55 protein-coding genes (1 of these 55 running past the window's edge) are annotated in these 57,671 nt (G+C 69.3%); 39 read left to right on the forward strand and 16 right to left on the reverse strand.

What is annotated here, in order from left to right; genetic code table 11:
• From KPL57_RS22860 to KPL57_RS22900, 9 genes are all read right to left on the reverse strand, one after another.
• Positions 1-460: hypothetical protein (locus KPL57_RS22860; RefSeq protein ID WP_226353110.1), on the reverse strand; the 460-nt coding region annotated here is incomplete at its 3' end.
• Entirely contained in the window at positions 457-864 is a 408-nt protein-coding gene (locus KPL57_RS22865; RefSeq protein ID WP_226353111.1) for a hypothetical protein, read from the reverse strand. The genes KPL57_RS22865 and KPL57_RS22860, both read right to left, overlap by 4 nt.
• Positions 855-1,430: a hypothetical protein gene (locus KPL57_RS22870; protein ID WP_226353112.1), complete on the reverse strand. Its 576-nt coding sequence runs from the start codon at positions 1,428-1,430 to the stop codon at positions 855-857. Before KPL57_RS22870 ends, KPL57_RS22865 begins: the two co-directional genes overlap by 10 nt.
• 20 nt (positions 1,431-1,450) lie before the next feature.
• Positions 1,451-2,029: a J domain-containing protein gene (locus tag KPL57_RS22875; RefSeq protein WP_226353113.1), complete on the reverse strand. Its 579-nt coding sequence runs from the start codon at positions 2,027-2,029 to the stop codon at positions 1,451-1,453.
• Positions 2,026-2,427 carry a hypothetical protein gene (locus KPL57_RS22880; RefSeq protein ID WP_226353114.1) on the reverse strand — a complete coding sequence of 134 codons (402 nt, stop codon included), beginning with the start codon at positions 2,425-2,427 and terminating at the stop codon, positions 2,026-2,028. Before KPL57_RS22880 ends, KPL57_RS22875 begins: the two co-directional genes overlap by 4 nt.
• Complete coding sequence (locus KPL57_RS22885; protein WP_226353115.1) at positions 2,424-4,481, reverse strand: TraG/TraD/VirD4 family protein; 2,058 nt, start codon at positions 4,479-4,481, stop codon at positions 2,424-2,426. Before KPL57_RS22885 ends, KPL57_RS22880 begins: the two co-directional genes overlap by 4 nt.
• A gap of 112 nt (positions 4,482-4,593) precedes the next feature.
• On the reverse strand, positions 4,594-5,397 hold the full coding sequence (locus KPL57_RS22890; RefSeq protein WP_226353116.1) for an alpha/beta fold hydrolase: 804 nt from the start codon (positions 5,395-5,397) through the stop codon (positions 4,594-4,596).
• The gene (locus tag KPL57_RS22895; RefSeq protein WP_226353117.1) at positions 5,378-6,280 is read right to left on the reverse strand and encodes a helix-turn-helix domain-containing protein; all 903 of its coding nucleotides are present in this window, start codon (positions 6,278-6,280) and stop codon (positions 5,378-5,380) included. Before KPL57_RS22895 ends, KPL57_RS22890 begins: the two co-directional genes overlap by 20 nt.
• Positions 6,281-6,427: 147 nt before the next feature.
• Entirely contained in the window at positions 6,428-7,336 is a 909-nt protein-coding gene (locus KPL57_RS22900; RefSeq protein WP_226353118.1) for a 1,4-dihydroxy-2-naphthoyl-CoA synthase, read from the reverse strand.
• A gap of 637 nt (positions 7,337-7,973) precedes the next feature.
• On the opposite strand from KPL57_RS22900, the gene KPL57_RS22905 reads away from it, so the two are divergent.
• The 18 genes from KPL57_RS22905 to KPL57_RS22985 all read left to right on the forward strand — a co-directional run bounded on the left by KPL57_RS22905 (position 7,974) and on the right by KPL57_RS22985 (position 26,503).
• Positions 7,974-8,738: a hypothetical protein gene (locus tag KPL57_RS22905; protein ID WP_226353119.1), complete on the forward strand. Its 765-nt coding sequence runs from the start codon at positions 7,974-7,976 to the stop codon at positions 8,736-8,738.
• Positions 8,738-10,060 carry a MinD/ParA family protein gene (locus KPL57_RS22910; protein WP_226353120.1) on the forward strand — a complete coding sequence of 441 codons (1,323 nt, stop codon included), beginning with the start codon at positions 8,738-8,740 and terminating at the stop codon, positions 10,058-10,060. The genes KPL57_RS22905 and KPL57_RS22910 overlap by 1 nt, the downstream gene beginning before the upstream one ends.
• Positions 10,057-11,169, forward strand: coding sequence for a glycoside hydrolase family 16 protein (locus KPL57_RS22915; RefSeq protein ID WP_226353121.1), 1,113 nt, complete (start codon positions 10,057-10,059; stop codon positions 11,167-11,169). Before KPL57_RS22910 ends, KPL57_RS22915 begins: the two co-directional genes overlap by 4 nt.
• Before the next feature lie 66 nt (positions 11,170-11,235).
• Positions 11,236-13,353: a transglycosylase family protein gene (locus KPL57_RS72575; protein ID WP_374203771.1), complete on the forward strand. Its 2,118-nt coding sequence runs from the start codon at positions 11,236-11,238 to the stop codon at positions 13,351-13,353.
• Complete coding sequence (locus KPL57_RS22925; RefSeq protein WP_226353122.1) at positions 13,350-14,513, forward strand: hypothetical protein; 1,164 nt, start codon at positions 13,350-13,352, stop codon at positions 14,511-14,513. Before KPL57_RS72575 ends, KPL57_RS22925 begins: the two co-directional genes overlap by 4 nt.
• 85 nt (positions 14,514-14,598) lie before the next feature.
• On the forward strand, positions 14,599-14,982 hold the full coding sequence (locus tag KPL57_RS22930) for a hypothetical protein (RefSeq protein ID WP_226353123.1): 384 nt from the start codon (positions 14,599-14,601) through the stop codon (positions 14,980-14,982).
• Positions 14,979-15,827: a hypothetical protein gene (locus KPL57_RS22935; RefSeq protein WP_226353124.1), complete on the forward strand. Its 849-nt coding sequence runs from the start codon at positions 14,979-14,981 to the stop codon at positions 15,825-15,827. The genes KPL57_RS22930 and KPL57_RS22935 overlap by 4 nt, the downstream gene beginning before the upstream one ends.
• Positions 15,824-17,503, forward strand: a complete 1,680-nt coding sequence (locus KPL57_RS22940; protein WP_226353125.1) for a hypothetical protein — start codon at positions 15,824-15,826, stop codon at positions 17,501-17,503. The genes KPL57_RS22935 and KPL57_RS22940 overlap by 4 nt, the downstream gene beginning before the upstream one ends.
• Entirely contained in the window at positions 17,500-19,032 is a 1,533-nt protein-coding gene (locus KPL57_RS22945; RefSeq protein WP_226353126.1) for an SCO6880 family protein, read from the forward strand. Before KPL57_RS22940 ends, KPL57_RS22945 begins: the two co-directional genes overlap by 4 nt.
• Complete coding sequence (locus KPL57_RS22950) at positions 19,029-20,735, forward strand: ATP-binding protein (RefSeq protein ID WP_226353127.1); 1,707 nt, start codon at positions 19,029-19,031, stop codon at positions 20,733-20,735. The genes KPL57_RS22945 and KPL57_RS22950 overlap by 4 nt, the downstream gene beginning before the upstream one ends.
• Positions 20,735-21,886, forward strand: coding sequence for a C40 family peptidase (locus tag KPL57_RS22955; protein ID WP_226353128.1), 1,152 nt, complete (start codon positions 20,735-20,737; stop codon positions 21,884-21,886). Before KPL57_RS22950 ends, KPL57_RS22955 begins: the two co-directional genes overlap by 1 nt.
• A complete protein-coding gene (locus KPL57_RS22960; protein WP_226353129.1) occupies positions 21,883-23,118 on the forward strand; it encodes an acetylxylan esterase in 1,236 nt (411 codons plus the stop codon). Before KPL57_RS22955 ends, KPL57_RS22960 begins: the two co-directional genes overlap by 4 nt.
• Positions 23,119-23,177: 59 nt before the next feature.
• Positions 23,178-23,576, forward strand: coding sequence for a hotdog domain-containing protein (locus tag KPL57_RS22965; RefSeq protein ID WP_226353130.1), 399 nt, complete (start codon positions 23,178-23,180; stop codon positions 23,574-23,576).
• 43 nt (positions 23,577-23,619) lie between these two features.
• Entirely contained in the window at positions 23,620-23,847 is a 228-nt protein-coding gene (locus KPL57_RS22970) for a hypothetical protein (RefSeq protein WP_226353131.1), read from the forward strand.
• Complete coding sequence (locus tag KPL57_RS22975; RefSeq protein ID WP_226353132.1) at positions 23,844-24,161, forward strand: hypothetical protein; 318 nt, start codon at positions 23,844-23,846, stop codon at positions 24,159-24,161. The genes KPL57_RS22970 and KPL57_RS22975 overlap by 4 nt, the downstream gene beginning before the upstream one ends.
• 166 nt (positions 24,162-24,327) lie before the next feature.
• Positions 24,328-24,462, forward strand: coding sequence for a hypothetical protein (locus KPL57_RS67060; protein WP_264198431.1), 135 nt, complete (start codon positions 24,328-24,330; stop codon positions 24,460-24,462).
• Entirely contained in the window at positions 24,459-25,946 is a 1,488-nt protein-coding gene (locus tag KPL57_RS22980; protein WP_226353133.1) for a helix-turn-helix domain-containing protein, read from the forward strand. Before KPL57_RS67060 ends, KPL57_RS22980 begins: the two co-directional genes overlap by 4 nt.
• Before the next feature lie 254 nt (positions 25,947-26,200).
• Complete coding sequence (locus tag KPL57_RS22985; RefSeq protein ID WP_226353134.1) at positions 26,201-26,503, forward strand: hypothetical protein; 303 nt, start codon at positions 26,201-26,203, stop codon at positions 26,501-26,503.
• Positions 26,504-26,559: 56 nt separating this feature from the next.
• Here KPL57_RS22985 and KPL57_RS22990 read toward each other — a convergent pair whose 3' ends face one another.
• Positions 26,560-27,624 carry a DUF2637 domain-containing protein gene (locus KPL57_RS22990; protein ID WP_226353135.1) on the reverse strand — a complete coding sequence of 355 codons (1,065 nt, stop codon included), beginning with the start codon at positions 27,622-27,624 and terminating at the stop codon, positions 26,560-26,562.
• An 896-nt stretch (positions 27,625-28,520) separates the two neighbouring features.
• Positions 28,521-29,408, reverse strand: a complete 888-nt coding sequence (locus KPL57_RS22995) for a Scr1 family TA system antitoxin-like transcriptional regulator (RefSeq protein ID WP_226353136.1) — start codon at positions 29,406-29,408, stop codon at positions 28,521-28,523.
• A gap of 261 nt (positions 29,409-29,669) precedes the next feature.
• Between KPL57_RS22995 and KPL57_RS23000 the strand changes: the two genes are divergently transcribed.
• From KPL57_RS23000 to KPL57_RS23060, 13 genes are all read left to right on the forward strand, one after another.
• Complete coding sequence (locus KPL57_RS23000; protein ID WP_226353137.1) at positions 29,670-30,080, forward strand: WhiB family transcriptional regulator; 411 nt, start codon at positions 29,670-29,672, stop codon at positions 30,078-30,080.
• Positions 30,077-30,493: a hypothetical protein gene (locus KPL57_RS23005; protein ID WP_226353138.1), complete on the forward strand. Its 417-nt coding sequence runs from the start codon at positions 30,077-30,079 to the stop codon at positions 30,491-30,493. The genes KPL57_RS23000 and KPL57_RS23005 overlap by 4 nt, the downstream gene beginning before the upstream one ends.
• 123 nt (positions 30,494-30,616) lie before the next feature.
• Complete coding sequence (locus KPL57_RS23010; protein ID WP_226353139.1) at positions 30,617-31,045, forward strand: hypothetical protein; 429 nt, start codon at positions 30,617-30,619, stop codon at positions 31,043-31,045.
• Between the two features lie 29 nt (positions 31,046-31,074).
• Positions 31,075-31,521, forward strand: a complete 447-nt coding sequence (locus tag KPL57_RS23015; RefSeq protein WP_226353140.1) for a hypothetical protein — start codon at positions 31,075-31,077, stop codon at positions 31,519-31,521.
• A 47-nt stretch (positions 31,522-31,568) separates the two neighbouring features.
• Entirely contained in the window at positions 31,569-32,570 is a 1,002-nt protein-coding gene (locus tag KPL57_RS23020; protein ID WP_226353141.1) for a hypothetical protein, read from the forward strand.
• Between the two features lie 53 nt (positions 32,571-32,623).
• On the forward strand, positions 32,624-32,920 hold the full coding sequence (locus tag KPL57_RS23025; protein ID WP_226353142.1) for a hypothetical protein: 297 nt from the start codon (positions 32,624-32,626) through the stop codon (positions 32,918-32,920).
• A gap of 140 nt (positions 32,921-33,060) precedes the next feature.
• Positions 33,061-36,030 (forward strand): Tn3 family transposase, encoded by a 2,970-nt coding sequence (locus KPL57_RS23030; RefSeq protein WP_226351132.1) that lies wholly within the window; start codon positions 33,061-33,063, stop codon positions 36,028-36,030.
• A gap of 246 nt (positions 36,031-36,276) precedes the next feature.
• Complete coding sequence (locus KPL57_RS23035; protein ID WP_226351775.1) at positions 36,277-36,861, forward strand: recombinase family protein; 585 nt, start codon at positions 36,277-36,279, stop codon at positions 36,859-36,861.
• 318 nt (positions 36,862-37,179) lie between these two features.
• On the forward strand, positions 37,180-39,321 hold the full coding sequence (locus KPL57_RS23040; RefSeq protein ID WP_226353143.1) for a hypothetical protein: 2,142 nt from the start codon (positions 37,180-37,182) through the stop codon (positions 39,319-39,321).
• Entirely contained in the window at positions 39,302-39,415 is a 114-nt protein-coding gene (locus KPL57_RS72580) for a hypothetical protein (RefSeq protein ID WP_374203772.1), read from the forward strand. The genes KPL57_RS23040 and KPL57_RS72580 overlap by 20 nt, the downstream gene beginning before the upstream one ends.
• A 201-nt stretch (positions 39,416-39,616) precedes the next feature.
• Positions 39,617-39,775, forward strand: a complete 159-nt coding sequence (locus tag KPL57_RS23050; protein ID WP_226353144.1) for a hypothetical protein — start codon at positions 39,617-39,619, stop codon at positions 39,773-39,775.
• A 1,716-nt stretch (positions 39,776-41,491) separates the two neighbouring features.
• Positions 41,492-41,869, forward strand: a complete 378-nt coding sequence (locus KPL57_RS23055; protein ID WP_226353145.1) for a hypothetical protein — start codon at positions 41,492-41,494, stop codon at positions 41,867-41,869.
• A 74-nt stretch (positions 41,870-41,943) separates the two neighbouring features.
• Positions 41,944-42,330 carry a hypothetical protein gene (locus tag KPL57_RS23060; protein ID WP_226353146.1) on the forward strand — a complete coding sequence of 129 codons (387 nt, stop codon included), beginning with the start codon at positions 41,944-41,946 and terminating at the stop codon, positions 42,328-42,330.
• A 416-nt stretch (positions 42,331-42,746) separates the two neighbouring features.
• Here the strand turns inward: KPL57_RS23060 and KPL57_RS23065 are convergent, their stop codons facing one another.
• The 5 genes from KPL57_RS23065 to KPL57_RS23085 all read right to left on the reverse strand — a co-directional run bounded on the left by KPL57_RS23065 (position 42,747) and on the right by KPL57_RS23085 (position 47,695).
• A complete protein-coding gene (locus KPL57_RS23065) occupies positions 42,747-43,211 on the reverse strand; it encodes a J domain-containing protein (RefSeq protein WP_226353147.1) in 465 nt (154 codons plus the stop codon).
• Positions 43,208-45,226 carry a TraM recognition domain-containing protein gene (locus KPL57_RS70065; RefSeq protein ID WP_226353148.1) on the reverse strand — a complete coding sequence of 673 codons (2,019 nt, stop codon included), beginning with the start codon at positions 45,224-45,226 and terminating at the stop codon, positions 43,208-43,210. Before KPL57_RS70065 ends, KPL57_RS23065 begins: the two co-directional genes overlap by 4 nt.
• A gap of 90 nt (positions 45,227-45,316) precedes the next feature.
• Complete coding sequence (locus KPL57_RS23075) at positions 45,317-45,739, reverse strand: hypothetical protein (protein ID WP_308252977.1); 423 nt, start codon at positions 45,737-45,739, stop codon at positions 45,317-45,319.
• Positions 45,740-45,952: 213 nt separating this feature from the next.
• Complete coding sequence (locus KPL57_RS23080) at positions 45,953-47,062, reverse strand: DUF6545 domain-containing protein (protein WP_226353150.1); 1,110 nt, start codon at positions 47,060-47,062, stop codon at positions 45,953-45,955.
• Positions 47,063-47,305: 243 nt separating this feature from the next.
• On the reverse strand, positions 47,306-47,695 hold the full coding sequence (locus tag KPL57_RS23085) for a hypothetical protein (protein ID WP_226353151.1): 390 nt from the start codon (positions 47,693-47,695) through the stop codon (positions 47,306-47,308).
• Positions 47,696-49,527: 1,832 nt separating this feature from the next.
• On the opposite strand from KPL57_RS23085, the gene KPL57_RS23090 reads away from it, so the two are divergent.
• The 8 genes from KPL57_RS23090 to KPL57_RS23125 form a co-directional block, all read left to right on the forward strand.
• Positions 49,528-50,034: a hypothetical protein gene (locus KPL57_RS23090; protein ID WP_226353152.1), complete on the forward strand. Its 507-nt coding sequence runs from the start codon at positions 49,528-49,530 to the stop codon at positions 50,032-50,034.
• Positions 50,035-50,357: 323 nt separating this feature from the next.
• Positions 50,358-51,332 carry a MinD/ParA family protein gene (locus KPL57_RS23095; RefSeq protein WP_226353153.1) on the forward strand — a complete coding sequence of 325 codons (975 nt, stop codon included), beginning with the start codon at positions 50,358-50,360 and terminating at the stop codon, positions 51,330-51,332.
• Positions 51,329-52,432, forward strand: a complete 1,104-nt coding sequence (locus KPL57_RS23100; RefSeq protein ID WP_226353154.1) for a glycoside hydrolase family 16 protein — start codon at positions 51,329-51,331, stop codon at positions 52,430-52,432. The genes KPL57_RS23095 and KPL57_RS23100 overlap by 4 nt, the downstream gene beginning before the upstream one ends.
• A gap of 82 nt (positions 52,433-52,514) precedes the next feature.
• Positions 52,515-54,647 (forward strand): transglycosylase family protein, encoded by a 2,133-nt coding sequence (locus KPL57_RS72585; RefSeq protein ID WP_374203773.1) that lies wholly within the window; start codon positions 52,515-52,517, stop codon positions 54,645-54,647.
• Complete coding sequence (locus KPL57_RS23110) at positions 54,644-55,798, forward strand: hypothetical protein (protein WP_226353155.1); 1,155 nt, start codon at positions 54,644-54,646, stop codon at positions 55,796-55,798. Before KPL57_RS72585 ends, KPL57_RS23110 begins: the two co-directional genes overlap by 4 nt.
• Positions 55,799-55,913: 115 nt before the next feature.
• Entirely contained in the window at positions 55,914-56,267 is a 354-nt protein-coding gene (locus KPL57_RS23115) for a hypothetical protein (protein WP_226353156.1), read from the forward strand.
• Complete coding sequence (locus tag KPL57_RS23120; RefSeq protein WP_226353157.1) at positions 56,264-57,112, forward strand: hypothetical protein; 849 nt, start codon at positions 56,264-56,266, stop codon at positions 57,110-57,112. Before KPL57_RS23115 ends, KPL57_RS23120 begins: the two co-directional genes overlap by 4 nt.
• Positions 57,109-57,671: the beginning of a hypothetical protein gene (locus KPL57_RS23125; RefSeq protein WP_226353158.1), read on the forward strand. The gene runs 1,117 nt beyond the window's last position; the window shows 563 of its 1,680 coding nt (coding positions 1-563); the start codon lies at positions 57,109-57,111; its stop codon lies beyond the right edge, outside the window. Before KPL57_RS23120 ends, KPL57_RS23125 begins: the two co-directional genes overlap by 4 nt.

Here is a 57,671-nt window from a genome sequence, read left to right on the forward strand (position 1 = left end):
CCTGGTCGAACAGTTTAGCGATATCGCCGTTGTCTGATATGTCGATCTCAACGCCGGGGATGGTGTCGACAAGACGGTTGCGCAGGGTGTCGCTATGGCTGATCGCCCAGCGCCTCTGCCGGTAGTCAATGAGTCGGAGAATCCCGAACACGATGATCGCCAGGGCCGCGCAGAGCTGCCCGACGCTGCTCGCGATGAAGTTGGCGGTATTGATCGCAGAGATAGCTGCGTCAGGCGGCTGAAGCGAATTGTGCGTGATGACAACGAGCCGCGAAACCGATGCTAGCGCAAAGAGCGTGCAACCCAGCCCCAGGAGTGCACACGCCCCAGCGAGAGCTTTGGTGGATTTACGAGCGAGCGCGAACGCGAAACTGGCAATGCTCGCGGTCGTCCAGATGAACCAGGCTCCACCGATGAAGTAGGAGAGGACTATTGTCGGGTACCCGTTACCCGGGTTCATGATGGTGTGCGACCGCAGCTCGACCGGGTAATGAGCTGTAGCAGCAGCATCGTTGCGACAACGACCACCGCTGCGCCGGGGATCAAGCGAATGAGTCGATCATTCCGGTAGCGCAAACTGGAGAAATAAGCGGCCAGTAATCCCAGACCGAATGTGATCAGCCCGTTGAAGACGATCTTTCCAGCGCCGACCCAGGAGACGCTGTCGATGGCGGCACTCACCTGTGGGAAGCTGAGGATATTGCCTACTGCCACGAACCAGACGCTGATGCCGAGCCATGCGGCCTGCTTCCGGATCACTCGGGGGATATCCGGGCCTGGCCGATAGTAGTCGTAGGTCTTGATAGAAGCCGTGACGACCAGAACGATGATGAGGAAAATTTGAATGAGTCGAGCTATTTCCATCGGGACCCCATCAGGGTGTAGGTGAGGTCCGCGAGGACGGGATCGTCACTGACCTGGAGATAGCTGGGACGGCTCCGTTTGGTCCACGAACTGAGAATGAGACCGCCTGCGTCGGCCTCGGTTTCCATCTCGTTCAGCCGAGCAATTTTCGCTTGCTCAGCCGGACTGGAGTGTGATGGCAGAGCGATCCTGGTCCGACTGCAGATGAACCGGGTTTTTTCCGTGGCGGGATCATTCAGGTGATCTCGCCATATGTGGACGAGTTCGTGGCCAAGGATGTAGTCCTGGTGGCGCCGGATAGTGGCACCCTGGACCATGATCTTGTAGATCTTCTCCGTCGAATCGTAGATAACGGCTCCGGTCCCCGACGAAGTCGCCGCCGGAATCCGCTGTGTCACGATGGGAACCCCAAGTACCTCAGCCATTCGTTCCTGCAGCGCATCCATGCAAAACGGAATCCTCATGCCAGTCTCGGCGAGCAGCCGCAGGAGGCTGGCATCCAGCGGCTCGCTGGTCCGCTGCTCGATCCCAGTGGCCGTCGTGCATCCGGTGATGTCGTCGGACACACACGACGACCGGTTGAGGACTATCGTCGCTGGTGGCGGGCGTCGGAGTTCCTGTTCCGCGGTCGGAGCAAAGCGCGGTCTGGTCGGCGCCCGCCCCACGACCCCACCGCGGCCTGCGACGAGTTGCTGGGTTCAGCCCGGCGGTGAGCCTCGGTGCGGTGAGTCTCGGTGGCGAGGTAGGCGTGGTGGGTGACCGCTGCGGTGGCTACCAACGCGACCATGGCGGCCGCGACCGGTGCGGCGATCATGGCGACACCGGCGGTGAGGACACCAGCGGCGACCAGAAGACCGGCGACCTGCAGGATCAGGAGTCCGCTGACGGGAGAGCCCGTGATGTCGCTGCTTGGCGCGGCCGTGCCCGGGGTGCCCGGTGCCGGTGTAGGCGGTGTCGTCCGAGCTGGTGTCGTCGCTGGTGGTGTGGTGAGTAGTTCGTAGGCGGCGTTGACGGCGATGAACCGTTCGGTGTCCCCGCCCCGGTCAGGGTGGGCGTGGCGGACCGCGGTCCGCCACGCCGCCCGTAGCAGCTCAGGTGAGGCGCCGGCGGGGACACCGAGCAGTGCTGCTGCGGCTGCGCGGTCCGAGTCGGTGTGTCTACTCACTGGTGCTGGCCGTCCGGGCGGATGAAGCGGCCTTTGAAGTCGCCGCTGCCGAAGGCGGGGTCGAGCGGGCCGCGGTAGTCCGGTGGTGGCGCGTGGTGGACGCTGACGGTCTTGTCGGCGTTGTGGGTAAGGGCGCCGAGTTCTGCGAGTTCGGCGAGTGCGGCGTCTGTGGCGTGGTCGGCTGGTTCGGCGAACATGTCGACGAGCGTGTCGACGGTCTTGTCGTCGGCGTCGCCGTCGTCGTCGATGTAGTCGATGTAGATGCTCAGCAGGCAGTAGATCTCGTAGGCGAGGTCGGTGACGCCGGCGAGGAACACCCAGTTCCCGATCAGTGGTTCCTGCGCCGGTCGCCCGACCCGGAATGCCGGTGGTGGTGTCTGTTCCTGAGTTGTCGTCACTGCGGCGCTGCTCCGTTCGCCTCGGTCTCGTCGTCACCGCTGTCGGTGGTGGTGTCGTCCATCCAACTCGGTGTCGTCCACCGCGGCGGTGGTGGTGGTGCGGACTCGGTGGTCGCGCTGCTGTCGCTGTCGGGTCCGGTGGTGCCGGGGCGGTGGAGTCGCCGGTTGATCGCGGCGGCCTGGGCGGCGGTGAGCCGCCGCCGGGACAGGGCCGGCCCGTCGGTGGGTGCGGTCCGTCGGGGCGAGCCGACGATCGCGGGCGCGGCGGCGAGTGGGGCGACGACGCCGTAGACGACCTGGTCGGGTGTGGCGTAGGCGAGGTGGTGGCGGGGGAGCTGTCGGAGCCGGTTCGGATCGAGCAGGTAGGTGTGCTGGCGGCGTATCGTGCCGACACCAGTTGTGCGGGCACCGTCGAGTTGGTAGCCGACTTCGTCGACCAGCCGCGTCCCGAACCGCTCGGACAACGCTTCGGCGCCTGTGGTGCGGCCGATCAGGGCGCCGCCGCCCATCGCGCCGAGCAGCCGGCGGCGTTGGTCCTCGGTGTCGGCCAGGCCCTCATACGATTGGGCGGACACGATGACCGAGCCGCCCATCGACCGCAGGCGTTCGACGAGGTTGATGACGTCACCTGCGGTGTCGCCGGAGACCGCGGAGAACTCGTCGATGACGAACAACACCTGACGGCGTTGCCCGTCGTGAGCGACACCGAGTTCGTAGGTCAAGAGTTCGATGAGGACGGCGGTCTTGGTGGCGGCGACGACGGTGTCGGTGGCGCCGGGGACGGAGACGTACAGGGCGTCGAAGTCCGAGAGCGGGGCTCCGGCGTCGAAGTCGCCGCCGATGCTGCGGAACAAATCGGCGAACAGCAACAGGTCGGAGTCCAGCGATGAGGCGCCCGCTCCGGCGCCGGTGGTCTTGGTCAGGGCGGCGATGCTGCGTTCCTCGACCGGATGTCCCGCCCACGCGGTGGTCAGCCAGGCCGGGTCGAGCCGCTGCAGGAACTCCGCCGACGACGCGGGTGGCTTCTCGGTCGGGGCGTCGATGACCAGGTGGAGCAGGCCGCGTTGGAGGACGTCGTAGAAGCGGTGGTCGGTTTTCGCGAGTTTGTGTAGGGCGGCGCGCAGTTGCGTGGCGGGCATGCGCCACATGTTCAGCCGGGTCTCGAACGGGAACACGCCGATCCGGTCCGGGTGCAGGCCGAGGTCTTCCATCGCGTCGGCCCATTCGTGGGCGTCGGTGTCGGCGTCGGGGCCGCCTTTCGCGGCCAGGAAGATCACCAACGGCCGTGATCCCGCAACGCCGTGCTGTTGCTGGTTGTAGGCGGTCCAGGTGATCTCGGCCCAGCTGGCTGAGTAGCGCACCAGCATCGTGGTCTTCCCGGCGCCGGTCTCGGCCAGGCAGACGGTGTGGAGGGCGATCGCGGGCATCGGGACCTGTAACCACGGCGCGGCGCGCCGGCGCAGAGTGTCGGTGAGTAGGTCCGGTTGGGCGCGGACGGTGTCATAACGTGGGCCGAGGACGACCGAGGGTGTGCCGTCACGGCCGTGGCTGGCCAGCGGGGTGCGCTCGCGGCGGGCGCGGCGGGCCGCCGCACCGGCGCGGATGTGTAGCTGGCGGCGGACGTGGCGTTCCCCGGCGGCCTGGTCGACACCGGACCGCATCCGCTTGGTGTAGAGGTGCCACCACACCCAGGACGTGATCGCCACCAGAGGGGCGGTCGCGGCGGCGGAGTCGATCCCAGCGGGCAGGTAGTGCCCGTCCCATGCCTGACGCACCGCCGAGGCCGTCAGCTCCAGGCCCCACCAGGGCAGCATGCCGACGATCGGCCCGGCCAGCGCCGCAGCGGCCACGATGACCAGGGCGAGGTTGCGCAGCCGGTGCGGTTCCCAGCCGCGGGCCCACGCCCACAACACCAGCACATGCCCGACCACGGTGGCGGGCACCACGACCGCCGCGACCGCCACGAACACCTGCCCGACCGTGACACCACCGAACAACGGGATGTCGGGAAGGTCCGGGGCCCGCGCCGCGAGCGCCTGCGTGAGGTCACTCATCGCTGCTCGTCGTTCGGGTGCGCTTGAGTTCGGTGATCCACGCATACGGACACACCGGATCGATGTAGGCGGTCGCGGTGATCCGGTTATCGGGAGAGAAAGTCACGGGTTCCTACTGTAAATGAAAAGTTGTAGCGGTCAGAAAGTGGTCCACGGCCGTACGGACTGCGTAGGGGTGGGTCACCGTCGGGGAATGTCCGGCGCCGTTGATGACAAGTACCTCGCTCGGGCCGGGGAGCGCGTCGCGGAGCTGTTGCTGCCGTTCCGGGGGAATCGAGTGGTCGTGCTCGCCGCGCACTACCAGTGCGGGAACTCTGATCTGGGGGAGTTGGTCGGTGATGTCGTCACGGTTCAGCAGGCAATCGACCGGGTGACCGAGGGGGATTCCGCGGGTCTGCCAGGTCCGGGCCCAGGTGTCCGCGGCGGGATGGTCTCCGATGATCTGCCCGGATAATGCTGTGGTCAGTTCCGGCGTCGGACCAGCCTCGGCTAGTGCCGCGAACATGTTTTGATATGCGGCGGTCTCGGCCGTGTCCAATGCGGCGGCTTCGGTGTCGATCAGGATGAGTGCGGTCACGCGTTCCGGCGCGAGTAACGCAGTCCGGAGTGCGATGAAACCACCCTGTGAACAGCCGCCGACCGCTGCTTTGTCGATCCCGAGAGCGTCCATCACTGCCAGCTGGTCCCGCGCGAGATCCCAGAACGAGAACGGCTCATCGCTGGCCGGACTGTCCCCATGACCAGGTGCGTCCCAGGTGATGACCCGCCGATCCGGAGATGCCGGTATCGCGCCGTCGAACATCGAACGATCCAAAGCGAAACCATGCGCCATGACGATGGCGGCACCTCGACTGCCGTCGTCATCGACCCTGACTTCCCGAGCTTCTGTCTTAATATTAGCCGTGCTCACGATCATGCTCCATCAAATGTGGTTGCCCTGCCCTGCACGGCGCCGCCGCCATCAAACTGAGGAATCCTTCTCTCCGGGGGGGGGCGTTCATATCGATCGCCAGGTAGAGCTGTAAAGGGCTCGCCGGTTCGGGCCACTTTAGTACTTGCGCTCGCAGGTTCAGCACCTTTCCGGAGTCGAGGTCGCGCACTAGCATCTCGGCCTTGTGGCGCCCTAGAGCGACGTCACCACTGTTCCACATCTTCTGGAACTCGGTCGAGTGCGACAGCTGGTCGAGCAGTGTCGTGAATTGGTCGCCCCCCAGATGGTTGCGGACCATCAGCGCGCGTGTCCAGGACACCGTCAGTAGCGCTTCCTGTTCCCATTCCACCATGATGTGGCGGCTCTCCGGGACAAAGAAGAACCAGAGCAGTACGTTCGCTATATCGGGGTCGGCGATGCGGCGGTACACGCGGCGGTATTCGGAGTTCGCGTACAGCACATTCCAGGCGTCGTCGACGAAGCCCGCGAGCGCGGGCGTGAGAGTGTCGACGTAGATTCGATTCTGGTCTGTGATCACGCAGGGCGTTACGGGTCGGTCACCTTCCCCGGGCCGGTAGTCCCGCAGATCGTGCAGATGCTGCCGTTGGCCCGGCGAACATCCCAGAGCGTCGGCGAGGGCGTCCACGACCGCGGGAGATGGCGTCGCCTGGCCGCCCTGTTCCAGTTTCGCGATGTAGCCCGCGCCATGGCCGGTCAGCGTGGCCAGCTCCATCCGGCTCATCCCACCGGCGCGCCGGCAACCGTTCAGCGAGCGTTCCCTGAGCTGACGCAGGAACCTGCCCAGTTCGGGTAGTTCCACCGTGGTCTGCTCGACATCGAACTCGTCTCGGCTGCCGGTTCCTGTCACTTCGGGTGTTGTCCTTCGCGTCTACGTGCCCGTTTGAGTGCGCTGAAGCCCAGCTTCATCACTGCTGTGTGCACAGTAGATGACGTAGCGTAGCTAGACTGCTCGGACCGTGAAGGACGGACGCCCGGTGGCCTGGACGGCCACGTCTCAGTAGTGCCAGGGGTAGCCGGCCCAGTTGGGATCGCGTTTCTGGAGGAACGCGTCGCGGCCTTCGACGGCTTCGTCGGTCATGTAGGCGAGCCGGGTCGCCTCGCCGGCGAAGAGCTGCTGGCCGACCAGGCCGTCGTCGGCGAGGTTGAAGGCGTACTTCAGCATTCGTTGTGCCTGGGGTGACTTGCCGTTGATCTCGGCGGCCCAGAGCAGGGCCTCGGTTTCGATGTCAGCGTGGCCGATGACGGCGTTGACCGCGCCCATGTGGTGCATCTGCTCAGCGGTGTAGGTGCGGCCGAGGAAGAAGATCTCCCGGGCGAACTTCTGGCCGACCTGGCGGGCGAGGTAGGCCGAGCCGTAGCCGCCGTCGAAGGAGCCGACGTCGGCGTCGGTCTGCTTGAAGCGGGCGTGTTCGCGGGAGGCGATCGTGAGGTCGGCGACGGCGTGCAGCGAGTGCCCGCCTCCGGCGGCCCAGCCGTTGACCACAGCGATGACGACCTTGGGCATGAACCGGATCAGGCGCTGGCACTCCAGGATGTGGAGCCGCCCGGCCCGCCCGGTCTGCACGGTGTCGGCGGTGTCGCCGTCGGCGTACTGGTAGCCGGTGCGGCCGCGGATGCGCTGGTCCCCGCCGGAGCAGAAGGCGCGCTTGCCATCCTTGGGGGAGGGCCCGTTCCCGGTCAACAGGACGGCGCCGACGTCGGCGCTGGTGCGGGCGTGCTCCAGGGCGCGGTACAGCTCGTCGACGGTGCCCGGCCGGAAGGCGTTGAGGACCTCGGGGCGGTCGAACGCGATCCGCACGGCACCGGTGCTACGGGCGCGGTGGTAGGTGATGTCGCGGAAGTCGAACCCGTCGACCGGTGTCCACGCGTCCGGCTCGAACGTCTCAGAAACAGAATTCGTCACGACTCCACCGTAGTCGACGGTGGAGTCGTGAACCAACGCCAAGTCCCCCGGACTCCTCGACCCGCAGAAATGTCCATGTGCCTCCAGAAGACGCCTCGCTGAATCCGGCCCGTCACACACTCCGCGAGCCCCCGCGGCGCCACAGCACACAGAGCAACTTTCATAACAGTTGAATAAACGAGGCGAGCCCGCAGCGTCACCGCCCGTAATTGGTTGCACTGCACAATCAATCGAGTGACCACTGGCAGCCGCCACGAACACGCAGGCAGTGAGGGCGCACCCCGCAAGATTGCGTTACCCAACAATCTGAACACGGAGAGTAAAAGTACCCATGGCATGGGTACCCATGGCATGGGTACCCATGGCATGGGTACTTGCGCTGAAAGGGTCGGCCAGGGTGAATGTCGTGCCTGTGGCGAGCGCAGAACAGCGGTTGCTGAAGACCTCCGCGGGTTGCCAACAGAGCGAGAGAGGGAGCGCCGACGAACTCGTCCGACGAAGTTCCAGCACTTGATATCCCGGGCAGGATGCTCACTCGACACCGTTGCCGATTAGCGCTCCCCGCATCCCACCTTGTCTATTCTATGGACTGATGATGTCAATTTCGCGTCGCTTCGAAGCACCCGTCGGTGACGAGGTGATCTGGCGTTCCGCCCCAGGCGTCGAAAGCCCGGCCTCGTCTGAAGCCGCCGCTGGGAATGCCAGCGTCATCGCCCTCCACTCTCTACCGGAGCCGCCGTCCCAGCGGTCAGAGCCGCCACCCACGCCAGACGTACTCGGTACTCGCGTGGAGCTCGCCCCACCGCAGATCAGGCTCGACCGGGAGCCTCCGCGTTCGCAGCAGTCCGGACGTCCTGCGGTTCAGCGCGGCGCTGAGGCGTTGCTGACCCGCGCGGTGTGTTCGGTGGAGCCGGTGTCGGATGTGGAGGCGTCGGCGTTCGCTGCCCGGTTCGCCTGCGATTTCCAGTCGTTCGACGAGGACGTTCCGTGGCGGCGCGCCGAGGTGCTGCGTGAGGTCCTCGCGGATGCGCAGGCGTGTACGTGGGGCTGGTCCGGTGCGGGCCGTCAGCGTGCTGATTCCCCGTTACCGGGCCGGATCTATCGGCGCTCGGACACGACGGTGTTCGTCGAGGTCATCGTCCGCGCCACCCCGTATGTCCGCACCGCTGCTGCTCCCGATCCTGACGACTGTCCCGAGGGCGAGGACAGCGAGTGGGTGGAACCGCCGGGGACGATCGGCCGCTCGTGTGCGCCGGCGGAGTCGGATGCGTCGTGGACAGCGTGCGAGCCGCGGTGGGTGCGGATGACGGTGCCGGTCACGCGCGCTCCGGAGGATGGCCGTCTGGTCGTAGACCCTGGTCTGCTCACCGGACCTGCTGGTGACCAGACAGGTGAGCGCTGATGTCGTCGAGCAACCAGGTGCCGTCGCCGCCGGAGACGTCGGAGGAGACGCCGTCGTGGCTGACCGGCGATGCTGCGGCGTGGGCCGCTCCCGGCGCACCGCCCACGGCGGAGTCGACGACGACCGCAGCGGCGGTGTCGCCGGAGGTCCCGGCCGAGCGGCCGGTGCCGAACGGCTTCCCGGAGCAGCTGGTGGCGGGGGCCGGTCCTGGTTCGCAGCCCGTTCGACCTGCGCCCGAGCCAGCGGAGACAGCAGCGGCGTTCTGGAACACCGACGCCCCCGTCGACGACGGCGACCAGGACGCTCCGGCGGTCGGTTTCTCTGATGGTGGTGCGTTCGCTGATGTGGTGCGCCCGAAGCTCGCGGCGCCGACACACGGCTGGCGCGCCGCCGTCTACGCGCTCACGGCTGGGCGGTGGAATCCGGGCCTGTCCGAGGCCGAGCTGCGGTTGAAGGACCAGGTGCGGCGGGTCACGACACCGTTGTCCGGGCCGTTCAGTGTCGCGGTCGGCTCGATCAAGGGTGGTGTCGGGAAGACGACGTGTACCGGTGTGCTCGGGCTGGCGATGGCCGAGTACCGCGGGGATCGGGTCATCGCGATCGACGCGAACCCGGACGCGGGGACGCTCGGGGATCGCCTGGTCGGGGAGGCCCAGGCGGGGCGGCGGACGGTGCGGGACCTACTACGCGACCTGGACCAGGTCCGTACTTCTACGCAGCTGTCGGGTTACACCCACCTCGCCGGACGCCTACGCGTGCTCACCTCGGAGCAGGCCCCGGAACTGTCGGAGATGTTCTCCGAGCGCGACTACGAGCGCGTCCTGCGCCTGCTCTCGATCTACCACGAGCTGCTGCTCACCGACTGCGGGACCGGCCTGGTGCATTCGGCGATGCAGGGAACGCTGCGCCACGCGGACTCCCTGGTCGTGGTGGGTGCGCCGACGAAGGACGGGGCGTCGCGGGCGGCGCGGACGTTGCAGTGGCTGGCCACCCACCAGGACGGCCAGGGCCGGTTTCGGTATCGGGACCTGGTCCGTGACGCCGTGGTCGTCCTGTCGTGTGACAGGCAGTCCCGCTATGTCGATGACACCGTCATCCGCGACTACTTCGCTTCCAGGGTGCGGGCGGTGGTCGAACTGCCCGCCGACCCGCACCTGGCGACCGGGGACATCGTCGACCTCGACGCCCTGGCCCCCGCGACGCGGGATGCGGTCCTCGAACTCGCCGCTGTGGTCGCCGACGGTTTCCAGAGCCGCACCCACGGTCTGGCCTCGCACGGTTTCCGCGCCGACCACGCCGACCGTCAGGCCGGTATGCGGTGATCGGCTCCGGGCTGGTCACCGCCGTGGTGGGAGCGGTGACGTCGCTGGCGGTCGCGTTCGCTCCGGCCGCGCCTGTCCCGGCGGACGCACGAGTCGAGTGCAGCTGGCGTATCACCGCGGTGCACGTCCTGGCCGAACTCGACGGCGACCGTTCCGAGCGGGCGCAGATGTGGCGGTCGGCGTTGACCAGCGTCGGCGCCGACCAGCCCGGCTTCATCCCCGCCACCTGCTACCAGACCGGGAACCACCCGGATGATCATGAAAACGGATCCACCGAACATCCAGCACAGACCGGACAGACCGGACAGGACGCGCCCGGCCCGGGCGGTTCTTCTGCGCTGCCGTCCGTGCCCGGCCAGGGCGACACCGCAGGTGCAGTGTTCGGCTGGGGCGCCCCGGACGTCGTCGACGACTTCACCGGCACACAGCTGGGGCCCGGCTGGAACGCCTACGACGGCCCCGGGCACGCCGGGAACGGCACCCGCTCCCCGGCCGCGGCGACCGTTTCTGGGGGTGTCCTCACGATCGACGGCACCGGGGACGGCACGACCGCCGGTCTGGCCTGGACCGCGCACTCCCAGAAGTACGGCCGCTGGGAAGTGCGGATGCGCGCCCCGACCGGCTCACCCTCCTACAACGCCCTCGCGCTGCTGTGGCCGACCGAGGAGAACTTCCCGGTCGGTGGGGAGATCGATTTCGCGGAGATCATGGACCCAGCCCGCGACAAGATCGAACTGTTCCTGCACTACGGCGCGGACAACTCCCAGGTCCACGGCGAACTCAAGATCGACGCCACCGGGTGGCACAACTACGCGGTCGAGTGGACACCCGACGGTGTGACCGCGTTCGTCGACGGCCGCGAATGGTGGAAGACCACCGACACTTCGATCTTGCCGCCCGGCCCGATGCACCTCTGTTTGCAGCTGGACTGGTTCCCGCGCGGCGACGGCGAACCGGGGCGGATGCAGGTCGACTGGGTCAAGCAGTGGGGCCTGGCCTCCGGTGAGGGATCGTCCACGACCTCCGGCGGCAGCGCGGGCTCGACCGACGCGGATTCGTCGACGTCGATCACCGACGAGATCAACAACAACACCGGCAGGTCGTCCTAGCCGCACCTCATCTACCGCACCAGCTCGTGCTCCCCGGCCCCCTGCTGACCTGGAGGTTTCCCCCGCATGTCCCCGCTACCGCGTCCGACCCGGCGACGGTCGTCTCGTGCTGCGCGGCCGTCGTGGGCCGACCACGTCCCCCGCCGCCTGTCCACGCAGCTGTCCGACCGGCTGTCCGACCGTCTTCCCGCTCAGGTGTCGACCGTGGTGGTGCGCCGCTCCGCGGTCGCGGTCCTGACCGCGACCGCGCTACTCGGCGGCGGCGCCTACACCGCCACCGCCCTCACCACCGACCCGGGGCAGGGCCCGGTGGCGGTGCTCGGGCTGACCGCGACCGGAGCTTGCGATAATCGCAAGGCCGCACGTCAGCACGCCGCAGCGACCGCGACACGAGCGCAGGCCCGGGCGCTGCTCACCGACCTCACACTCTCCGACGACCCGGCCGACCACGCCCTGGCCGGGCAGATCACCGATCTCGGATTCCGGCCCGCGACCGAGTCGGTCGAGTGGCGGCAGCAGGCCGTGGACCTCTCCGACCAGCTCCACCACCTCAACAGCGCCGAACCACACATCCAGGAGGTCGGTGTCCGCCTCGCCGCGGCCGGGCTCGGCCCGACACCGGCCGACCTGATGACGCCGCCACCCGCAGCCGATCTCGTCGACGACACCGCCTCCGGCGCCAGCGCCGCGGTCAGCGCACTGGACCAGGCCCGCTCCGCGATCACCACACCAGCCACAGCAGCGGCACCGACAGACCGGGCGGAGCAGCCGCGGGCTGCGGCGCCGCCGGTCCCCGCAGCCTGCACCGACCAGCACCGCACGGCCCCGCCTCCGGCCCCGCCTCCGGCGTCGCCGGGACCACCGCCCACAGCAGCCTCACCGCCCACGACAACACCAACACCAGCACCGACGCCCAGCGCCGACCCCCGCCCCAACCCCGGCAACGGTGAGAAGACGGGCGCGCGCACCACCGGTAGCGGCCGGGACGACGACAACCAGGTCGCGACCGATCCCGCACCGAGCAGCGCGTCACCGCCCCCAGCGTCCTCGTCGTCGAACCGTGTGGTCACCGACGTGCAGACCAGCCCAGGACAAACACCGTCAACCGAGGACGTTGCGACCGCGCGGGCGGCGATCGGCATGGTCACCGACCTGCTCGCCGCGATCCGCGCCGACGGCAGCGGCGACGCCACACAGGTCGGCGTCACCGTCCTCGACGCCCTGGATCGTGATCGGCTCGCGGCGCTGGGCGCCGACCCCGCCGACCTGGCCGCCCTCGACCAGCTCCGTACCACTACCGACACCGGCAGCAGCGGCAGCGGCAGCGGCAGCCGAGACGGTGAAACCGAGGTGTCCAGCGCGCAGACCAGCCGGGATGACGACGGGGCGACGGACCCATCCCCGACACCGAACTCGACACCGAACTCGGAGCCGGCGGCAGAGACGTCAGCGCCGGCGGTCGATCCCCGGCCCGGCGCGGCGATCACCCGCACCCAGACCAGCCGCAACGGCACCACCACCAGCAACAGCGGCGGCAGCAGCGACGGCGACGGCGGCGCCGGTGGCGCCGCAGGTGGTGGGGCGGTGTCGTCGAGTGCGGGAGCGGTGTCGGCGGGCATCGAGAAGCTGACCGCGCAGGCCCGCGCCGCGGCCGAGGTCGACCCGGTCGCCCAGGACCTCCTCGACGCCCTCGACCGCACCAGCACCAGCACCGGTGCCGGCACCGGTGTGAAGGGCAGCCGCACGACCAGCACCGACAGCGGCACCGGTGCCGCCGGGAACGACACCACCGGAGACGCCGCTGCTGGTGAGCGGGCCGAGGACGGCGTGGCCGCTACCGATGACCACGCCGCTCGTGGCGGCGCTGCTGGTGAGCAGCCGCGTAGGGCCGGGGTGGGGGCCGAGCCGCCGCCGGTGACAGACGGAGGAGTCGCAACCTCGGCGGCGGGCTCGACCTGGGACAAGCTAGCCCACTGCGAGTCCGGCGGGAACTGGAGCACCAACACGGGCAACGGCTACGCCGGCGGCCTGCAATTCAGCCCGTCGACCTGGCGGGCGTTCGGCGGCGAAGGAGCGGCGCACGAGGCGTCGCGGGCCGAGCAGATCGAGGTCGCCCAGCGAGTGCAGGCCGTGCAGGGCTGGGCGGCGTGGCCGGCCTGTTCGAAGCGACTCGGGCTCCGATGACCGCCGCCACCAACGCAACCGACGACACCGATGGCACCGACGACCGCGCCGTGGAAGGTCCCGACCTGCCCGCGACCGCGGCCGGTTCGGCGGCGCGGCCGCGGTCGGTCCCGGACCTGTGTCACCTGCTCGGTACCGCCGCCCGCCGCGGCGCCGACGGTGGCGGCCTGGATGCAACGGATGTGGAGATGATCGTGGATTTGACCGCGGCCGCCGCGGCCCGTACCGCCCGCGCCGGTAGCCCTACCGACACGCTCGCCGTAGCTGAGCAGATGGGCGCCACGGTCGCCGCCGTGGCGGCCCGGGGACGGCAGGTGTGGCCCGATCACGTCGGGGCGGCGGACTGGGCACCGTTCGGGGCGGTCATCCCCGTGCTGGCCGGGTCCCCCGCCGCGGGGGCGTCGACGGTCGCCGCGGCGATCACCGACATCATCCACCAGGACAAACGCTGCTGTCTGCTCATTGATGCCGATGACCCGGCCCGGTCCGGTCTCGCTCAGGCCGCCGGTGCGGACGGGCCGTGGACACGCCCGGTCACCGACCAGGTCCAGGTCCGCTACAGCTGGCGCGGGGGCCGCCCCGGCGCCGGTGCGCTGCTGGCCCGCCTCGACACCACCATGCCCGGTGTGACGCCGGGGATGGTGCCCGCGCCGCCGGACTGGCTCCCCGACCCGCCGCCGCGACCGCTGCACGTCACCGTCGCCGATCTGGGCAACGGCGGCTGGCGGGCCGCAGCGGCGGTGACCTCCGGTGCCGGCGGGTGGCTACGCGGCGGGGAGCTGATGCCGCGCCCGGTGCTGGTCGTGCGCGCTACGCGGCCGTCGCTGCGCGCCGCCGAGCAGGTCCTGGCCCGTCACGACACCTGGGTCCAGGCCGGGGTCGCGGCACCGGTGTGCGCGCTGGTCGTCAACGGCGCCAAACGCTGGCCGGTCGGGATCGACGGCGCCACCGGGCCACGACTGTCGACGCTGCTCGACGGCGCGGTGTTCATCCCACCGAACGCCGCGGTCGAAGCCGACGGCGTCACCCCCGACCCGCTACCGGACAAAGTCACCGACGCACTCCGACCGCTGCTCGCCTCCTGGGGCGTGATCGACCTGCTGGCCGGGTCGGCCGCCGCCCGCGACACCCCAGGACCAGGCCGAGGACCAGGCCCGTGACCAGCACACCGCCGTTGACAGCTGGTTCCCGTGTTCGCTGCTCTGAGGAGCGCTCCCCGTGTTGAGAACTATTTCCGATAATGCTGTGTGGTTCAGTGCCGGGCGGTTCGGTGCCGTGCTGATGGCGCGCCCGGGTCAGCAGCCGCCGCCGCCTGCGCCGCCGCCGGGCGGTCAGGCCGGGCAGGAGCAGGGTTTGCCGCAGTTGCCGACGGTGGTGCCGAAACCGTTGCCCGGCCGGTTCGGGGACACCACCGAATACCTCGGCGGCGTCATCATGTCCCTGGCGGGCTGGTCGGTGCCGGTCCTGTTCTTCCTGGGTGTGCTCACCATCGGCGCCGGACGGCTGTGGGGAAACCGGCTCGCGGCGATGGTCGGCGCCGGGATGCTCGGCACCTCGGTCCTGGCCGGTGTGCTCTGGGCATCCGGCCAAAACCTGATCAAGATGATCGCGACCGGCGAACTCGAATGACCACACCACCAGCATTCGAGCCGTCTTCTTCTCCGCCGCTGGTGCGGGAGCCGAACCGGCGGCGCGGCTACGCGATCGCCGCCGGCGCCGGCGTCCTCGCAACACTGCTGCTCGCCGGCCTGGTCTACACGATCATGGGCTGGGTCGGCGGCCGGGACGAACCCGCGCCGGCGGCAGCACCGGCGGTGGAGGGTCCGCCCGCGCCGGAGTGGGCCTCAGAACAGGAATTGAGCAGCGCTCCGATGCTGCTGTTTCCGAATGCGGTGAGTTTCCCGCATGCATTGACCGCCGAGACGGCGGGGCCGCCGATCACGCTGCCGCCGCCGGGACGCGTGGTCGGGGTGCGGGTGCCGGACAGCTTCCCCGCGACCCCGGAGGGCGCGGTCGCGCAACTGGCAGCGATGACGCAGGCCGGGATGCTCGGCGGCGACCCGGCCGACTACGCCCGCGCGCACGACTCGATGACCGAGGCCACCGACGGGCCACGGGGGGACGGCTCGTTCCTCGCGCACCAGCTGACGAGCTTCCGCAAGAGCGCCGGACTACCGGCCCGCGGGCCGAAGCCCGGGATGTCGATCACCTGGACTCCGGCAGAGGCGCTGGTCAAGGGAACGGTCGGGGACCGGTTCGTCGTGGTCTGTGTGCTGGGGGAGTTCACGTTCGACTTCAAGGGCCAGGTCGTGTCCGGCGGGATGGGCGACTGCCAGGCCATGCGCCGAGTCCAGGCCGCCGACGGCACCGAGCAGTGGCGCATCGCGCGGGCACCACACGCAGCTCAGGCTCCCTCGCCGTGGCCGGGGACCGCTGAGGCCGTCGCCGCTGGATACCGGGCGATCGCTCGATGACCTGGCTGATGCAACCGGGCCCGGACCCTGCGCCGCCTCCGGCACCTGAGCCAGGTTTCTGGGACATCGTCACAAACCCGGGGGACACCTTCGGCCGGGCAGCCACGGAGTACGTCAAGGCCGGTGTCGTCGGTGTCCTGGAGTCGGTGTGGACGGCTGGGTTGGCGATGCTGCGCGACACCCTCGCGCTCATCGATCATCTGACGCGGTTCGATCTGGTTGCGTTGTTCGCTCCGGATCGTGGGTTGGGGCAGGTGTGGCCGGCGTTGTGGTGGCTGGCGATCCTGGTCGCTACCTGCGTGTTCTTCTCCCAGATCGTGGCGGTCGTGGTCCGCGGCGGGTGGGGCGCGTCGCGGTTGTTGCTGGGCCCGGTCCATTTCGGGATCGCGTTGGCCTTCATCTTGTCGTTGTCGGCAGGCCTGGTCGCCGCGGCGGACGGGATCGCCCGCGGCCTGCTCGATCTCGCGTTGGGCTCACCGGATTTCGCCCGGGTGCTGGACCCGCCCCCGGCCGACCCGAATGCCCCGGCGGAGGAGCCGGTGACCGGTGTCGGCGCGATCTTCATCGACAACCCGGACCTGGGTGAAGGCCTGACCGAAATGACCCGGGCGATCATCATGGCGATCGCTGGGGCGCTCGGCGCGGCGGCGGCGGTCGGATTCGCGTTCGAGATGGTCGTGCGCCAGGCGATCATCGTCATGTTGATCGCGGTGTCCCCGATCGCGGCGGCGGGGTTGTTGTCGGGGGCGACGTCGGCGTGGTGGTGGCGGACCGCGCGGTGGCTGGCCGCGGCGATCCTCCTCGAGCCGGCGTTGGCGTTGCTGCTGGTCATCGGGGTCGGGATGCTGGGCAGCGCCTCCGGTGTGTCCGGGGTGTTGGCGGGGGCGGTGACGTTGCTGGCGGCGGTGTTCTGCCCGTGGGCGGCCTACAAACTGCTGGCGTTTGTCGATCCGGCGACCGGGGCGGGGATGGATGTGCGGGCGGTCATGGCGCGGCGCCCGGCCCCGGCGGGGGCGGCACGCCCCGGTGGTGTCGCAGCCGAGGAAGCGCATACGGCGCGGTTCGCCGAGCACGCCCGCGCTCAGGCCGGTGGGCGTGGTGGTGTCGCGGCGGGCGCGGTGCGGGCCGGCCGCGCGGTCGGCGGGGCCCTGACCAGCAGCTATCACGGTGTCGCGGCGGCGGGGGAGTACGCCGCGGGCCGGTTGAACCAGCAGGCCGCTCAGACCGGTGTCGGGCACGGCGGCGGCTTCGTGCTGCGCCGCACTCCCAGCGTCCGCCCGTCCCCGGTACCGGCCCGGCTGGCGGCGGCGCCCGATGTCGGCCACGGCGGCGCCCCGCCGCAGGTCACCCCGCCTGCTCCGGCGCCGGAGCTGGGCCGGGCCGCGACACGTGACCAGACCGACCGAATCCCCGACACCGGCAGCGGCGCTGGTGGCGGCGCTGGTGGCGGGGATTCGGGTGGCGCTGCGGGTGGTGAGTCTGCGCAGCGGCGGCGTGAGCTGGACCGGCTCGCCCAGCAGCAGGAGCGGGCGCCGCGCCCGGCGCCGGAGACCGACCGGCGCCCACCCAAGCCGCCACCGACCACACCGCCGCCGCCGTCCACGACACCGCCGTCCACGACACCGCCGTCCACGACACCGCCGCGGCCGCGGCCGGACACCGGGAGCGACCGATGACCACGACCGATCCCGGGCGGATGTATCGGAATCTGCACCACCGCGAAGGCGCCGGATGGCTCGCCGGGCTCTCGACCGGGCAGGCGGTCGTGGTGGGTGCGGCGTGTGTGCCGGTGGTGGTGGCGGTCGGGGCGGGGCGGTGGTCGGCCGCGTTCGGCTGGCTGGTCGTGGCGGCCGGTGTGTGGGTGTTGGTGACGGTCCCGATCCGGGGCCGGCCCGCACTGTTCTGGCTGGTTGACCTGGGAATGTTCACAGCAGGAGGAGTCGTGATGGGCTGGGCTGCGTGGCAGTCGAAGGCCGCGGCCGGGCGCGCCGACGACCCGGACGCCCCGGACCTACCGGGCGTGTTGGCGCGGTTCCGGTTCCACGACGGCCCACCGTTGTCGGAGAAGCGGTTGTGTCTGATCCAGGACAGCGTCGACGGTCAGTGGGCGATCACCGGGCGGCTCACGCACTCCGGTGTCGCGATGGCGTCGGCGGGCGAGTGCGAGGGCCTGGCCGCGCAGCTCGGGACGATGTTGATCGGCGTCGCGCACCGCGAGGTCATCGACCGCGTGTCGCTGCTGGTGCGCACCGTCCCCGATGACGGCACCGACTATGCGTTGTGGCGCGAACAGCACGAGAGCCCGGACGCCCCGGAGCTGACCCGGCAGATCGCCGCGGAGATCGACCGGACCGTCGCCGCCGCGTCCGTGCGAACGGAGCTGTTCGTGACCGTGTGCGGGACCGAGCACTCACTACGCCGGGCGGCGAAGGCCGCCGGCGGCGGCGTCCCGGGCCGCGCCTACGCGCTCTACCGCGTGTTGGACGGGGTCGCCGACGCGCTGCGCGGCATCGGGGTCACCGACGTGGCATGGTTGTCCTCCGCCGCGGTCGCCGAAGCTGTGCGCACCGGTTTCAACCCGGCCGCGGCGGCCCACCTACGCCACCAGCAGCTCACCCGCCCCGACCGGGAGACCCGGTTGTCGTGGTCGATGGCCGGGCCGGTGCTGGCGCCGACCCCGGCGGCGCGGCATTACGCCCACGACGGGTTCGCGACCGTCGCCTACGCCGTCCAGCCGCCGGTCGGGGGTACGGACTTCGGGTCCCTCGGCCCGTTGCTGGCGGTGCGGCGGGCGGGGGAGCGGCGGTCGTTGCAGATCCACTACGAGGTCCTCGATCCGTCCCATGCCCGCCGTCACGTCTCCCGGACCCGGTTCCGCGACACCCTGATCGCCGACCTGAAGGCGACTCGCGGTTTCGGGACGACGGTGGAGGATCAGCAGCGTCACGCTGGTGGGCACGCCCACGAGGCCGCGGTCGCGGCCGGGCACGCCCTGGTCCGCTACACCATCGCCGCCGCGACCACGGTCCCCTCGGACTGGGCGGACTGGGGCATCGAGGACGCCGCGGCCGGAATCGAGAACGACGCCGCGGACCGCTTCGGCCTGCTGCGCCTGGAACTCACCCAGGACGCCGCGTTCACCGCGGCATGCCTGCCCGTCGGCTACGGCCTCCCCGGTCTGCCGAACCGCAGGTGGCAACGATGACCATGTCCTCTCGACGGTTCACGCGGCGGTTCGGACGGCGGCGGCGGAGTGTGCCGGTGTCGCGTAGTACCGCCGAGTTGCTGACCGCGTTCACCGACCTCACCACCGAACAGCTCACCGTCGCGCCGCCGCCGGAGACCGGCGCCCTGGATGAGGGTGTTGCGTGGAATCTCGATCCGCGCCGCGGGCACCGCACCGCAGGTCGGGGCTGGGCCCCGGTCGATGCCGCCCGCCGGCTGCCGGTGTTCCGGGCCACGACCGACCAGATCGGCGGCCTGTTCCCGTTGCTGGCAGCGCACGGTGTGCCCGCGGTCGGTGCCCGGATGGGCTACGACGTCGCCACCGGCGGCTCCTTCTACACCCACCCACCGGAATGGGTCCTGAGAAAGATCGTCACCAACCCGAACATGATGATCTTCGGGAAGCCCGGGCGGGGGAAATCGTCGACGGTGTGTGCGTTCTGCCTGCGGATGATGCCGTTCGGCTTCAAAACGTTGATTTCCGGTGACCGGAAGGGCGAGTACACGCCGGTGCTGCGGGCACTCGGGATTGAACCGATCGCGCTCGGCCCCGGGTCACCGCGCCGCCTCAACGCCCTGGACCTCGGGCCACTACGTACGTACTGGCCGGCCTGGAGCACCGAGCGGCAACGCCGCGAACTCGACGTGATCCTCGGGCGCTGGAACCGGCTGCTGCTGTCGCTGGCCGCGGCCCAGGGCCATGTCCCGTCGGTGACCGACGAATACGTCCTGCACGCGGTGCTGCGGCGTCTGCTCGGCGCCGATGACACCACCGACCAGCTCCGCCCGGTCACGATCCCGCAGGTCACCGGACTGCTCGCCGACCCCGACACCGACTTGTGGGCCGGGACCCGGTTCGCTGACCGCACCGAGTTCACCACGCAGACTCGGGCGATCACCGACGCCCTGTCGAACCTGGTCACCGGGCCGCTGGCCGGGTTGTTCGACGCGGAGACGAACTTCGACCTCGACTGGGACGCCCCCATCCAATCGATGGACCTGTCGCGGCTCGACCCACTCGGGGACAAGGCCATGAACGTCGCCCTGACCTGCCTCGGGATGTGGTCGTCGATGCTCACCACCCTGCACAACACCGTCGACAACACCGGCACCGGCGGGGCGGGTGGTGCGCCGCGGATCGTGGTCCGCGACGAGGTCTGGCGCCAGATGGGCCTGGGCCTACGCGCGGTCCAGGCCATCAACGCCGACCTGCGCCTGTCCCGCAGTGATCGCACCATCCAACTGTTGATCATGCACCAACCCTCCGACCTCCACGCCGTCGGCGCCGCCGGATCCCACGAGGCCGCGATCGCCCGGGACTTCCTCGCGCTGTGCTCGACGAAAATCCTCCTCGGCCAATCCGACGCCATCACCGACGACCTCGCCGACCAACTCGGCCTCTCGACCACCGAGCAGGCCGCGATCACCGGATGGGCCATGCAAGCGCAAGGCCGCGCACTGTGGAAACTCGACAACCGCCCCGGCATGAAAATCCAAACCGTCCTGTCCGCCACCGAAAAAACGATCTTCGACACCGACGCCGGAATGCGCACCGGCCCTCGCGTCGAGGCCCTGACCAGCACCGATACCACCGGAAGCCCGGACGATGACCTCCCGCGCGCCGACACCGGCGACCCCACCGGGATCGCCGGTGTCAACGACTCGTTGACGGAGGAGTCGTAGTGGGACGGGGCGTGCTGGTCGCGGGCGGGCTCGGGTTGTCGGTGGTGCTGCTGGTGACCGCCGCGATCGGCGGGCTCGCCGTGATCGCTGTGTTGGGGATCGCCGGGGGCCGGTTCGGCTGCGGACCCGACGGTGGGCTCGGCGGCGGGGCGCAGTCCGTGGACGGTGTCGAGTGGACGGGCGAGCAGACCGAGAACGCGGCCACGATCGTCGCCCGCGTCGTGGAACGACAACTACCCAGAAGAGCGGCGGTGATCGCGCTCTCCACCGTCATCGTCGAATCCCGGCTGGTCAACGTCGCCTACGGCGACCGCGACTCCCTCGGCCTCTACCAGCAACGCCCGTCCCAGGGCTGGGGCCCGCCCGCCCGGGTGCTCAACCCGGTCGCGGCCACCGACTCCTTCCTCGACCGCCTCATCGCGCTGCCCGGATGGCACACCATGGCACCGGGGACGGCGGCGCAGGCGGTGCAGCGCTCAGCGTTCCCGGATCGCTACGCGCCTCAGGAGGGCCCGGCCGCAGCGCTGGTCGACCAACTCTGGGTGGGTGCGGACAATCCCGTAGAGCTACCACGCGGCACCGACAGCTCAGTCACCACGAACGCACAACTCGCCGCGAGCGTGTATGCCTGCCCGGACTCCGGCGGCGCCGGAGTGCCGCTGCCGACCGGACCGGTCGACCCGAAGAAACTCCCGGCCGGGTTCACCCCGCCCGCCGACCCGGTCGCGCGGGCGGCGGTCGGCTACGCCCTGGCCCAGCTCGGGAAACCGTACGTGTGGGGCGGGACCGGCCCGGACGGGTTCGACTGCTCCGGACTCATGCTCGCGAGCTGGGCCGCTGCCGGTGTCGCGCTCCCAGCAGGGACGGTCAGCCAGAAACACGCCGGGACATCGGTCCGCATCCAGGACATCGCGCCCGGCGACCTGGTGTTCATCCCGGGCTCGCTCGGCACAGCCGGGAATCCTCGGCACAACGGCATGTATGTCGGACACGGCCTGATCGTCAACGCCTACGACACCACCCGCGGCGTCGTCCTACAGCCACTGTCCGACTGGGCGGACAAGGTCACCCACATCCGCCGCGTCCACACACCAGCAATCGCACCGGCGGGCACACCGGCACCGGCTGTTGCGACAGGAGCGGCCTCATGACCCGCCGCCGACGCACCGCCGTCTGCGTGGTCGCGCTCGCCGCCACGCTGGGCCTCAGCACGGGTGAGGCCGCCGCCGCAGCCACGGTAATGAGAACGAAGTCCGCAGCCGCCGCAGCGGCCCCACCCGAGCACCGTAACGAAATACGTAACGAAACACCGCGCGAGGACCGGAGCGGGGACGTCTCACCGGTCGGGCGGTGGGAGACCCAGCAGCGCCCGCAACTCCTCCACGCGTTCGCCGAACACGTCTACGGACATCCGCTCCCCCGCCCGGACGCGGTCACCTACAACACCACCGACCTCAGCACCTCCGGGGACGTGGCCGGGCGGAAGGTCGTCATCGCCGTGACCGGCCCGGCCGGGACCGCCCGGTTCACCCTGCGCCTGTTCACACCGGCTGGGCGAGAGGTCCGCGGGACGTTCCTGCTCATCGACCACCGCTCCGCGGTAGACGACACCGGCTCCACCAGCGACTACGCCCCGATCTCCCAGATCGTCGGCGCCGGCTACGCCCTGGCCGCCCTCGACGCGGGCGAGGTCGCCCCGGACGACCCCGGCCGGTTCCGTGACGGTGTCATCGGCGCCTTCCACCACCCAGACGCCGAGCTGCCCGACAACGCGGGCCGGACGATCGCCGCGTGGGCGTGGGCCGCGTCCCGAGCGCTGGACTACCTCCACACCGACGACGCCACCGCCGTCGGGGTCGACCCGGGCCGGGTCGCGGTCATCGGGCACTCCCGCGGTGGGAAGGCTGCGCTGTGGGCCGGGGCGCAGGACACCCGGTTCCCCGTCGTGGTCTCCAACAACTCCGGCGCGGGCGGGGCGAAACCCGCCGACACCGGCCGCGGCGAATCCCTCGACGCCCTCACCTCGGCGTTCCCGCACTGGTTCCCACCGGTCTACCGCGCCTACGCCGACCGGCCCGACACCCTGCCCATCGACCAGGACCAGCTCCTCTCGCTCGTCGCGCCGGGCCGGCTGGTCGTCGCGAGCGCCACTGACGACGCGACGGCCGACCCGCAGGGCGAACACGCCGCCTACACCGCCGCCGAGCGCGCGTGGGCGCTCTACCAGCTCCCCGGCACCGGGCTCCCGAACACGGCGTGGCCACCAGCGACCGACCGGCCGTATCGCGGGCCCGGCATGTCCTACCACCTACGCACCGGTAGCCACGGCCTCACCACCGACGACTGGCGCTTCTACCTCGACGGAGACCTCTTCCGATGGTGACCACCATCCACACCACAACAGGACAAACCCGGACAGAAGACGACAGGGCCGGTGAGGTCGTGTCGCTGTTCTACGTCGTCCCGGACGACCAGCTCGTCCCCGACCTGCACCCACACCTCGGGGCCTTCCGCCGTGGGGAGCACGTGTTCGCGACCGGCTACCTCATCGGGCTGCTCGAAGCACCGTGCCTGACCTACCTGTGGCGCCGGGCCCGGGCCGGGCAGACACCCGTCGGGACCCGCGTAGAGGTGGCGCATCGGGCGCCGGCGATCCCCGGGGACCGCCTCCACGTCACCGCACGGCGCACCAGCACGACCGGCAACAGATCCGTGTTCGCGGTCACCGCGGTCGACCAGCACGGCGTCCTGGTCGCCGACGGCCACGTCACCGCGCGGCTGGTCGACACGGCCGCGTTCCGGGCCCGACTCCGCCAACGCGCCATCGGGCGGGCGGCATGAGCCCGTTGACCAGCAGATTCACCACAACAGGAAGGACCAGGCGATGAGGCGACGACACGACCACCGCAGCGGCACCTGGCGCTGGCAGCCACGACAGCGACCTGCCGCCACCGCCAACGACGCCGACGGCAACGCGGCCAACGACGGCGACCGGGCCGAGTACACGACCGGACAGCTGACCTGGCGCCTCGGCGAACTCGGCTTCACACCACCACCACGACGGCGGCCGCGCCACGACGACACCGCACAGGACGGAGACGCAGCAGCATGATCGACTACCTGAGCTTCCCGACCAGCGCCGCGACGACCGACGGGAACGGTCTGCGCTGGGACGACACCGCTGGTAGCTACCGGTGCCCGACCTGCACACAGACGCCCCGAACGCTGGCGGTCGGACCGGTCGAGGCACTGGTCTGTAGCGACTGCGCGACCTACTGGCTCACGCCCACCGCCACCGGGCGGCAAGACCTGGAGGGCGTCGAGGACGTGTACCGGGCGGCGGGATGTCTGGACAGCGACCTGACCGACTCGGGTAGCGACACCGCGCTCGACGGGACGGTCTCGGCTGCGGCTCGGGCGGCGTAGGCCCGGTGGACCAGCGCGATCGCAGAGCAGACGGGGCGGTCGGTGCCGGTGGGCACTGGCTCGGCTACGTTCTGCATAGAAGAAAGGACTGCGGCGCCCCATCCTCGGAAAGTTTGTGGGCGCCGCAGTCACAGTGCACTTATCAATGCAAGGGAGCACTTTAGCCATGTCCTCTCGACCCGTCGAGGCCCCCCTCGACCTCGACCTCGACCTCGACCAGCTGCACTCGCCGCCGGTGGTGGCCGCCCCGCTTGTTGCCGTTGACCTGGCCGCTCTCGTCCTGGCCGGTGGTGTCCGGTGAGCGCGGCGACGATGATCCGCCCGTCGGTTGACGGGTATGAGACCGCTGAGACCGCGCCGCGCGGCGGGGCGGATGGGTTGCGGGAGGGGCGTGGGTTCCCGTTCGCGATGGTCGGGGACTTCGTCGTGCTGGCCAGGCTCTCGCCGCGGGCGTGCCAGCTGTACTGGATGCTGCGCGGGCATGTGAACACCGCGCGTGGTGATGACCGGGCCTGGCCGGGGATGCGGGGCCTGGCCGACGCGATGGGCCTGAGCAAGATCGACAGCGTGATCGCGGCGGTGCGGGAGCTGGAGGCGATCGGCGCGGTCGATGTCGAGACCGTCCCGACCCGTACCGGGCGCCGCAACGTCTACACCGTCCACCTCACCCCGCCCCCGGGCTATACCGGCCTGACCAGTTTCCAGGATCTCTACGCCCATCGCGCCCAAGACACCGCCCAGGAGGCCGTTGCGAACACCCCGTCCGGGCCCCCGCCGCCTGCCTCTCGGGCGACGCGGGCGTGCCCCGCGCCCCGCCGTACCGCCCGTCATAGCCCTCGGAATGGCCCTGTTTCCGCAGGTCGTGGGGGGTCATCCGAAAAATCGGATCACCCGTTTGGGGGGTCATCCGATTTTTCGGATGACCGGTCATCCGAAAAATCGGATCAGAACCAGACGAAGGTGAACGAGACGAACTGGGGGGGGCGCGTGCGCGCGAGCCGCTCGGCCCCCGAGCGGGTCGGCCCCGCCGACGCCCCCCTCCCCCCGAGTCCTCGACCCGAGCCACAACCCCGGCCACGAGACGGGCACGGACGCGGGACCGGGACCGCAGCGACCGGTGCAGGAGGCGAGCTGGGAGCGGTGACCGCGCAGCTGGCCGAGCTCACCACCGCGCTCACCAGCGCCCTGACCGCCCTCGCCACGGCCGGGCACAACACGACACCGGCACCCGCGCCGACTCCGACTCCGACCCCGGCCGCGAGCGCGCCGACAGAGCCGACAGAGCCGACGCCCAGCGCCGCGGTGCCGGACCCGGCCCGGCGCGACACCTGGCGCTGCGCCCGGCACCTCGCCGCACCCGACCCCCACGATCGGCCCTGTGGCGGCTGCGGAACGGTCCGTAAGCGGATGCAGGCACAAGAGACCCAGCAGGCCACCGAAGCCGCTCAGAAGCGCTCTGAGGCCGCGCAACACGCACGCCGGCAGATCGCCGACTGCACCGAATGCGACGAGTACGGCTACGTCCTCGACCCGCACGACCCCGCCGGCGGCTCCTACGACCCACCACTGCGCTGTCACCACGACCGCCCCGCCACCGACCGCATCACCGAAGACGAACAACGCCGGGCCACCCAGGCCGCCGCCGCGCAGCCCTACCAGCGCTCGGCCGCCACCCTCGCCCTGATCGAGTCCACCCGTGTCCACCTCCTGAACCGCACCAGCACCCGCACCAGCACCCCGGCCACGACCGGCCGGCGGCGACTCAACCCGAAAGCATGGCGATAACCAGACAAACCAGACACAATCGGACAAACCTGACATTCGCCAGCGGGCGGTGCCCGGTGCACCGCAGATGGCGCCGAGCCGAAAACGGTGTCGAAAACGGTGCTGCCGCGTCGCTTCCGGTCCTCACCCGCCCCGGGGGGCGGGCTGCGGTCCGGGTCGACTTGCCCACGGCCCGCCGGCGGGACACAGCAGCGACGCTGTAGCGCCCGGGACCTGCTCGCACACCCACGCCACCTGCCGCGCACAGTGCACACATGAACACACCACGCAACGATCCCCGTGGCGATCGGCTGCCCTGGCCGACCTGGATGTCCGGACCCGACCGCGCCGCCGCTGAAGCCGCGGCTACCGCCGACACCGTCGTGTTCAACCGCGCTGCCCTGCACGACGCCCTGGCACACGACCACCGTGCCCGGCCTCCCGCCGGAGCTCAGCCGCCCACGAGGACCGCTACGTCATCCACGGCCCGACCGGACACCGGACCGTGGCTCACACTCATGGTCCTCGGCCTGGTCATCGTCGCCGCGATGCTGGTCATCACCGTGACCTGGACCTGAGGTCTCCGCTACGTCGTGCCCGGGCCAGGCGGGGTGCCGATGGGCCCCGGTGCTGGTTATGCGGGCGTGCTGCTGGCCGGTAGCGGGCTCACGCTCGCCAGACCGGAACGAGCGCTTACCGCTGCTTTGCTCGTGGTGGTCGTAGCGCGTTCAGAGGGCGGCAGGATGCCGCGCTCACGCAGGTTGCGCTTGGCCTTGGTCGCGGTCCGGTGACCATCGACGAGCCGATCGACCTCGGCCAGCGACAAGTCGTCCCCGCGGGCCCAGGCGTCGATGAACAGTGCTTCGGCCATTCCGAGCTTCGTCTGACCGGGAGCGTTCGCTGTCCCCGCCGTCGCTGGCGCCCCGGGATCTGCGGCAGCGACAGCAGCGTCGGCGATGGGACGGGGGTCGGGGACCACGACCGGCATCGGAGCGGTCTGCTCGGACTGCCTGTCAGGCCGGGCGGCGGCGCCCCGGCCAGGCCCCGGGGCAGGGCACTCGCTCCGATCCGGGCCCTGCGCCGCGGCCCCCTCGCCGGTGCCGTCGTGAGGTCCGGCGCCGGACACGACGGCCGGCGCAGCGCTCTGCGGATCGCTCTGCACTGTGCCCTGCGCGGCGCGGCGAGCGGTGGCACGGGTAGGGCGGAGCACGATCGCGATCAATTCCAGGCTGACCGCGAACGCGACCGGCGGGAACAACGCGACCATCCACGCCGCCACCGACGCCAACACCGATCCATCCCGCACCCATTCACTCTCGGGAACGACAGAGGCGGCGTTCGCCAACAACGTCACGATCATGCCGAAGGCGAATGCCGCCCACGGCCCGAACCCGACACGTTCACCCCGGGTGCGGCGCGACCACACCACCACCAGCGCGGCGGCGAGGAGTCCGTCCACCGACAGCGGCAGCCAATACGCCAACGCCGACCCCGGATTGAACCGGGCCGCGACCTCCTGCAAATGCCAATACGACGCCACCGCCGCGGGAAGCCCGACAGAACCGACCACGAGAACCGCGAGAACACGCGGCCACACCGACGCCCACAAACCCTGAGAATCACGCGGCGCCTCCGCCGGCGCTGACCCGGCAGTGGCCGTGACAACGCTGTCGGTGGGCCTGAGTTCATGAACAGTCATGTCCGCTCCCGCGCCGCGTGTGCAGTGACCGCCGCGACATTACACGATCCACACCCCCATCAATTCGCAGCACCCCCGGAACAGAAGAAACCGCTGCGATGCCCCGAAGAAACAGGCCCCCAGGAAGATCAATAGCCGCCGCAGGGCCAGCGACTCCCCGCCCCGGCCCTCGGGGCGATACCTCGCTGTCAGAGCAGAGACCGATGCACCGCCAGGAGACCTCGCCGATCCCGGCTCCGGGGGGGGGCTCGCGCTGGAGGGGGGGCTCGCGCTGGAGGGGGGGCTCGCGCTGGAGGGGGGGCTCGCGCTGGAGGGGGGGGCTCGCGCTGGAGGGGGGGCTCGCGCTGGAGGGGGGGCTCGCGCTGGAGGGGGGGCTCGCGCTGGAGGGGGGGCTCGCGCTGGAGGGGGGGCTCGCGCTGGAGGGGGGGCTCGCGCTGGAGGGGGGGCTCGCGCTGGAGGGGGGGCTCGCGCTGGAGGGGGGGCTCGCGCTGGAGGGGGGGCTCGCGCTGGAGGGGGGGGCTCGCGCTGGAGGGGGGGCTCGCGCTGGAGGGGGGGCTCGCGCTGGAGGGGGGGCTCGCGCTGGAGGGGGGGCTCGCGCTGGAGGGGGGGCTCGCGCTGGAGGGGGGGCTCGCGCTGGAGGGGGGGGGCTCGCGCTGTCACGTCATGGACTTGCGGACTGGGCATCGCCGCCCCGACGAGCGACCTGGAAGCGCCGGCCCGAGAAGGCGCTGCGGGCGCCTACGTCACGCTCTGTGCTTGTCCAGCAGGTAGACAAACCACTAGACAAAGGCTGGACAAGCGGCTGGACTTCGGCGTCCTACGCGTGCGCGTGCACGCGCACGCGTAGGACGCACACTAGCACGCCCGGCCCGTTGTCCAGCTGGACAAGTGGACAATCACCCACCGTCACAGGACTCGGCTGCGCACGAGTTAGCTGCCAACCGTCGTGCTGTCTCCTCGACGAGTGCGATCGCCGAGTCGCCCCGCAAGCTGTGACGCTGGTAGTGGGAGAAGTCATCCAGCAGGCGATCCACCGCTGCAGGGTTGCCCTCAGGGTGATGCGCGCCTGATAGAACCGCGAAACCGCTGGAGTTCATGCTCGGCGCGAGGTAGATGGCGCCGCTCGCCGCGCGATTTTCAATAACTTCGGTGCCGTGCGGAAGAACCGATAGGTCGAATCGTCGCCGCCGTGCGAGAGAGGCAATTTTATCCAACTGGTCAATTGTCACTCGAATGTCCCCGAAGTGAGCCCCCAGGACTTCCTCGCTAACGACCACCTTTACGACCACTGAGGGTCGATACAGGATGTCCTGTCGAGCGCCGAGTTGCGCTATTTTTGTGTCCAAACTACGGTCCGACCTGTCCTCTGACATACGGAGCAGGGCTCGCGCATAGGCGACAGTTTGCAGCAACTCGGGAACGCTAACAAACTGCCACAGTAAGATCTCTGAGGCGCTCGCCTCTAGCGCTGCCCGACTTCCGCGCCTTCCTCCTCCCTCTTGTGTTTCTGCGAGGGCCTTCTTCGCCTCTTCTTCTGCCCGCTCCAACCCTTCAGAGATTCTGACTGCTTCAATACGCGACGCTGTCGTTGCCCCGGTGGCCTGAGTCCACTCTCGAACTGATCTAGACGAGATTCGGGCGCGACCAGTCTCAATTCGACTTATTTTAGATTGACTAAGATCGATAATCTGGGCTAAATTACGCCCAGATATGCCTGATCTGAGCCGGTGCTGTCTTAATAGGTCTCCGAGTTTGCGGCGAGTTTCAGATTGAATGTCCGACATCTTTCACCTCGCTTGGTCAAGTTTGAAATCGGTTTTATTTGTTGCTCGACGGTGTGGGAGTCTCTTGCCTTCCGCAAGAGGCGGCACGTCCTCGCGGGGTCATGCTCCTCCTGGGCTCGCTTGGATTTTCAACACGCCCCGCCCAATTCCGCACTGGCGCCGACGATCCCCGAGGGCGCCTCTGGGTTCCTGTCTTGCTGTTGATGGCGCCCCTTGACCCCTTGACTTCCGCTCGTTGTCGAGTCAGGATGACTGTGCAGCATGTACAAGTTGCATGAATCACTGATAGTCCCAACGGGCCCCGGCGGGTTGCGCCCCGCCGAGGCCCTGCGAGTCACCACCTGTACAGAGGAGGCGACCCACGTGGTCGAGCGTAGTCCTGTCTTTGACGACGATCCGGGACCTGTAGTCCCGGTCCCTGCCGAGCTGTCGTCCCATCCGGGTCGGCACTGCCTGGGTGTGGATACCGAGGTGTTTTTCCCGGTCAGCGAGCTGGGCGTGTTACAAGCCCGGCTGGTGTGCACGGGCTGCCCGGTCCGTGTTGCGTGTCGGGAGTGGGCGACGGCGACGGGCCAGTACGGCGTCTGGGGTGGCACCACCGCTGCTGAGCGTGACACGGCCCGGCACGTCGGGCTCGGTGTCGTGGCGTCCCGGTCGGCGGTGGCGGCATGACCGCGCCCACTACCGCGCCGCCTACTGCATCGCCGGCCGAAGCGGCTGCTGTTCCGGTGTTGCGTGCGCGGATCGCGCACACGATCCTGCGGCGGGTCGAGGCGCAGCGGGCCCGGTTCGTCACCGCCTACGGGCGGGCCACCCCACCCGTCGAGCGAGTCGCGGCCGCGCTGGTCGCGGTCCGCGCCGCGTTACCGGCCACGGTCACACGCTCGCTGGCGGAATCGACCGAGATCGGGCGTCGGCTGGACCGTATCGCCGACGACCTCGCCGACCTGCTCACCGAGCTGCACACCGCCCAGGAGGGCGCAGCCGAGAAGGCCATCCGAGCCAAGCAGCGCACCGCAGCCCGAAGCCAGGCCCGCCGTGAACAGCGTCAGGCCGCCGGACCCGACACGGGCGGTGCCCGGTGATGCAGGTCCGTGCGCGTTGTGTGGTGTGCCGCCGGTCGATCGAGATTCCACGGGATGGCGGTGTGCCGCCGCAGATCTGTAGCCGCTGCCGTCACCGTCAGACACCGAAGGGAGGTGGTCGTCGTGCCGCAGCCCGCATCTGACCAGCAGCAGGGCGAGGCCGCGCCGGATCGTCCGGGCCTGTACGTCGTCGACTCGAACGCCGCGCCGACCGAGAGCGGCGAGGCCCAGGCCGATGTTCCGGTGGAGCCGGTGCTGGTGCCGTTGGCGCCGTGGGACCAGCGCATCGCCCAGATCGTCAGCGACGTCGTCGAGGCGCGGCCGCGGTGGAACGAGGCACCGCCCTCGTACGCCCAGACCTGGGCGTATTCGCGGTCGGGGGACTGGACCACCAGCACCAATCTCCTGGTGAGAGGCGCGCACTCGGCGCTGACTCTGGCCGCCCTGGTCGTGGTGTTCCCGCTGGACTGGGTGGCGAACGTGGTCCGGGACAAGCCGTCCGGCTTCGTGATCACCGTCGTGGTGGTCGCTCTACTCGCCTGCGCGTTCTGAAAGGACGGTGATCGTTGATGTCGTGGTCGATGTTCATTCCGAGTTCGATGCTCACGCTCGGTGCTCTGGCGCTGGTCCTGGCGGTCGTCTTGGTCTATCTGGATGTGCCTGGTCAGGGTGTGGATTGGGAGAAGGTCGCCGCCGTCCTCGCGGTGGTCGGCGGTTTCGGTGTCGGCGGCGCCAGCGCGGGCTGGTTCGGGGGCCTGTTCACCGCCCTGTCCGGTGGCGCGCTGACCGGCGCCGGGCAGGCCACCGCCCACCTCGTTGGTGTGTCGGCGGTCGGCGCGGTCGCCGCCGGGGCGGGCCTGTGGGCCTACAGCCGCCTGCGCGGCTCCGGTATCACCGCGGCGACCAGGACGAAGTCGCTGCTGGTCGTCGCCGCCCTCGCCCTGGTCGGCACCGTGCTGGCCGGTGTGCCGCGCCTCTACAGCGCGGCGGACACCTTCATCGCCGCGCTCGCCGCATCGCTGACCTGACGGGCGGTTCTAGCTATGAGTCGATACAGCGCTAGAGAAGGGAGCAGGTGGTGGAGGCGTTCTTCCTGACGTGTGTCGTGGTGGCGTTCTTCGTGACCAAGGGCCGCACCGACACCGCCGCTTACAGCAACGGCAAAGAACCACCGGGCCTGGCGCGGGCCCGGATGCGCCACGAGAACGCCGGCGGTGCCCGCACCAGCTCGGGGCGCCCGACCGGGCGGGGCGCGTTCGGTCTGCTGGTGGCGTCGCGGTGGGCGGAGGCGTGCCGGGCCGCGCAGCACCGCGGTGAGCATCGGGCGGCGCGGCGGCGGGCGTGGTTCGACGAGACCGCCCCCGGGCGGGATGAGCGGTGGCGTGCGGTCCAGCAGCGTCGTATGGAGCGGGCGGATCGGGCGCGGGCCCGCTGGGCGCAGGCCCGCGGCCTGCACCCGGCCAGCACCAGCGATAGCGGTGCGGTCGGCGGTGTGGCTGGGCCTGCGGGCGCACCGGCACCGCAGCCGTGGGGCCGCCGCCGCGCGCGGCCGACGGCCGACGCGGCGGGAGCCGCCGGCACGACCGTGACCGCGCCCGACGATCCGGGCCTGCCCACCCCGGACAGCGCTGACAGCGCTGACAGCGCCGACGGCGTGGGTGTCGAGGTGCGTGGTGCTGATCCCGAGCCGGGGACCGGCTCGGCGCCGGCGTCTCCGACCGGTCCGTCCCCGGCGGCAGACCTGCCGCCGGACACCACCACCCCGAACGCGAGCACGGGCACTTCTTCTTCTTCTTCTGGAGGCGATGGGATGTATGAGGCAGCGGTAGCACGGTTGATCGCGGCAGCGGATGCGTGTGGCGTCTACCAAACGCAGCTGGCGGCGTTCACCGATCGGCTGGCCGGGGACGGCTGGGGCGACCAGGTCACCGGCCCACTGGGCGACTCGCTGTCCGGTTTGAACGCCGCCGAAGGCCTGTACCGCGGGCTGGCCGAGCAGATGCGCTCCCAGGGTGACCGCGGTCGGGACGCCTATGACCAGGCACCTTATGTGCCGGGCCCGCACGCCGTCCTCTGAATCGGCACCTGACCAGCACACACACAGACACAGAACAGAGTGGAGATGACGGGATGGCGGCATTGGATGGGGACGGGAACTACGAGTACGCGGCAGCCGCTCTGCGGGACGCGGCCTCGGATCTGGAACAGCTCATCGGCACCCACCGAGGCCTGGTCGACGAGTTCGAAGGTCATGGCTGGACCGGCCTCGACGGCCTCGACTCGGCGGGCACGCATGTCGGCGCGGTGATCGACAACCTCGCCCTTGCCGCGGAGCGGATCGGGGTGGGCGGGCAGATCGTCCGCGACGCTCTGACCTCGAACAACATGATCACCCGGGCGTCGAAGGCGTCGCTGGGCCACGGCTGACCGTCTGGTTGGTGAGTTTCGAGTCCCGCCCACACGGGGTGCCGGTAAGGATCGTGTCATCAGCCGCAAACGAGCGCTGGGGGCTTGACCCTGAATCTCTGGTCGCGGCGGTGTCCGGGGGGTGGGAGTAGCGTCCGTGCGTGGCGCGTGAGCTGGGTCAGGACGAACTGATCGATCGGTGGACGCTGGTCGAGGCCGAGCTGGCGATGGTGGCCGGCAAGCGTGGCGCGACGCGGCTCGGGTTCGCGGTGTTGCTGCGCTTTTACACCGAGCACGGCCGGTTTCCCCGCAGCCGGAGCGAGATCCCCGACGCCGCTGTGGACTACGTGGCCCGGCAGGTCGGTGTGCCGGTGACCGAGCTGGCGTTCTACGACTGGTCCGGCCGCACGATCGAGTTCCATCGCAGCCAGATTCGCCGGACACTGGGGTTCCGGGAGTGCAGCGTCGCCGACGCCGACAAGCTCACCGAGTGGCTGGTCACCACCGTCACCCAGACCGAGCGCGGCGCTGAACGTGTCCGTGACCAGCTGCTGGACCGGTGCCGGGAGGAACGTATCGAGCCGCCCACCGGCGGCCGCGTCGACCGGATCGTGCGCTCGGCGCTGCACCGCGGCGAGGAGCTGCTGTTCGCACGGGTGGCGATCCGCTTATCCGAGGCGGTGCGCGTTCGGCTGTTCGCCTTGGTCGCGGCCGGTGCCGATGACGACGGCCAACCCGGCGGGGACGGTGACGGGCCGGCGGTGCTGGCCTCGATCCGGTCCGATCCGGGCAACGTCAGCCTGAACACGATGTTGACCGAGATCGCCAAGCTGGAAGCGGTACGGGCGGTCGGCCTGTCAGCCGGCGTGTTCGCCGACATCGCCCCGAAGGTGGTCGCCGCCTGGCGGGCGCGGGCGGCGGTCGAGGCGCCCAGCCACCTGCGCGGACACGCGCCTGAGGTGACGCTGGCCCTGCTGGCGGCGTTGTTGCACTGCCGGGAACGGGAGATCACCGACACGCTGGTCGAGCTGCTGATCTCCACCGTGCACCGGATCAACGCCCGCGCCGAGGTCCGGGTGACCAAGGAGCTGATCAAGGAGTTCAAGCGGGTCACCGGCAAGGAGAACTTGCTGTTCCGGGTCGCCGAGGCGACCGTGAACGCCGGCGACCAGCTCGTGCGCGACACCGTGTTCCCGGTCGCGCCGCAGGCCGTGCTGGCCGACCTGATCGCGGAGTTCAAGTCCTCCGGGCCGACCTACCAGCGCACCGTGAAGGCCACGCTGAAGGGCTCCTACACCAACCACTACCGGACTGGGCTGATCAAGCTGCTGGACGTGCTGGAGTTCCGCAGCAACAACACCACCCACCGGCCGGTGCTCGACGCGCTGGAGCTGATCACCCGCTACGCCAGCGCCGGGAACCTGCACTACTACCCGGCCGGCGAGCACATCCCGGTCCATCGCGGCCTGAGCGAGGACTGGGAGGCGCTGGTTTACAAGGACGACAAGCGCCGCCGGCAACGGGTCGTGCGCATGGTCTACGAGGTGTGCACCTTCCAGGCGCTACGCGAGCAGTTGCGGTGCAAGGAAATCTGGGTCGTCGGCGCGGACACCTGGCGCAACCCGGCCGAAGACCTTCCGACCGATTTCGAGGACCATCGCGTCGAGCACTACCAGGCGCTGCGCAAGCCGCTGGACCCCAGCCAGTTCATCGCCGACCTGCAAGCCGAGATGCGCGCCGAGCTGGAGGCCCTGCACACCGCCCTGCCGGGCTGCGATTGGTTGTCGATTAGCGACCGCGCGGCTGGCGCGGTCAAGCTGGCCCCGCTGGAGGCCTCGCCGGAGCCGCGCAACCTGCGCCGGCTCAAGCAGGCTGTGCAGGCCCGGTGGGGCACGGTGCCGCTGATCGACATGCTCAAGGAGGCGGTGCTGCGCACCGGCTGCCTGTCGGCGGTGACCTCGGTCGCCGACCGCGGCACCTTGCCCGAGCACGTGCTGGCCGAGCGGTTGCTGCTGGCTATCTACGGGTACGGCACCAACACCGGCATCCGTGCGGTCGCCGGCGGCGAGCACGGGCATTCCGAGGACGAGATTCGCTACGCCCGGCGCCGCTACCTGAGCACCGAGGCCGCGCGGCAGATCGCGATCGAGATCGCCAACGCCACCTTCGCCGCCCGCCAGCAGACACTGTGGGGCGACGGATCCACCGCCGTGGCCAGCGACTCGACTCACTTCGGCGCGTTCGACCAGAACATCTTCACCGAGTGGCACTCCCGCTACGGCGGCCGAGGGGTGCTGATCTACTGGCACGTCGAGCGCGGCTCCGTGGTGATCCACTCGCAGCGGCTGAACTGCTCGGCCTCCGAGGTGCACGCGATGGTCGACGGCGCGATCCGGCATGGCACCGACATGCAGGTCGAGGCCAATTACGTGGACACGCATGGTCAGTCCGAGATCGGGTTCGGCATCACGAAGCTGCTCGGGTTCGACCTGCTGCCGAGGATCAAGCGGATCAACAAGGTCAAGCTGTACCGCCCGGCTGCTGGCGAGCCAGACGCCTGGCCGGGTCTGGCACCGGCGATGACCCGCCCGGTCCGGTGGGACCGCATCGCTGAGCAGTACGACCAGATGCTCAAGTACGCCACCGCGATCCGCGTGGGCACCGCCTCGACCGAGGCGATCCTGCGGCGATTCATGAAGGCCAACGCAGCGCACCCGACCTACCAGGCGATGATCGAGCTGGGCCGGGCGCAAAAGACCATCTTCTTGGCCCGTTACCTGCACAGCCGGGCACTCCAGCGAGAGATCCACGAGGGCCTGAACGTGGTCGAGTCGTGGAATCGGGCCAACGCGGTCATCTTCTACGGCAAGGGCGGGGACCTGGCCACCAACCGGCGCGACGAGCAGGAGATGAGCGTGCTGTGCCTGCGGATCTTGCAGGCCGCCCTGGTGTACGTGAACACCCTGATGATCCAGGACCTGCTCGCTGGCTCCGAGTGGGACGACGCGCTCACCGCTGAGGATCGGCGCGGGCTGACGCCGCTGTTCTGGGCGCACGTGCTGCCCTACGGCGAGGTGCGGCTGAACATGGACGCCCGTCTGCGCCTGGCCGCCGCCGCCTCCAGCGGCTGACTGGCCGGTCTCGAAACCAAGGTTCCGCGACAGCGTGCAGGCGAGTTCGGACATCGACATCACCCCAGGTCACGCTGTCTCACAATCTAACGTCGAAACACCGCCTCGAAACACGGCCACATGGTAAACTTATGAGACAGTTGCGGGAGGAAACGAGACGATCATGACCGGCGAGTCCGCCATTACCGACCCGCGGATCGCCGCCGCCCTGGATGCCGACCGGGACCAGGCCAGGACGGTGACGTGATGGAACTGGGCTACGCCCGCGTCTCGACCACACACCAGGACCTCGAACGACAGCTCGACGCCCTGGGCCACCACGGCATACCCGACGAGCGGATCTACACCGACAAGAAGACCGGCGCCACCATCGACCGGCCCGGCTTCACCGAGCTGCGCCGCTACGCCCGCTCCGGCGACACGATCATCGCGACCAACCTCGACCGACTCGGCCGCAATCTGCGCGAATGCCTCAACGTCGTGCACGAGCTGCGCGAGCAGGGCATCGGGATCAAGACCCTGAAGGACCCGATCCCGATCGACACCACCGACGACTCGCCGATGGCCGAACTCGCCGTCGCGCTACTGGCGCTGTTCGCACACATGGAACGAGTGTTCATGCGCGAACGCGCCGCCCACGCCCGCGAGGCCACCGCAGCCACGGGCAAACTGCCCGGCCGACCCCGCAAACTCGACCCCAACCAGCTCGCCGCGGCCCAGGCCGCCCTCGACACCGGCCAGACCGCCGACCAGATCGCAGCCGCGTTCGGCGTCAGCCGCGCCACCCTCTACCGCAACCTCACCGAAAATAAACCCGCTGACCAGCAATGATCGACTCGTTTGCGGCTGGTGACAACTCCCTTACCGGCGCCCCCACACCACGGGTGTGGGCGGGCGCTCCGGTCGCATCAGCGACTCCATCAGCACGGTTCTGACCAGCAGAAAAAAAGGGAAGGGAGGCCGGTTATGGCCCGGTCGACGAAGCCCACGCAGACGATCACGCGGAAGACGCGGTTCGCCCATGCTGCTCGGGTCGCCGCGCAGCGGGCTGAGGCGCGGGCGCAGGCCCGGGAGACCGGCCGCGACGGTGGTGTCGAGGACACGACGCCAGCACCGGGTGCGGGTGCGGCGGCGGTGTTCTGGTCCCGGGTGGCGAGCACGGTCGTCCCGGCAGGTGTCGACACGGCCGACGACGCGGCTGGTGGTGACGACCGCGCGGAGAACGCGCGTCGAGTCCTGGTCGCGGATCGGAACCGGCGCAGACGGTGGCCGTGGGTCCCGGCCGCGGTCGGTGGTGCGGCTGGGATGGGCGGGCACTGGCTCGGCGCCGCCGCAGCGGCAGTAGCGGGTGCGGGTCCGGCGGTGCTCGCTGTCCCGGCGGCGGTGGTGCCGGTGGGTGCGGCGGCGGTGGTCGCGGCCCGCTACCGCAGCGCGGTCGGGCGGTGGTGGCCCGACCTGGCGGCTGGGACCGCCGGGGCGTCGGCGCTGGCCTACCAGCTGGCTGCCGCCGGGCCGTCGCCGTTGCTGGGCGCGGCCGCGGTGGTGGGGACGACCGCGGTGGGGGCCCGCTGGTGGCGGGCGCATCCGATCGGGCCGCGGGTCGCGGCGTTGTCGGCGCCGGTGCTGCCTGCGCCCGCGCCACCGGACCCGGAACGGGATCCGTATTGCTTGGCGTGGGCGGAGAACAACGGCGGCAAGGACGGGAAGCTGCCCGGGTCCCGGCTGACCAACCGCGCCGATGGCGAGTTCACGGTGACCTTTGATGTGGTGCTGCGTCGGGGCCGGCACACCTACCAGGACTTGATCGCGCACCGGGCGTTGCTGGCCTCGGGGCTGGGGGAGCCGTCGACGTCGGTGGTGTTCAAGCCGCCGAAGAAAGGCCACGGCGCCCAGTACGGGCGGATGGCGCTGATCCACACCGACCCGACCGCGCAGACCCGGTACTTCACCACGCCGCGGGTCGACGAGGGTGTCATCCGGGGTGTGGCCCGTTCCACGGACGGGTCGGGGGAGGTGGATGTGACGATGTGGCGGTCGTCGGGAACGGTCCCGACGATGATCGTCGGCTCGCCGGGAGGTGGGAAGTCCGGCGCGACGAACGTGCTGACCGCCGCCGCCCTGTCGACTGGTGTGTTGAACCTGCTGTATGCCGATCCGAAAGGTAATTCCTCGACGGCGTTGGCGGAGCGGGCGCGGGTCGCGGTGATCGGGCGACAGAACGTGCTTGCTCTGCCCGGGTTGGTGCACGCGATCCTCGCTGCCCGCGCTCGGATCGCCGCCGAGCTGCGTGCTGATCTGGTTTTGCCGAGCCGGGAGGTGCCTGGGTGGATGTTCTTGCACGATGAGTACAGCTTCGTCGCCCACGATGTGAAGGTCGCCAAGACCTGGACCGAGACGGTCAACACCGTGCGGGCCCTGGGGATTTGGCTGGTTGGGCTCAACCAGTCCCAGGGCATGTCCGAGTGGGGCTCGGATCATGCGCGGTCGGCGTTCGCTTCGCAGGTGATCGCGTTCCGTACGAACTCGAAGTCGTCCTCGGATCTGGTGCCGGGCTTGTTGTTCGACCCGAACGAGCTGCCGCTGGCCGCGGACGTCGACGGGGAGATCACTGACCGTCCGGAGCCGGGGATGGCGGTGCATGCGCATCGGGCGGCGCCGGTGCGGTGGGATTGGCTGCCGTCGGATGCTGATGCCGCCGAGTTGGCCCGTACCGGGCAGGCGGCGCCGCCGGAGACGACTTCGACCGCGTTCGACCGCTATTTCGCCCAGCCGGCGTTGCATCCGCTCGACGCTGCGGCGGTCACCGCGGTGCTCGGCCCGCCCGTGAACGGGCGGTGGCAGGTCGGCGGGCTCGGCGGCACCCACCACCTCGCCGACAGCGACAGCGGTGGCGTTGCTCGTGTCGTCATCCCGACCGGCCCGGCGACCCGACGAGCCCCCTGGGGAGCACGCACCCACGCCGCTACCGGCGCCGACACCACCGAGACCGGCACTGATCCGGTGGGCACCGAGGCCGTGTTGTCCCCGGTCCAGGCCGAAGTCCTCGCCCTCATCGCGGCCGGGACGGCCACGACCGGGGCACTGGTCGACGCGGCGACCGCGTCGAAAGCCGCCGTGCATGACGCGCTGGATGCGTTGATCGGCTATGGCCGGATTATTCGTGTGGTGCGGGGTCGTTACCAGGTTGTCGACCATTCTCGGCGCGAGGAGAACCCGGCGTCGGGGGACTGCCGTTTGAACGATGGGGATGTTGACCTGGAGGGCAGTGTCGATGACGCTCGTCGAGTGTGAGGTGTGCGGTGACGACATTTGTCCTGGGCGGGTCTGCCCGGGTTGTGTGCGGGAGGTCGGGGGAGTCCCGAGAATGGCGTTAGTCGCGGCGTGAAGGTGGTTATCGGTACCGCGTTGTCGCGTGGCCGGGATTTGCGGTATGTCGTTGTCGATGTCGCTACTGGCGAGGTTATCGATGACGCGCAGGGTTACGGCTATAGGTCGGCGCAGAATGCGTATCGCGCGTATGGCTACACGTCGGCACCACCGAAGAAGAAGCAGCGGGCCGCCGCGCAGCGGAAAGTCAAGGACTGGTGTGTCGCGCATCCGGGCGTTCATGGCCGATGTCGAGAAGATGGCGTTGTGCGCGTTGAAGGACGGTGAGTCGCTTGCACGGGCTGATGTGGAGCGGTTGCTGGCGGATCATGGTGTGGAGTTGCCGTTCAGTGTCGGGGTTTTGATGCGGTATTGGTGAGTTGTTTCTGCGTGCAGTGGTGAGGCGGGTGAAGGGGCTGCGGTCCGGCGCTGGGTGCCGCATTTCCTGTGGGGGTTGATTGTTTGCTCTGTCGGTGATTCGGGTTTCGCGGTGGCGCTCGTTATGAAGTGCTATCGGTCGGGCGGTCGGCGAGTCGATCCGGGCCGCGGCCTGCCCTAAGGTGGGTGAGGACGGGAAGCGGATTGGCGGCGTCTTTTCTCGGTACTGAAACAGTGTTCGTGCTGAAACAGCGTCTTTTCTTGACGGTCGGCGTTTGGTTTCGCGCCGGGGCATGGTCGTTTTTCGGCGTTCTTGGTGCCTGCCCTCCGGGAGTGTTGACGGGTTGGCAGGCGGCCCGGCCGTGGCGGCGGTGCGGGTGTGTCTGGTCGCTGATGGGCTTTGATACGGCTTTGAAGTGGCTGGAAGCTCCTGAGAAGCGGCGTTGAGGGTTTTCTGCTGCTGGATGAGGCCATTTTATGGGTGCGGCCTGCTAGTTTAGAGTGTCGGGCTGGGGGGCCGGGGCCCGACACCACCCCCAGCCTGCTTCGCTGACGGCCGGGGGTGGTGTCGGGCCCCGGCCCCCCAGCCCGACCGGGTCACGGAGTGACCCCAGTGTTCTAGTACGAAGTTCAATGCCTTTAAAAAAGCAAGGTCAAGGTCAAAGTCAACAGACTGTGGGGATGGTGGTGGTTGGGTTGGGTTGGGTGTATCTGTTCGTAGGTGGGTTGTTCGTCTCGCTGCGCATCGGCGTAGTCAAATCCTCGGTTTATCGGGGTGGTCGGGTTGGGTGGTGATCTTTTGCGGCGGGTGGGGTTGTTCACCTCGCTGACGCCTCGGTGGTGTGCGATGTTGTTGGCGGAATATTTCGGATGGGTAGCAGGAAAGGGCGGTTGTGGTGTTGGGTGAAGTCGGTGAGCGGGTGCGTGCGCGGCGTCGGGATGCGGGTTCGGTGGTGTTGACGGCGCGGGATACGGGTTTGTTGGAGATTGCTGCGCATCAGTATGGGTTGCCTCTGGATTTGTTGTCGAGTGTGTTGGGGGTGTCGGCGCAGGCGGCGCATGCGGTGGTGGGGCGTTGGAAGCGTGCGGGGTGGGTGTGTACGGGGAAGGTGGATGCGGGGGCGATGTGGGTGTGGCCGTCGCGGACGTTGGTGCGGGAGTTGTTGGGGTGGGATGTGCCGGGGTGGCGGCCGCGGCAGACGGTGTCGGGGCATGTTCGTGCGGTGGCGGCGGTGCGGTTTCATCGGGTGGGTTTGGATGTGGGGCGGTGGGTGTCGGAGCGGACGTTGCAGCATTTAACGGGGTGGCGTCCGCGGGGTGTGCCGGTGCCGCATATGCCGGATGGGGTTGAGGTTTTCCCGGATGGGCGCCGCGCTTTGGTGGAGGTGGAGTTGTCGCGGAAAACGCGGTCACGCTATCTTGAGTCGCCGCCGAAGAATGGGGAGGCGGATATGGTGGCGGGTTTGTTGTCGGCGGTGGTGGACCGTGCTCGGGAGTTGGAGTGTGTCGGTGTGATGTATTGGTGCGCGCCGAATGTGTTGGGGCAGGTTCAGGATGTTGCGGGGGAGTTTGTGGAGCGGGACCGGGCGCGGCGGGCGCGGGCGCGGTCCCCGGAGGCGTTGGCGCCGCAGCTGAAGTGGGCGATCCGGGACATCACCGAGGTTCCGTGTTGGGAGCCGGGGCCGCGGCGGTCGGCGCGGTAAGGACGATGAGGCCGGTGGGCGTGAGCAGGGTGTTGGTCGTCTGTCGTCAGGATTTCGATCTGCCGGGGAAGGACCTTCCCGGGGCGGCGGAGGTCCTGGGTGAGCACTTCATCGGGCTGTTGTGGCGTGGTGTGCTGTCCCGTGCGGTTGCTGCGGTCATTCTGAATCCGGCTCGTCACGGCCATGACCGTGACCTGCTCAGCGTGGAGATCGACGTCGTCGCCCGTAACCATGTCGCCGGGCTGGCGACCGCGCTGAACACGATCCGTGACGGTTTCCGGCTTCTCCCGGTCGCGTTGCCTGACCGGTTCACCGCCGCCGAGGTCGAACGTCTCGCCAGCAGGGTCGTCGGCGCCGACGGCCTCCAGACCAGCACCCGCAAGATCGACTAGCGCGGCATGAATCGGACTATCCTGGACCTGGACCTATGGGGGGTGCGCTGGTGGCGAAGAGTTTTCATTGCGTGATGCAACTCCTTGAGGTGTCGCCGCAGGTCGCGACAGCGATCGCGGCGCCGTTACGGACCGCGATGCGCCGCCAGCAACGCGAGCACAACGGGAAGCTGGTCGGGACGAAAGCCGACCTCGTCACCGGTCTCGGTGTCGGCCTGGCGACGGTCGTGATCGCTCGGTCCCCGCAGACCGCGATCGGTTTCGCCGCCCGGATCGCGAAGACCGCGTTCGGGCGGCTCGCCGCCGATCCGACGGTCTGCTATGACCTGGACATGAGCATCGCCCAGGTCGAAGGCCTCTATGCCGCCACCGCGGCCCCGGCGTGGTTGGCCCCGGGGGAGTTCCTCGGCTGGCGAGAATGCACCGACCCGACCTGCCCCGACCACGAACAGACCGGATGAACCAGCAGCAGCTACCAGGCCAGGTACGTCAGATCGGTGCCGGTTTCGGGCGTCCCACGACCGTCCGGCTCAGCATCGACGTCCCCGCCGACCTTCATCAAGCGTTCGGGGCGTGGCGGTCGCAGACCGCGCTCGACCTCGGTCGTGGCGTGGTGAGTGTGCAAGACAGCCCGTCCCGGCTGGTGAAGCCCGACCGGGCAGGGCCGCGCCCGGCTCCACCCCGCTACGGCTACGGCGCCCGCGGGTTCCCCGGGCGGGGAGCGGATCACGACCGGCGCCGGTCCGTCGTCGGGCATCCGGTGACCTCGTCGGACACACACGACGACCGGTTGAGGCTATCGTCGCTGGTGGCGGGCGCCGGAGTTCCTGTTTCGCGGTCGGAGCAAAGCGCGGTCTGGACGGCGCCCGCCCCACAGTCAGGGACCGCTTACCGGCGAGCGGGATTCAGCGTGGGCGGCGGCCAGGTAGACATGGTGGGCAGCCGCTACCGCGCCCAGCAACGCGACCATCGCGGCCACGACCGGCGCGGCGACCAGGGCGACACCAGCGGTGAGGACACCGACGGCAGCGAGCAGCCCGAAAGCCCGTAGGAACAGAAGCCCACCGATGGCCGGCGCCGACGCGCGCGGCCCCGCCGGCCCCGCCGGTGTCGTCGTGTGTGGAGTTGCTCGCGGTGGCGCTGGTGGTGTGGTGAGTAGTTCGTAGGCGCTGGTCAGGGCGATGAACCGTTCCGGGTCGCCGCCCCGGTCTGGGTGGTGATGGCGGGCGGCGGCCCGCCACGCGGTCCGTAGCAGCTCAGGTGAGGCGCCGGCGGGGACACCGAGCAGCGCCGCGGCGGCGGCCCGCGCCTGTTCAGGATGGACACTCGGGCTCGGGCTCATCGTGGGTCCTCGTTGCTGGTGTCGTGTGTCCAGTCGTCCCCGGTCCAGTCCGGGGCCTGGCCATCTCCGCCGCCGGTGGCCCGGGCGCCGTTACCGGTCGTGGTGCCGGGTCGGCGGAGCCGCCGGTTGATCGCGGCGGCCTGGGCGGCGGTGAGTCGGCGCCGGGACAGTGCCGGGCCGTTGGTGGGTGCGGTGCGCCGTGGCGAGCCGACGATCGCGGGCGAGGCGGCGAGGGGGGCGACGACGCCGTAGACGACCTGGTCGGGTGTGGCGTAGGCGAGGTGGTGGCGGGGGAGTTGTCGGAGCCGGTTCGGGTCGAGCAGGTAGGTGTGCTGGCGGCGCACGGTGCCGACACCGGTTGTGCGGCCACCGTCGAGTTGGTAGCCGACTTCGTCGACCAGCCGCGTCCCGAACCGTTCGGCGAGTTGTTCGGCGTTGCTGGTGCGGCCGAGTAGGGCGCCGCCGCCCATCGCGCCCAGCAGGCGGCGGCGTTGGTCTTCGGTGTCGGCGAGGCCTTCATAGGATTGGGCGGACACGATGACCGAGCCGCCCAGGGAACGCAGCCGTTCGACGAGGTTGATGACGTCGCCGGCGGTGTCACCGGAGACCGCGGAGAACTCGTCGATGACGAACAACACCTGCCGGCGTTGCCCGTCGTGAGCGACACCGAGTTCGTAGGTGAGCAGTTCGATGAGGACGGCGGTCTTGGTGGCGGCGACGACCTGGTCGGTGGCGCCGGGGACGGAGACGTAGAGGGCGTCGAAGTCCGACAAGGGTTGTCCGGCGTCGAAGTCGCCGCCGATGCTGCGGAACAAATCGGCGAACAGCAACAGGTCGCTGTCGAGCGATGAGGCGCCCGCTCCGGCGCCGGTGGTCTTGGTCAGGGCGGCGATGGCGCGTTCCTCGACCGGATGTCCCGCCCACGCCGCCGTGAGCCAGGCCGGGGCGAGGCGTTGCAGGAACTCCGCCGACGACGCGGGCGGTTTCTCGGTGGGTGCGTCGATGATCAGGTGGAGTAGGCCGCGTTGCAGGACGTCGTAGAAGCGGTGATCGGTTTTCGCGAGCTTGTGCAGGGCGGCGCGCAGCTGGGTGGCGGGCATGCGCCACATGTTCAGCCGCGTCTCGAACGGGAACACGCCGATCCGGTCCGGGTGCAGGCCGAGGTCTTCCATCGCGTCGGCCCAGTCGTGGGCGTCGGTGTCGGCGTCGGGGCCGCCTTTCGCCGCGAGGAAGATCACCAACGGCCGTGATCCCGCAGCGCCGTGCTGTTGCTGGTTGTAGGCGGTCCAGGTGATTTCGGCCCAGCAGGCTGAGCAGCGCACCAGCATCGTGGTCTTCCCGGCGCCGGTCTCGGCCAGGCAGACAGTGTGGAGGGCGATCGCGGGCATCGGGACCTGTAACCACGGCGCGGCGCGTCGACGCAGGGTGTCGGTGAGTAGGTCCGGCTGGGCGCGGACGGTGTCATAACGTGGGCCGAGGACGACCGACGGTGTGCCGTCACGGCCGTGGCTGGCCAGCGGGGTGCGCTCGCGGCGGGCGCGGCGGGCCGCCGCACCGGCGCGGATGTGTAGCTGGCGGCGGACGTGGCGTTCCCCGGCGGCCTGGGCGACACCGGACCGCATCCGCTTGGTGTAAAGGTGCCACCACACCCAGGACGTGATCGCCACCAGAGGGGCGGTCGCGGCGGCGGAGTCGATCCCGGCGGGCAGGTAGTGGCCGTCCCATGCCTGACGCACCGCCGAGGCCGTCAGCTCCAGGCCCCACCAGGGCAGCATGCCGACGATCGGCCCGGCCAGCGCCGCAGCGGCCACGATGACCAGGGCGAGGTTGCGCAGCCGGTGCGGTTCCCAGCCGCGGGCCCACGCCCACAACACCAGCACATGCCCGACCACGGTGGCGGGCACCACGACCGCCGCGACCGCCACGAACACCTGCCCGACCGTGACACCACCGAACAACGGGATATCCGGAAGGTCCGGGGCCCGCGCGGCGCTTTCTGCTCCGGCGTTAATCACGGTTGCCCTGCCTGTGATCAGATGACATATTTCATCTCTTCCTATCCAAGGTGACCGCACATCGCACGCCACTATCTCTTCTTGGAGTTTCTATAGAGTTAACAGTGTAAACATTCCACCGGCAAGTAGCCCTATCAGTGCACCGACGATTACCTGCGCTGTGGCGTGGTCATGAAGATGCACGCGCGACCAGGCAACCGCACCCACTAACAGCGCCGCCGCCCACCATTCCGGACCGCCTGATGAGGCCATGATCGCCACCGCACTCATGCAGACAGCAGCGTGGATCGATACTTTCCATGCAAGAGTGATCGCGCTGGTGACGAACAGTGTGGCGAGCAATGTGAGATCGAGGGCGATGAGCGGCCATGGCGCACGGAGAACGATAAGTAGCCCCAGGCCGATGGCACTGAATCCGATAGTGGCGAGCAGGGGGATCAGCCGCCCTCGTCGGTTACGGACATGGTGGCCGTCCCATCGGCCGGTGCGGGCCCCCCAGACGATTACCGCCATCGGCAGAATGCTACTCGTGAGCGCGATGAGCAGTCCCCATCCTAGCGTCGGGAGCAGCGCCCGCGTAACAACCCAAGCGAGCGCCAGCGGCAGCAGTGCGACTACCACGGATGGGGCTAAAATCTCGGTTAGCACGCGGGCTGCCCGGTCGATGACCGTTTGAGTGTGGCCGGATACTCGATCAGGAGATGCCATAGTGCGCAAAACGCTACCCTAGCTGGTTGTCTGATTTTCTGTGGGGCTCAAGTCCGAGTCCGTCGGAGGTGAAGTGAGCATTCGATATAAATCAGGTGCCGCACGAAGAGCATGATAGGCTCGCAACAGCCGTCGCGCCTGAGCTTCGATGTCCATCTCCGGAATGGCATCAACCTCGGGAGTCTCCTTCTCCTTCTCCTTCTCCTTCTCCTTGCCTGGTTCTTGCTCGGCGGCCACTCCCCTCGCGAACACGTAGGCGTCGCTGAGAGCGGACACGCCTAGGTGGCCGCGCCCGGCGACGATTTCACGGGTCACCGCGACGTCCTTCTCAGCTTCGGTCACATGACGGGAAGCGCGGAGTTCAATGTCGCAGATTTCAAAGACTCGCCCGCACAAACGTGTTGTGGGGCTGACAGACGATTGGTGACGCTCGGCGAAGTATAGGTCCTTCAGGTTACCTTGGGCGATGAGCTCCCAGAGTGGCCTGAGTCGGCGGTAGAGGCGCTGATGCCGATAGTCAATTTGTTTGCGGACGATAAGTTTGACGAATTGGGGCGCCCAAAACCGCGAGAGCCAACCGAGAGTGCCGAGGACTAGTGCGACTAGCGGAAGTACCGTGCTGATGACGAGTTCCAGCGAGTCCTTATGGATTGTCCCCCACCTCGGGAGGAGCCCAACAGAGTAGGCGCCGACGCTCCACAAACGCCCGGCCAGATAGAGCAGTACTACAGCGCATACGGTGCGATGAAGATGCAGACTGACGCGACGCCATGCTTCCGGCTCCAAGCGGAGCTGCTTGGACAAAAGAACAGTAAGACCGATTATCGCCCACCCGAACCCAACACTGTATATCGTGTAATAAGCGATCACCGATGGATGTAGCCGGGGGACCAGGAAAACGGCCTCACTGATATGCGTTGCCGCGAAACATGCTGCCATTCCAGCGGAAGCAACCGACAGGACCGCGGCACGGCGCAGAATGAGCCGCCGCGCTGAAAGCAAGTCCAACTGACTAAACGCCACTACAGCGGTAACGCTCAACCCTGCCGCAAGAACCAGAACATTTCCCAGAAGCTGGGAAATGTTGGGGTAAACAATATCTATAATGTCCCTGCTGGGTGGGGCCATGACGGCCACTGCGAGCCCCAAGCTCGCCATGTACAACAACATTGCCCGTACTTCTGGCGGTGTAGTTCTACCCACCTTCCGTCGGTGAAGTCGCCATCGTATAGTAGCGACACAGAAACAGACCACGGGAAACAGATAGTACACCGTAGTGTTGGCAACTTCGGCAGGAGACATCTCGCCGCTAAACTCTTTCTGCGTTGGATATATGGGTTGTAATGCTCGATGCGGAGCACCTGAGTGCCGCTACCCACCCCCTTCCTGCGAGTCGCAATCTGTGTTTCCCGAGAAGCTTCGCAAGATGCGCAGGACAACCTCCCGATCCTGCTCCCCGATCTGTGTGCTCCGAAAGAAAATCTCCTTCACGTCCGCGCTTCGTGCCGCTACGAGGATTTCTATCTGCTTTTTAATGTCTTCCGCTTCGGGTCCGTCGAAGAAGTACCCAGCTGGAATTCTAAAGAATTCAGCTAAACCGCCTATGAAGTCCAGGGTGGGGTTTTTGCGTTGCCCGCGGCGGAGTACCCGCACGTACTGACTGGTCGCTTTATATCCGGCTTGTCGCACTCCGGCTGCGACTTCAGAATTTGAATAAGGTCCTCGCCCAGCGGGATAAAGATGGTCGAACAGATAGTTCAAGCGGTCAGCAAATGAATCGCTAGGATTGTGGTTCAGCTGGGATTCCTGGCCTTCTGATGTGCCCAACAGGTCTCCTTCGTCAAGCTTGCAATGCAGTAAAGCTACTCCAGTCGACAGCTCTTCGGCTGCACTCCTCACCCGCCGAAAGTCGTTCTCATGCGAAGAGCTACAGTGTCACTCACTGCACCTTCTGTCTCCGATTTCGGCTCGGGCGAGGCGGCTGCAGCGGACAAGCAGGTAGCGAACGCCTCCGCTTCACGTTCCGCGCAGTCCTCGTAGACGCTCCTCCCGAGATAAACTGTCAGCGCCTCAGGAGTAATGCTGGCCATGCTTCGAAATAGAGGGGAATCTTCCGGCCTCCGCGCCGCGGCATGGTCGAGCACCATGTGTCCGACTTCATGCAGGATGATATGCGTAGCATGCGGAGCGTCCAATGGGAATCCTATCTCGTCATAGGTTCGCCTCGGGATGTATATTCCACACTCACCTCCTCCGAGTTCCCTAAATAAAAAGGTTCGCATCTTTATGGGCCGCCCCCTGTGGGTTTCTAATCGTTCCAGGTAGTCGCGGATCGACCCGTCAAAGTGGCCGATGGATTCGTTAAGATCGGAAATTACGCTCGCGCAGCGCTCAAGAACTTCCACATCAACTGACGGCTCTGTCACGGCGGCGGGGTTTCTCCGGAGACCTCTGCGTCGGCGAGGTGCGATCTGATCCTGCCCTCGGCGGGCCCATAGACCTCTACAACACCGAGGAGTGCCCCAAAATGTTATATCCATGTCGTAGGTCTCCGGTCCCGAAGAAGATGCGGGGAACTTTTCTTCGTCAGCCCCCAAGATGGGGACTCGCCATTTTTCGTCCTGCTCTCGTAGCGCTACGAGTCGCCGGAAGCAGCTTTCGACCGGGAGCCAGGACCCTGGATCGGCCGTCAGGGACCCCGTGGGGATTCCGATCCCCACAGCGACCTGGACGACTTCCTCCGCGGACAGCGCGACCCTCCCGTCCGAAGCCACCTGTCTCAGCACCCGGCGCGCATCAGGTCTCGGCCACGCCGAGTCGCTCCGCAGGCCGCGCGACTCGTGATCCAGCTTCAGCACGGTTGATGACAGAAAGCTGAGTCTTTCGAGTAAGGTTCCATCAACTGATCGTGTCGTCACGCGTACTCCACGTAGGCGCACTGCGGCAGGGGTAGGCCACTTCGCCCGGCGATCGTTCTTCGCGTCATCCGCCTCCACCTATCCGAACTATAGTTTGCTGACCCTAGCAGGGCATGCGGTCCCCGTCGCCACCGAGGCGGCCACGCCGGCCCGTCGCCTTTGCGATTTCCCCAGGTACATTGCCATATATCTAGCAGTATTGCGGACCCGCAGCGCCCAGTCTATAGTTTGGGCGCTCAGATGCGAGGGAGGCGCGATGATCGGTGTAAGCATGGACGGTGCGGCACTCGGCTTCCCGTCTGTCTCCGGCTGCGATCGGCCGGTCTGATGTCACGACGCAGCAGTCCTGGTCCCGCCGAGTGCGTCTCTCCGTGGCTGGTAGCGCCAGGACTCGGTTCCCGGGACACGGCGTCCGACAGTGCAGAACCTCGGGATGATCTTGGGACCGCATCCGTGCACGTCATTACCTCGCGGCGCCCACGACCGGACCGTCCAGCAGCGCAGCGTGGAGGGCCCGGCGGGCACTACTGCTCTGCTGCGCCCGATCCTGGTGATCATGTTGAGTTAGCGTCGCCGCAGGTCAGGTTCGACGAAGCGTTCCCAGCGGCGGCGCCGCGGCGGCGGCCTCTCGACCGTGTCCCGGCGGAGCCGTCGTTCGCCCGTGCGGTGCGTTCGGTGGAGCCGGTGTCGGATGTGGAGGCGTCGGCGTTCGCTGCCCGCTTCGCCTGCGATTTCCAGTCGTTCGACGAGGACGTGCCGTGGCGCCGCGCTGAGGTCCTGCGCGAGGTCCTGGCCGATGTGCAGGCGTGTACGTGGGGCTGGTCCGGTGCGGGCCGTCAGCGTGCGGATTCCCCGTTGCCGGGGCGGTTGTATCGGCGGTCGGACACGGTGGTGTTCGTCGAGGTCGTCGTCCGCGCCACGCCGTACGTCCGTGCTGGAACAGCGCCCGAGGCCGATGACTCGGCTGTGTCCGCCGCTGAGCACAGCGGTCTGGTGGAGCCGGCGGGGACGATCGGCCGCTCGTGCGCCCCGCCGGAGTCGGCCGCGGTGTGGACCGCGGTCGAGCCGCGGTGGGTGCGGATGACTGTGCCGGTCACCCGCGCCGCGGAGGACGGCCGTCTGGTCGTCGATCCCGGTCTGCTCACCGGGCCCACCGGTAACGAAACAGGCGGTGGTCGTTGATGTCGGGTAATCATGTGTCGTCGTCGGAGGCGGCGGAGTCGGGTGGGACGCCGGCGTGGCTGACCGGGGATGCTGCGGCGTGGGCGGTTCCCGGTACGCCGCCCGCGGCCGAGCCGCCGGTGTCGGCTCCCGAGGGCACGGGCGGGTCCCCGGAACCGCCGGTGGCTCCCGCCGCGGACCCGCAGACTGTTCGATCTGCTGTCGAGCCGCCGGAACCAGCGGCACCGCCGGCGGCGTTCTGGAGCACCGACACCGCCGAGTCCGGCGATGGCTCCGCACCTGGAGCACCCGGGTTTTCCGATGGTGGTGCGTTCGCTGATGTGGTGCGTCCGAAGCTCGCGGCGCCGACGCATGGTTGGCGGGCTGCGGTCTACGCGCTCACGGCTGGTCGGTGGAATCCGGGCCTGTCCGAGGCCGAGCTGCGGTTGAAGGACCAGGTGCGGCGGGTCACGACACCGCTGTCCGGGCCGTTCTCCGTCGCGGTCGGCAGCATCAAAGGTGGTGTCGGGAAGACGACGTGTACCGGTGTGCTCGGGCTGGCGATGGCCGAGTACCGCGGGGACCGAGTCATCGCGATCGACGCCAATCCCGACGCGGGGACCTTGGGTGACCGCCTGGTCGGAGAGGCCCAGGCGGGGCGGCGGACGGTGCGTGACCTGCTACGCGACCTGGACCAGGTCCGTACTTCTACGCAGCTGTCGGGTTACACCCACCTCGCCGGCCGCTTACGCGTGCTCACCTCGGAGCAGGCCCCGGAGCTGTCGGAGATGTTCTCCGAGCGCGACTACGAGCGTGTCCTGCGGCTGCTCTCGATCTATCACGAGCTGCTGCTCACAGACTGCGGCACCGGCCTGGTGCATTCGGCGATGCAGGGCACGCTGCGCCACGCCGACTCCCTGGTCGTGGTGGGTGCGCCGACGAAGGACGGGGCGTCGCGGGCGGCGCGGACGTTGCAGTGGCTGGCCACCCACCAGGACTCGTCGGGCCGGTTTCGGTATCGGGACCTGGTCCGTGACGCCGTCGTCGTCCTGTCGTGTGATCGACAGTCCCGCTATGTCGATGACACCGTCATCCGCGACTACTTCGCCTCCAGGGTGCGGGCGGTGGTCGAACTGCCCGCCGACCCGCACCTGGCGACCGGGGACATCATCGATCTCGACGCCCTGGCCCCCGCGACGCGGGATGCGGTCCTCGAACTCGCCGCTGTGGTCGCCGACGGTTTCCAGAGCCGCACCCACGGTCTGGCCTCGCACGGTTTCCGCACCGACCACGCCGACCGTCAGGCCGGTATGCGGTGATCGGTTCCGGGCTGGTCACCGCCGTGGTGGGAGCGGTGACGTCGCTGGCGGTCGCGTTCGCTCCGGCCGCGCCTGTCCCGGCGGACGCACGAGTCGAATGCGGCTGGCGTATCACCGCGGTGCACGTCCTGGCCGAACTCGACGGCGATCGTTCCGAGCGGGCGCGGGCGTGGCGGTCGGCGTTGACCAGCGTCGGCGCCGACCAGCCCGGCTTCATCCCCGCCACCTGCTACCAGGCCGGGAACCACCCGGATGATCATGAAAGCGGATCCACCGATCATCCAGCACAGACCGGACAGACCGGACAGGACGCGCAGGGCGGTTCTTCTGCGCTGCCGGGCGTGCCCGGCCAGGGCGACACCGCAGGTGAGGTGTTCGGCTGGGGTGCCCCGGACGTTGTCGACGACTTCACCGGCACACAGCTGGGGCCCGGGTGGAACGCCTACGACGGCCCCGGGCATGCCGGGAACGGCACCCGCTCCCCGGCCGCGGCGACCGTCGCTGACGGCATTCTGACGATCGACGGGACCGGGGACGGCACGACCGCCGGCCTGGCCTGGACCGCGCACTCCCAGAAATACGGCCGCTGGGAAGTGCGGATGCGCGCCCCGACCGGGTCCCCCTCCTACAACGCCCTCGCCCTGTTGTGGCCGACCGAGGAGAACTTCCCGGTCGGCGGGGAGATCGACTTCGCGGAGATCATGGACCCGGCCCGCGACAAGATCGAACTGTTCCTGCACTACGGCGCGGACAACTCCCAGGTCCACGGCGAACTGACCATCGACGCCACGCAGTGGCACAACTACGCGGTCGAGTGGACACCCGACGGTGTGACCGCGTTCGTCGACGGCCGCGAATGGTGGAAGACCACCGACACTTCGATCTTGCCGCCCGGCCCGATGCACCTCTGTTTGCAGCTTGACTGGTTCCCGCGCGGCGACGGCGAACCGGGGCGGATGCAGGTCGACTGGGTCAAGCAGTGGGGCCTCGCCGCTGGCGAGGGATCGTCCACGACCTCCGGTGGCAGCGCCGGCTCGACCGATGCGGATTCGTCGACCTCGATCACCGACGAGATCAACAACAACACCGGCAGGTCCTAGCCGCACCTCATCTACCGCACCAGCCCGTGCTCCCCGGCCCCCTGCTGACCTGCTGACCTGCTGACCTGGAGGATTTGCCTGCATGTCCCCGCTACCGCGTCCGCCCTGGCGACGGTCGTCTCGTGCGGCGCGGCCGTCGTGGGCCGATCACGTCCCGCGCCGCCGCCTGTCCACGCAGCTGTCCGACCGGCTGTCCGACCGTCTTCCCGCTCAGGTGTCGACCGTGGTGGTGCGCCGCTCCGCGGTCGCGGTCCTGACCGCGACCGCGCTACTCGGCGGCGGCGCCTACACCGCCACCGCCCTCACCACCGCACCGGACGAGCCGGTGACAGTGCTCGGACTGACCGCGACCGGGGCTTGCGATAATCGCAAGGCCGCACGTCAGCACGCCGCCGCGACCGCGACACGAGCGCAGGCCCGGACGCTGCTCACCGACCTCACCCTGTCCGACGACCCGGCCGACCACGCCCTCGCCGAACAGATCACCGACCTCGGATTCCGCCCCGCCACACAGTCGGTCGAGTGGCGTCAGCACGCCGTGGACGTCTCTGACCAGCTTCACCACCTGGACAGCGCTGATCCGCAGGTCCGCGAGGTGGGTGTGCGGCTGGCCGCGGCCGGGCTCGGCCCCACCCCGGCCGATCTGGTGGCCCCGCCGCCTGCGGCGGACCTCGTCGACGACACCGCCGCCGGGACCGCTGCGGTGCTTGGTGCTGTCGACCAGGCCCGCTCCGCCGTCACAGCACCGGCAGCACCGGCAGCACCGATGGAGCGGCCGCGGGCTGCGGCGCCGCCGGTACCCGCGGCCTGCACCGACCAGCACCACTCGGCCACGCCTCCGGCTTCGCTGGGAGCACCGCCCGCGGGAGAAAAGACCGTCCCGACCAGCACTGCACCGGCCGGTGAACCGGCGGCACCGGCCGCTACTGCTGCGCTGCCTGCCCCAGCCGCACCCACCACGACACCACCGACGCCCACCGGCCCCAACAGCAGCAGCGACCGGGCCACCGACAGCCGGGACACGACCGATCCCGCCCCGAGCAGCGCGACGACCACGCCCCGAACCTCAACACCCGCGACCTCAACACCCGCGAACTCGACACCGGCCACCGCCCCGCGTTCGACATCGTCGAACACCGTCGTCACCGACGTGCAGACCGGCCCTGGACAGGCCTCGTCGGCGGAGGACGCTGCGGCGGCGCGGGAGGCGATCGGGATGGTCAGCGACCTGCTGTCGGCGATCGCCACCTCCGGTGACGCCGATGCCACCCAGCTCGGGGCGACCGTCCTCGACGGCATCGACCGTGATCGCCTCGCCGCGCTGGGCGCCGACCCGGCCGATCTGGACGCCCTCGACCACCTCCGCGCCACCGCCGACAGCGACCAGCCCACGGCGGGCACGGCCCCGACACCGAAGCCGCCGTCGGAGTCAGAGTCAGAGGCCGGTGAGGTCCGGCCCGGCGCAGCGATCACCCGCACCCAGACCAGCAGAAACGGCAGCACCGCCGAGGCCACGTCCAGTTCCGCCGCTACCGAGAGCGGCGCTGGTCAGGACACCAGCGCGGGTCAGGACACGAGCGCAACGCCCGAGACCCAGACCAGCAGGTCGGGAGCTGTGTCGGCGAGTTCGGGAGCGGTGTCGGCGGGCATCGAGAAGCTGACCGCTCAGGCCCGCGCTGCGGCCGAGGTCGACCCGGTCGCCCAGGACCTCCTCGACGCCCTCGACCGCACCAGCACCAGCACCGGTGCCGGCACCGGTGTGAAGGGCAGCCGCACGACCAGCACCGACAGCGGCACCGGTGCCGCCGGGAACGACACCACCGGAGACGCCGCTGCTGGTGAGCGGGCCGAGGACGGCGTGGCCGCTACCGATGACCACGCCGCTCGTGGCGGCGCTGCTGGTGAGCAGCCGCGTAGGGCCGGGGTGGGGGCCGAGCCGCCGCCGGTGACAGACGGAGGAGTCGCAACCTCGGCGGCGGGCTCGACCTGGGACAAGCTAGCCCACTGCGAGTCCGGCGGGAACTGGAGCACCAACACGGGCAACGGCTACGCCGGCGGCCTGCAATTTTCCCCGTCGACCTGGCGGGCCTTCGGCGGCGAAGGCCACGCGCACGAGGCGTCGCGGGCCGAGCAGATCGAGGTCGCCAAGCGAGTGCAGGCCGTGCAGGGCTGGGCGGCGTGGCCGGCCTGTTCGAAGCGACTCGGGCTCCGATGACCGCCGCCACCAACGCAACCGACGGCACCGACGACCGCGCCGTGGAAGGTCCCGGCCTGTCCGCGGCCGCGGCCGGTTCGGCGGCGCGGCCGCGGTCGGTCCCGCAGCTGTGTCACCTGCTCGGTACCGCCGCCCGCCGCGGCGCCGTCGGGGCGGGCCTGGATGCAACGGATGTGGAGATGATCGTGGATTTGACCGCCGTCGCCGCGGCCCGCAGCGCCCGCGCTGGTAGTCCTACCGACACGCTCGCCGTAGCTGAGCAGATGGGCGCCACGGTCGCCGCCGTGGCGGCCCGGGGACGGCAGGTGTGGCCCGATCACGTCGGGGCGGCGGACTGGGCACCGTTCGGGGCGGTCATCCCCGTGCTGGCCGGGTCCCCCGCCGCGGGGGCGTCGACGGTCGCCGCGGCGATCACCGACATCATCCACCAGGACAAACGCTGCTGTCTGCTCATTGATGCCGATGACCCGGCCCGGTCCGGTCTCGCTCAGGCCGCCGGTGCGGACGGGCCGTGGACACGCCCGGTCACCGACCAGGTCCAGGTCCGCTACAGCTGGCGCGGGGGCCGCCCCGGCGCCGGTGCGCTGCTGGCCCGCCTCGACACCACCATGCCCGGTGTGACGCCGGGGATGGTGCCCGCGCCGCCGGACTGGCTCCCCGACCCGCCGCCGCGACCGCTGCACGTCACCGTCGCCGATCTGGGCAACGGCGGCTGGCGGGCCGCAGCGGCGGTGACCTCCGGTGCCGGCGGGTGGCTACGCGGCGGGGAGCTGATGCCGCGCCCGGTGCTGGTCGTGCGCGCTACGCGGCCGTCGCTGCGCGCCGCCGAGCAGGTCCTGGCCCGTCACGACACCTGGGTCCAGGCCGGGGTCGCGGCACCGGTGTGCGCGCTGGTCGTCAACGGCGCCAAACGCTGGCCGGTCGGGATCGACGGCGCCACCGGGCCACGACTGTCGACGCTGCTCGACGGCGCGGTGTTCATCCCACCGAACGCCGCGGTCGAAGCCGACGGCGTCACCCCCGACCCGCTACCGGACAAAGTCACCGACGCACTCCGACCGCTGCTCGCCTCCTGGGGCGTGATCGACCTGCTGGCCGGGTCGGCCGCCGCCCGCGACACCCCAGGACCAGGCCGAGGACCAGGCCCGTGACCAGCACACCGCCGTTGACAGCTGGTTCCCGTGTTCGCTGCTCTGAGGAGCGCTCCCCGTGTTGAGAACTATTTCCGATAATGCTGTGTGGTTCAGTGCCGGGCGGTTCGGTGCCGTGCTGATGGCGCGCCCGGGTCAGCAGCCGCCGCCGCCTGCGCCGCCGCCGGGCGGTCAGGCCGGGCAGGAGCAGGGTTTGCCGCAGTTGCCGACGGTGGTGCCGAAGCCGTTGCCCGGCCGGTTCGGGGACACCACCGAATACCTCGGCGGTGTGATCATGTCCCTGGCGGGCTGGTCGGTGCCGGTCCTGTTCTTCCTGGGTGTGCTCACCATCGGCGCCGGACGGCTGTGGGGTAACCGGCTCGCGGCGATGGTCGGCGCCGGGATGCTCGGCACCTCGGTCCTGGCCGGTGTGCTCTGGGCATCCGGCCAGAACCTGATCAAGATGATCGCGACCGGCGAACTCGAATGACCACACCACCAGCATTCGAGCCGTCTTCTTCTCCGCCGCTGGTGCGGGAGCCGAACCGGCGGCGCGGCTACGCGATCGCCGCCGGCGCCGGCGTCCTCGCAACACTGCTGCTCGCCGGCCTGGTCTACACGATCATGGGCTGGGTCGGCGGCCGGGACGAACCCGCGCCGGCGGCAGCACCGGCGGTGGAGGGTCCGGTAGCGCCGGAGTGGGCCTCAGAACAGGAATTGAGCAGCGCTCCGATGCTGCTGTTTCCGAATGCGGTGAGTTTCCCGCATGCATTGACCGCCGAGACGGCGGGGCCGCCGATCACGCTGCCGCCGCCGGGACGCGTGGTCGGGGTGCGGGTGCCGGACAGCTTCCCCGCGACCCCGGAGGGCGCGGTCGCGCAACTGGCAGCGATGACGCAGGCCGGGATGCTCGGCGGCGACCCGGCCGACTACGCCCGCGCGCACGACTCGATGACCGAGGCCACCGACGGGCCACGGGGGGACGGCTCGTTCCTCGCGCACCAGCTGACGAGCTTCCGCAAGAGCGCCGGACTACCGGCCCGCGGGCCGAAGCCCGGGATGTCGATCACCTGGACTCCGGCAGAGGCGCTGGTCAAGGGAACGGTCGGGGACCGGTTCGTCGTGGTCTGTGTGCTGGGGGAGTTCACGTTCGACTTCAAGGGCCAGGTCGTGTCCGGCGGGATGGGCGACTGCCAGGCCATGCGCCGAGTCCAGGCCGCCGACGGCACCGAGCAGTGGCGCATCGCGCGGGCACCACACGCAGCTCAGGCTCCCTCGCCGTGGCCGGGGACCGCTGAGGCCGTCGCCGCTGGATACCGGGCGATCGCTCGATGACCTGGCTGATGCAACCGGGCCCGGACCCTGCGCCGCCTCCGGCACCTGAGCCAGGTTTCTGGGACATCGTCACAAACCCGGGGGACACCTTCGGCCGGGCAGCCACGGAGTACGTCAAGGCCGGTGTCGTCGGTGTCCTGGAGTCGGTGTGGACGGCTGGGTTGGCGATGCTGCGCGACACCCTCGCGCTCATCGATCATCTGACGCGGTTCGATCTGGTTGCGTTGTTCGCTCCGGATCGTGGGTTGGGGCAGGTGTGGCCGGCGTTGTGGTGGCTGGCGATCCTGGTCGCTACCTGCGTGTTCTTCTCCCAGATCGTGGCGGTCGTGGTCCGCGGCGGGTGGGGGGCGTCTCGGTTGTTGCTGGGCCCGGTCCATTTCGGGATCGCGCTGGCCTTCATCTTGTCGTTGTCGGCGGGTCTGGTCGCCGCGGCGGACGGGATCGCCCGCGGGCTGCTGGAGCTGGCGCTCGGGTCACCGGATTTCGCCCGGGTGCTGGACCCGCCCCCGGCCGACCCGAATGCCCCGGCGGAGGAGCCGGTGACCGGTGTCGGGGCGAT

It is taken from the genome of Pseudonocardia sp. ICBG601, assembly GCF_020496245.1.

What these genes read in the sequence shown, in the direction of transcription:
- KPL57_RS22865 (WP_226353111.1), bottom strand. Translation starts at nt 864, where the DNA reads ATGGAAATAGCTCGACTCATTCAAATTTTCCTCATCATCGTTCTGGTC.
- KPL57_RS22885 (WP_226353115.1), bottom strand. Translation starts at nt 4,481, where the DNA reads ATGAGTGACCTCACGCAGGCGCTCGCGGCGCGGGCCCCGGACCTTCCC.
- KPL57_RS22890 (WP_226353116.1), bottom strand. Translation starts at nt 5,397, where the DNA reads ATGATCGTGAGCACGGCTAATATTAAGACAGAAGCTCGGGAAGTCAGG.
- KPL57_RS22910 (WP_226353120.1), top strand. Translation starts at nt 8,738, where the DNA reads ATGTCGTCGAGCAACCAGGTGCCGTCGCCGCCGGAGACGTCGGAGGAG.
- KPL57_RS72575 (WP_374203771.1), top strand. Translation starts at nt 11,236, where the DNA reads ATGTCCCCGCTACCGCGTCCGACCCGGCGACGGTCGTCTCGTGCTGCG.
- KPL57_RS22925 (WP_226353122.1), top strand. Translation starts at nt 13,350, where the DNA reads ATGACCGCCGCCACCAACGCAACCGACGACACCGATGGCACCGACGAC.
- KPL57_RS22935 (WP_226353124.1), top strand. Translation starts at nt 14,979, where the DNA reads ATGACCACACCACCAGCATTCGAGCCGTCTTCTTCTCCGCCGCTGGTG.
- KPL57_RS22940 (WP_226353125.1), top strand. Translation starts at nt 15,824, where the DNA reads ATGACCTGGCTGATGCAACCGGGCCCGGACCCTGCGCCGCCTCCGGCA.
- KPL57_RS22945 (WP_226353126.1), top strand. Translation starts at nt 17,500, where the DNA reads ATGACCACGACCGATCCCGGGCGGATGTATCGGAATCTGCACCACCGC.
- KPL57_RS22950 (WP_226353127.1), top strand. Translation starts at nt 19,029, where the DNA reads ATGACCATGTCCTCTCGACGGTTCACGCGGCGGTTCGGACGGCGGCGG.
- KPL57_RS22960 (WP_226353129.1), top strand. Translation starts at nt 21,883, where the DNA reads ATGACCCGCCGCCGACGCACCGCCGTCTGCGTGGTCGCGCTCGCCGCC.
- KPL57_RS22970 (WP_226353131.1), top strand. Translation starts at nt 23,620, where the DNA reads ATGAGGCGACGACACGACCACCGCAGCGGCACCTGGCGCTGGCAGCCA.
- KPL57_RS22975 (WP_226353132.1), top strand. Translation starts at nt 23,844, where the DNA reads ATGATCGACTACCTGAGCTTCCCGACCAGCGCCGCGACGACCGACGGG.
- KPL57_RS67060 (WP_264198431.1), top strand. Translation starts at nt 24,328, where the DNA reads ATGTCCTCTCGACCCGTCGAGGCCCCCCTCGACCTCGACCTCGACCTC.
- KPL57_RS22985 (WP_226353134.1), top strand. Translation starts at nt 26,201, where the DNA reads ATGAACACACCACGCAACGATCCCCGTGGCGATCGGCTGCCCTGGCCG.
- KPL57_RS22990 (WP_226353135.1), bottom strand. Translation starts at nt 27,624, where the DNA reads ATGACTGTTCATGAACTCAGGCCCACCGACAGCGTTGTCACGGCCACT.
- KPL57_RS22995 (WP_226353136.1), bottom strand. Translation starts at nt 29,408, where the DNA reads ATGTCGGACATTCAATCTGAAACTCGCCGCAAACTCGGAGACCTATTA.
- KPL57_RS23000 (WP_226353137.1), top strand. Translation starts at nt 29,670, where the DNA reads ATGTACAAGTTGCATGAATCACTGATAGTCCCAACGGGCCCCGGCGGG.
- KPL57_RS23005 (WP_226353138.1), top strand. Translation starts at nt 30,077, where the DNA reads ATGACCGCGCCCACTACCGCGCCGCCTACTGCATCGCCGGCCGAAGCG.
- KPL57_RS23015 (WP_226353140.1), top strand. Translation starts at nt 31,075, where the DNA reads ATGTTCATTCCGAGTTCGATGCTCACGCTCGGTGCTCTGGCGCTGGTC.
- KPL57_RS23025 (WP_226353142.1), top strand. Translation starts at nt 32,624, where the DNA reads ATGGCGGCATTGGATGGGGACGGGAACTACGAGTACGCGGCAGCCGCT.
- KPL57_RS23035 (WP_226351775.1), top strand. Translation starts at nt 36,277, where the DNA reads ATGGAACTGGGCTACGCCCGCGTCTCGACCACACACCAGGACCTCGAA.
- KPL57_RS72580 (WP_374203772.1), top strand. Translation starts at nt 39,302, where the DNA reads ATGACGCTCGTCGAGTGTGAGGTGTGCGGTGACGACATTTGTCCTGGG.
- KPL57_RS23060 (WP_226353146.1), top strand. Translation starts at nt 41,944, where the DNA reads ATGCAACTCCTTGAGGTGTCGCCGCAGGTCGCGACAGCGATCGCGGCG.
- KPL57_RS23065 (WP_226353147.1), bottom strand. Translation starts at nt 43,211, where the DNA reads ATGAGCCCGAGCCCGAGTGTCCATCCTGAACAGGCGCGGGCCGCCGCC.
- KPL57_RS23075 (WP_308252977.1), bottom strand. Translation starts at nt 45,739, where the DNA reads ATGGCGGTAATCGTCTGGGGGGCCCGCACCGGCCGATGGGACGGCCAC.
- KPL57_RS23080 (WP_226353150.1), bottom strand. Translation starts at nt 47,062, where the DNA reads ATGGCCCCACCCAGCAGGGACATTATAGATATTGTTTACCCCAACATT.
- KPL57_RS72585 (WP_374203773.1), top strand. Translation starts at nt 52,515, where the DNA reads ATGTCCCCGCTACCGCGTCCGCCCTGGCGACGGTCGTCTCGTGCGGCG.
- KPL57_RS23110 (WP_226353155.1), top strand. Translation starts at nt 54,644, where the DNA reads ATGACCGCCGCCACCAACGCAACCGACGGCACCGACGACCGCGCCGTG.
- KPL57_RS23120 (WP_226353157.1), top strand. Translation starts at nt 56,264, where the DNA reads ATGACCACACCACCAGCATTCGAGCCGTCTTCTTCTCCGCCGCTGGTG.